This window comes from Streptomyces sp. NPDC001709 (assembly GCF_053596375.1).
This window is the reverse complement of record NZ_JBSFGB010000003.1, coordinates 288357-342388: the sequence shown is the minus strand read 5'-3', so window position 1 is coordinate 342388 and position 54032 is coordinate 288357. Positions and strand designations below refer to the sequence as shown.

General features: G+C 71.6%; 55 protein-coding genes, 2 tRNA genes and 1 pseudogene (2 of these 58 cut by a window edge). 25 read left to right on the top strand and 33 right to left on the bottom strand.

Annotated features, from left to right (window positions below; all coding sequences use genetic code 11):
• The 7 genes from ACWC0C_RS06655 to ACWC0C_RS06625 form a co-directional block, all read right to left on the bottom strand.
• Positions 1 to 194 carry the 5' end (the start) of an MASE1 domain-containing protein gene (locus ACWC0C_RS06655; protein ID WP_450862133.1) on the bottom strand. 829 nt of this gene lie to the left of the window's left edge, so the window shows 194 of its 1023 coding nt (coding positions 1–194); it begins with the start codon at positions 192 to 194; its stop codon lies beyond the left edge, outside the window.
• Between the two features lie 85 nt (positions 195 to 279).
• The gene (locus tag ACWC0C_RS06650; RefSeq protein ID WP_450862269.1) at positions 280 to 1557 is read right to left on the bottom strand and encodes a PP2C family protein-serine/threonine phosphatase; all 1278 of its coding nucleotides are present in this window, start codon (positions 1555 to 1557) and stop codon (positions 280 to 282) included.
• A 254-nt stretch (positions 1558 to 1811) separates the two neighbouring features.
• Positions 1812 to 2606, bottom strand: a complete 795-nt coding sequence (locus ACWC0C_RS06645) for a COG4705 family protein (RefSeq protein ID WP_450862131.1) — start codon at positions 2604 to 2606, stop codon at positions 1812 to 1814.
• A gap of 212 nt (positions 2607 to 2818) precedes the next feature.
• Positions 2819 to 3346: an NUDIX hydrolase family protein gene (locus ACWC0C_RS06640; RefSeq protein ID WP_450862267.1), complete on the bottom strand. Its 528-nt coding sequence runs from the start codon at positions 3344 to 3346 to the stop codon at positions 2819 to 2821.
• Between the two features lie 16 nt (positions 3347 to 3362).
• The gene (locus ACWC0C_RS06635; RefSeq protein ID WP_450862129.1) at positions 3363 to 4538 is read right to left on the bottom strand and encodes an amidohydrolase family protein; all 1176 of its coding nucleotides are present in this window, start codon (positions 4536 to 4538) and stop codon (positions 3363 to 3365) included.
• A gap of 2 nt (positions 4539 to 4540) precedes the next feature.
• On the bottom strand, positions 4541 to 5944 hold the full coding sequence (locus ACWC0C_RS06630) for a glutamine synthetase (protein WP_450862128.1): 1404 nt from the start codon (positions 5942 to 5944) through the stop codon (positions 4541 to 4543).
• An 86-nt stretch (positions 5945 to 6030) separates the two neighbouring features.
• Positions 6031 to 6843 (bottom strand): SAM-dependent methyltransferase, encoded by an 813-nt coding sequence (locus ACWC0C_RS06625; RefSeq protein WP_449199096.1) that lies wholly within the window; start codon positions 6841 to 6843, stop codon positions 6031 to 6033.
• A gap of 162 nt (positions 6844 to 7005) precedes the next feature.
• Between ACWC0C_RS06625 and ACWC0C_RS06620 the strand changes: the two genes are divergently transcribed.
• Positions 7006 to 7860, top strand: a complete 855-nt coding sequence (locus tag ACWC0C_RS06620) for a Cof-type HAD-IIB family hydrolase (RefSeq protein ID WP_450862127.1) — start codon at positions 7006 to 7008, stop codon at positions 7858 to 7860.
• A gap of 1 nt (position 7861) precedes the next feature.
• Here the strand turns inward: ACWC0C_RS06620 and ACWC0C_RS06615 are convergent, their stop codons facing one another.
• The gene (locus tag ACWC0C_RS06615) at positions 7862 to 8560 is read right to left on the bottom strand and encodes a response regulator (protein WP_449199098.1); all 699 of its coding nucleotides are present in this window, start codon (positions 8558 to 8560) and stop codon (positions 7862 to 7864) included.
• A 94-nt stretch (positions 8561 to 8654) separates the two neighbouring features.
• Positions 8655 to 9023 (bottom strand): DUF4333 domain-containing protein, encoded by a 369-nt coding sequence (locus tag ACWC0C_RS06610; protein WP_450862124.1) that lies wholly within the window; start codon positions 9021 to 9023, stop codon positions 8655 to 8657.
• 151 nt (positions 9024 to 9174) lie between these two features.
• Here ACWC0C_RS06610 and ACWC0C_RS06605 point away from each other — a divergent pair, with 151 nt between their 5' ends.
• Positions 9175 to 10338 carry a sensor histidine kinase gene (locus ACWC0C_RS06605; protein WP_450862123.1) on the top strand — a complete coding sequence of 388 codons (1164 nt, stop codon included), beginning with the start codon at positions 9175 to 9177 and terminating at the stop codon, positions 10336 to 10338.
• A 42-nt stretch (positions 10339 to 10380) separates the two neighbouring features.
• Here ACWC0C_RS06605 and ACWC0C_RS06600 read toward each other — a convergent pair whose 3' ends face one another.
• From ACWC0C_RS06600 to ACWC0C_RS06580, 5 genes and pseudogenes are all read right to left on the bottom strand, one after another.
• On the bottom strand, positions 10381 to 11181 hold the full coding sequence (locus ACWC0C_RS06600) for an SAM-dependent methyltransferase (protein ID WP_450862121.1): 801 nt from the start codon (positions 11179 to 11181) through the stop codon (positions 10381 to 10383).
• Positions 11182 to 11239: 58 nt separating this feature from the next.
• Positions 11240 to 11887: an endonuclease gene (locus ACWC0C_RS06595; RefSeq protein ID WP_450862120.1), complete on the bottom strand. Its 648-nt coding sequence runs from the start codon at positions 11885 to 11887 to the stop codon at positions 11240 to 11242.
• Positions 11888 to 11909: 22 nt separating this feature from the next.
• Positions 11910 to 12152: pseudogene (locus ACWC0C_RS06590) on the bottom strand (DUF3140 domain-containing protein); the annotation flags it as partial.
• A gap of 38 nt (positions 12153 to 12190) precedes the next feature.
• Positions 12191 to 12676 (bottom strand): Dps family protein, encoded by a 486-nt coding sequence (locus ACWC0C_RS06585; RefSeq protein WP_450862118.1) that lies wholly within the window; start codon positions 12674 to 12676, stop codon positions 12191 to 12193.
• Between the two features lie 88 nt (positions 12677 to 12764).
• On the bottom strand, positions 12765 to 13574 hold the full coding sequence (locus ACWC0C_RS06580) for an alpha/beta hydrolase (protein WP_450862117.1): 810 nt from the start codon (positions 13572 to 13574) through the stop codon (positions 12765 to 12767).
• A gap of 142 nt (positions 13575 to 13716) precedes the next feature.
• Between ACWC0C_RS06580 and ACWC0C_RS06575 the strand changes: the two genes are divergently transcribed.
• The 3 genes from ACWC0C_RS06575 to ACWC0C_RS06565 all read left to right on the top strand — a co-directional run bounded on the left by ACWC0C_RS06575 (position 13717) and on the right by ACWC0C_RS06565 (position 17353).
• Positions 13717 to 14904 carry a thiolase family protein gene (locus tag ACWC0C_RS06575; RefSeq protein ID WP_450862115.1) on the top strand — a complete coding sequence of 396 codons (1188 nt, stop codon included), beginning with the start codon at positions 13717 to 13719 and terminating at the stop codon, positions 14902 to 14904.
• Positions 14905 to 14964: 60 nt separating this feature from the next.
• Complete coding sequence (locus ACWC0C_RS06570; RefSeq protein ID WP_450862113.1) at positions 14965 to 16479, top strand: long-chain-fatty-acid--CoA ligase; 1515 nt, start codon at positions 14965 to 14967, stop codon at positions 16477 to 16479.
• 100 nt (positions 16480 to 16579) lie between these two features.
• Positions 16580 to 17353 carry a sulfite exporter TauE/SafE family protein gene (locus ACWC0C_RS06565; protein WP_450862111.1) on the top strand — a complete coding sequence of 258 codons (774 nt, stop codon included), beginning with the start codon at positions 16580 to 16582 and terminating at the stop codon, positions 17351 to 17353.
• On the opposite strand, the gene ACWC0C_RS06560 is transcribed toward ACWC0C_RS06565, so the two are convergent.
• Positions 17350 to 18126, bottom strand: a complete 777-nt coding sequence (locus tag ACWC0C_RS06560; protein ID WP_450862110.1) for an HAD-IIA family hydrolase — start codon at positions 18124 to 18126, stop codon at positions 17350 to 17352. The two genes, ACWC0C_RS06565 and ACWC0C_RS06560, sit on opposite strands and share 4 nt — an antisense overlap.
• A 105-nt stretch (positions 18127 to 18231) precedes the next feature.
• Between ACWC0C_RS06560 and ACWC0C_RS06555 the strand changes: the two genes are divergently transcribed.
• Entirely contained in the window at positions 18232 to 18981 is a 750-nt protein-coding gene (locus tag ACWC0C_RS06555; protein WP_450862108.1) for a cobalt-precorrin-6A reductase, read from the top strand.
• Between the two features lie 217 nt (positions 18982 to 19198).
• Here ACWC0C_RS06555 and cobF read toward each other — a convergent pair whose 3' ends face one another.
• Positions 19199 to 19972, bottom strand: coding sequence for a precorrin-6A synthase (deacetylating) (gene cobF, locus ACWC0C_RS06550; protein WP_450862106.1), 774 nt, complete (start codon positions 19970 to 19972; stop codon positions 19199 to 19201).
• A gap of 102 nt (positions 19973 to 20074) precedes the next feature.
• Entirely contained in the window at positions 20075 to 20581 is a 507-nt protein-coding gene (locus ACWC0C_RS06545; protein ID WP_450862104.1) for a DUF309 domain-containing protein, read from the bottom strand.
• 104 nt (positions 20582 to 20685) lie between these two features.
• Between ACWC0C_RS06545 and ACWC0C_RS06540 the strand changes: the two genes are divergently transcribed.
• A tRNA-Pro gene (locus ACWC0C_RS06540) sits at positions 20686 to 20759 on the top strand.
• Positions 20760 to 20896: 137 nt separating this feature from the next.
• Here the strand turns inward: ACWC0C_RS06540 and ACWC0C_RS06535 are convergent.
• The 5 genes from ACWC0C_RS06535 to ACWC0C_RS06515 all read right to left on the bottom strand — a co-directional run bounded on the left by ACWC0C_RS06535 (position 20897) and on the right by ACWC0C_RS06515 (position 27156).
• Positions 20897 to 22918, bottom strand: coding sequence for a beta-galactosidase (locus tag ACWC0C_RS06535; protein ID WP_450862103.1), 2022 nt, complete (start codon positions 22916 to 22918; stop codon positions 20897 to 20899).
• 35 nt (positions 22919 to 22953) lie between these two features.
• Positions 22954 to 23841, bottom strand: coding sequence for a carbohydrate ABC transporter permease (locus tag ACWC0C_RS06530; RefSeq protein WP_450862101.1), 888 nt, complete (start codon positions 23839 to 23841; stop codon positions 22954 to 22956).
• Positions 23838 to 24818: a carbohydrate ABC transporter permease gene (locus tag ACWC0C_RS06525; RefSeq protein WP_449199114.1), complete on the bottom strand. Its 981-nt coding sequence runs from the start codon at positions 24816 to 24818 to the stop codon at positions 23838 to 23840. Before ACWC0C_RS06525 ends, ACWC0C_RS06530 begins: the two co-directional genes overlap by 4 nt.
• Positions 24819 to 24826: 8 nt before the next feature.
• Positions 24827 to 26140 (bottom strand): ABC transporter substrate-binding protein, encoded by a 1314-nt coding sequence (locus ACWC0C_RS06520; protein ID WP_450862099.1) that lies wholly within the window; start codon positions 26138 to 26140, stop codon positions 24827 to 24829.
• A 224-nt stretch (positions 26141 to 26364) separates the two neighbouring features.
• A complete protein-coding gene (locus tag ACWC0C_RS06515) occupies positions 26365 to 27156 on the bottom strand; it encodes a GntR family transcriptional regulator (protein WP_450862097.1) in 792 nt (263 codons plus the stop codon).
• A 178-nt stretch (positions 27157 to 27334) separates the two neighbouring features.
• Between ACWC0C_RS06515 and ACWC0C_RS06510 the strand changes: the two genes are divergently transcribed.
• The 5 genes from ACWC0C_RS06510 to ACWC0C_RS06490 all read left to right on the top strand — a co-directional run bounded on the left by ACWC0C_RS06510 (position 27335) and on the right by ACWC0C_RS06490 (position 31538).
• Positions 27335 to 28354, top strand: a complete 1020-nt coding sequence (locus ACWC0C_RS06510; protein WP_450862095.1) for a sugar ABC transporter substrate-binding protein — start codon at positions 27335 to 27337, stop codon at positions 28352 to 28354.
• The gene (locus ACWC0C_RS06505; RefSeq protein ID WP_450862093.1) at positions 28354 to 29430 is read left to right on the top strand and encodes an ABC transporter permease; all 1077 of its coding nucleotides are present in this window, start codon (positions 28354 to 28356) and stop codon (positions 29428 to 29430) included. Before ACWC0C_RS06510 ends, ACWC0C_RS06505 begins: the two co-directional genes overlap by 1 nt.
• A gap of 3 nt (positions 29431 to 29433) precedes the next feature.
• Positions 29434 to 30339: an ATP-binding cassette domain-containing protein gene (locus ACWC0C_RS06500; protein WP_449199119.1), complete on the top strand. Its 906-nt coding sequence runs from the start codon at positions 29434 to 29436 to the stop codon at positions 30337 to 30339.
• Positions 30340 to 30341: 2 nt separating this feature from the next.
• Positions 30342 to 31250 carry a sugar phosphate isomerase/epimerase family protein gene (locus tag ACWC0C_RS06495; RefSeq protein ID WP_450862090.1) on the top strand — a complete coding sequence of 303 codons (909 nt, stop codon included), beginning with the start codon at positions 30342 to 30344 and terminating at the stop codon, positions 31248 to 31250.
• Positions 31251 to 31343: 93 nt separating this feature from the next.
• The gene (locus ACWC0C_RS06490) at positions 31344 to 31538 is read left to right on the top strand and encodes a hypothetical protein (RefSeq protein WP_450862088.1); all 195 of its coding nucleotides are present in this window, start codon (positions 31344 to 31346) and stop codon (positions 31536 to 31538) included.
• 47 nt (positions 31539 to 31585) lie between these two features.
• On the opposite strand, the gene ACWC0C_RS06485 is transcribed toward ACWC0C_RS06490, so the two are convergent.
• Genes ACWC0C_RS06485 through ACWC0C_RS06475 form a run of 3 tightly spaced genes read right to left on the bottom strand, consistent with a single transcriptional unit; the run spans position 31586 to position 34613 of the window.
• Positions 31586 to 32590: a Gfo/Idh/MocA family protein gene (locus ACWC0C_RS06485; RefSeq protein WP_450862086.1), complete on the bottom strand. Its 1005-nt coding sequence runs from the start codon at positions 32588 to 32590 to the stop codon at positions 31586 to 31588.
• 49 nt (positions 32591 to 32639) lie between these two features.
• Positions 32640 to 33428 carry an SDR family oxidoreductase gene (locus ACWC0C_RS06480; protein ID WP_449199123.1) on the bottom strand — a complete coding sequence of 263 codons (789 nt, stop codon included), beginning with the start codon at positions 33426 to 33428 and terminating at the stop codon, positions 32640 to 32642.
• A gap of 18 nt (positions 33429 to 33446) precedes the next feature.
• A complete protein-coding gene (locus tag ACWC0C_RS06475; RefSeq protein WP_450862084.1) occupies positions 33447 to 34613 on the bottom strand; it encodes a phytanoyl-CoA dioxygenase family protein in 1167 nt (388 codons plus the stop codon).
• 148 nt (positions 34614 to 34761) lie between these two features.
• Here ACWC0C_RS06475 and ACWC0C_RS06470 point away from each other — a divergent pair, with 148 nt between their 5' ends.
• Together ACWC0C_RS06470 and ACWC0C_RS06465 are read left to right on the top strand one after the other, a co-directional pair.
• Complete coding sequence (locus ACWC0C_RS06470) at positions 34762 to 35793, top strand: LacI family DNA-binding transcriptional regulator (RefSeq protein ID WP_450862082.1); 1032 nt, start codon at positions 34762 to 34764, stop codon at positions 35791 to 35793.
• A gap of 13 nt (positions 35794 to 35806) precedes the next feature.
• The gene (locus ACWC0C_RS06465) at positions 35807 to 36460 is read left to right on the top strand and encodes a poly-gamma-glutamate hydrolase family protein (protein ID WP_450862078.1); all 654 of its coding nucleotides are present in this window, start codon (positions 35807 to 35809) and stop codon (positions 36458 to 36460) included.
• Between the two features lie 28 nt (positions 36461 to 36488).
• Here the strand turns inward: ACWC0C_RS06465 and ACWC0C_RS06460 are convergent, their stop codons facing one another.
• Positions 36489 to 37649: a Gfo/Idh/MocA family protein gene (locus ACWC0C_RS06460; protein WP_450862076.1), complete on the bottom strand. Its 1161-nt coding sequence runs from the start codon at positions 37647 to 37649 to the stop codon at positions 36489 to 36491.
• A gap of 118 nt (positions 37650 to 37767) precedes the next feature.
• On the opposite strand from ACWC0C_RS06460, the gene ACWC0C_RS06455 reads away from it, so the two are divergent.
• Positions 37768 to 38775 (top strand): LacI family DNA-binding transcriptional regulator, encoded by a 1008-nt coding sequence (locus ACWC0C_RS06455; RefSeq protein ID WP_449199128.1) that lies wholly within the window; start codon positions 37768 to 37770, stop codon positions 38773 to 38775.
• On the opposite strand, the gene ACWC0C_RS06450 is transcribed toward ACWC0C_RS06455, so the two are convergent.
• Entirely contained in the window at positions 38765 to 39109 is a 345-nt protein-coding gene (locus tag ACWC0C_RS06450; protein ID WP_450862074.1) for a cupin domain-containing protein, read from the bottom strand. The genes ACWC0C_RS06455 and ACWC0C_RS06450 overlap by 11 nt on opposite strands.
• A gap of 130 nt (positions 39110 to 39239) precedes the next feature.
• Between ACWC0C_RS06450 and ACWC0C_RS06445 the strand changes: the two genes are divergently transcribed.
• Complete coding sequence (locus ACWC0C_RS06445) at positions 39240 to 39755, top strand: hypothetical protein (RefSeq protein WP_450862073.1); 516 nt, start codon at positions 39240 to 39242, stop codon at positions 39753 to 39755.
• A gap of 47 nt (positions 39756 to 39802) precedes the next feature.
• Here the strand turns inward: ACWC0C_RS06445 and ACWC0C_RS06440 are convergent, their stop codons facing one another.
• Positions 39803 to 40381: a TetR/AcrR family transcriptional regulator gene (locus tag ACWC0C_RS06440; protein ID WP_449199131.1), complete on the bottom strand. Its 579-nt coding sequence runs from the start codon at positions 40379 to 40381 to the stop codon at positions 39803 to 39805.
• Between the two features lie 194 nt (positions 40382 to 40575).
• Between ACWC0C_RS06440 and ACWC0C_RS06435 the strand changes: the two genes are divergently transcribed.
• Positions 40576 to 42003, top strand: coding sequence for an MFS transporter (locus tag ACWC0C_RS06435; protein WP_450862072.1), 1428 nt, complete (start codon positions 40576 to 40578; stop codon positions 42001 to 42003).
• Between the two features lie 45 nt (positions 42004 to 42048).
• Positions 42049 to 42122, top strand: a tRNA-Pro gene (locus ACWC0C_RS06430).
• Between the two features lie 149 nt (positions 42123 to 42271).
• Here ACWC0C_RS06430 and ACWC0C_RS06425 read toward each other — a convergent pair.
• The 3 genes from ACWC0C_RS06425 to ACWC0C_RS06415 all read right to left on the bottom strand — a co-directional run bounded on the left by ACWC0C_RS06425 (position 42272) and on the right by ACWC0C_RS06415 (position 45156).
• Positions 42272 to 43357 carry an ABC transporter substrate-binding protein gene (locus ACWC0C_RS06425; protein ID WP_450862070.1) on the bottom strand — a complete coding sequence of 362 codons (1086 nt, stop codon included), beginning with the start codon at positions 43355 to 43357 and terminating at the stop codon, positions 42272 to 42274.
• A 63-nt stretch (positions 43358 to 43420) separates the two neighbouring features.
• On the bottom strand, positions 43421 to 44299 hold the full coding sequence (locus ACWC0C_RS06420; protein WP_450862069.1) for an ABC transporter permease: 879 nt from the start codon (positions 44297 to 44299) through the stop codon (positions 43421 to 43423).
• On the bottom strand, positions 44296 to 45156 hold the full coding sequence (locus tag ACWC0C_RS06415; protein WP_449199135.1) for an ABC transporter ATP-binding protein: 861 nt from the start codon (positions 45154 to 45156) through the stop codon (positions 44296 to 44298). The genes ACWC0C_RS06420 and ACWC0C_RS06415 overlap by 4 nt, the downstream gene beginning before the upstream one ends.
• A 237-nt stretch (positions 45157 to 45393) precedes the next feature.
• Here ACWC0C_RS06415 and ACWC0C_RS06410 point away from each other — a divergent pair, with 237 nt between their 5' ends.
• Together ACWC0C_RS06410 and ACWC0C_RS06405 are read left to right on the top strand one after the other, a co-directional pair.
• On the top strand, positions 45394 to 47058 hold the full coding sequence (locus ACWC0C_RS06410; protein WP_450862067.1) for an ATP-binding protein: 1665 nt from the start codon (positions 45394 to 45396) through the stop codon (positions 47056 to 47058).
• Entirely contained in the window at positions 47058 to 47747 is a 690-nt protein-coding gene (locus tag ACWC0C_RS06405; protein WP_450862066.1) for a response regulator, read from the top strand. Before ACWC0C_RS06410 ends, ACWC0C_RS06405 begins: the two co-directional genes overlap by 1 nt.
• Here ACWC0C_RS06405 and ACWC0C_RS06400 read toward each other — a convergent pair.
• Both ACWC0C_RS06400 and ACWC0C_RS06395 read right to left on the bottom strand, forming a co-directional pair.
• Positions 47729 to 49264 (bottom strand): carboxylesterase/lipase family protein, encoded by a 1536-nt coding sequence (locus ACWC0C_RS06400; RefSeq protein ID WP_450862064.1) that lies wholly within the window; start codon positions 49262 to 49264, stop codon positions 47729 to 47731. The two genes, ACWC0C_RS06405 and ACWC0C_RS06400, sit on opposite strands and share 19 nt — an antisense overlap.
• 78 nt (positions 49265 to 49342) lie before the next feature.
• The gene (locus ACWC0C_RS06395) at positions 49343 to 50749 is read right to left on the bottom strand and encodes an amino acid permease (RefSeq protein WP_450862062.1); all 1407 of its coding nucleotides are present in this window, start codon (positions 50747 to 50749) and stop codon (positions 49343 to 49345) included.
• 288 nt (positions 50750 to 51037) lie between these two features.
• Here ACWC0C_RS06395 and ACWC0C_RS06390 point away from each other — a divergent pair, with 288 nt between their 5' ends.
• The 5 genes from ACWC0C_RS06390 to ACWC0C_RS06370 form a co-directional block, all read left to right on the top strand.
• A complete protein-coding gene (locus ACWC0C_RS06390; protein ID WP_449199139.1) occupies positions 51038 to 51160 on the top strand; it encodes a putative leader peptide in 123 nt (40 codons plus the stop codon).
• 78 nt (positions 51161 to 51238) lie between these two features.
• Entirely contained in the window at positions 51239 to 52126 is an 888-nt protein-coding gene (locus ACWC0C_RS06385) for a glutathione S-transferase C-terminal domain-containing protein (RefSeq protein ID WP_450862060.1), read from the top strand.
• A 122-nt stretch (positions 52127 to 52248) separates the two neighbouring features.
• Positions 52249 to 52398 (top strand): hypothetical protein, encoded by a 150-nt coding sequence (locus tag ACWC0C_RS06380; RefSeq protein WP_449199141.1) that lies wholly within the window; start codon positions 52249 to 52251, stop codon positions 52396 to 52398.
• A 178-nt stretch (positions 52399 to 52576) separates the two neighbouring features.
• Positions 52577 to 53563: an amino acid ABC transporter permease gene (locus ACWC0C_RS06375; protein WP_450862058.1), complete on the top strand. Its 987-nt coding sequence runs from the start codon at positions 52577 to 52579 to the stop codon at positions 53561 to 53563.
• On the top strand, positions 53560 to 54032 hold the 5' portion of the coding sequence (locus ACWC0C_RS06370) for an amino acid ABC transporter ATP-binding protein (protein WP_450862057.1). Its footprint extends 319 nt past the window's final position; only the first 473 of its 792 coding nucleotides appear in the window; its start codon is at positions 53560 to 53562; the stop codon falls past the right edge of the window. Before ACWC0C_RS06375 ends, ACWC0C_RS06370 begins: the two co-directional genes overlap by 4 nt.

Here is a 54032-nt window from a genome sequence, read left to right as displayed (position 1 = left end):
CAGACCCGCGGGCCGCGCAGGAGCAGGCCCGCCACCGCGATACCGCTCGGCGGCCACAGCGGGGTGACCTGGCCGCGTACCAGCTGCTGGAGCAGTCCCAGCCTGGCCGAGCCGTAGTACAGCGCGGCGATGGCACAGATCTCCAGGGCGGCCGGACCACTGCGCCGGAGTCGTTGGTGCGGCGCGACAGCCATAGGGCGACCTCCGGGGTGACATCGCCCCGAACCCATCATCCGCCGGATCCCCCGGATCCTCCACGGCAGGCCGCCGGCCCGAGGGTCAGGCGGGCGGGGTGCGCAGGGCGAGGATGGCCATGTCGTCGTGCCCGTCGCTGGGGTGGTGATCGGCGAGTGTCCGGACGAACTCCGGAAGCGGGAGGGCGGCATGGACCGCGGCCAGACCGGCGAGTTCGCTCAGACTCTCGTCGATGGAATGGCCGGGATGCTCGATCAGCCCGTCGGTGAAGAAGACGACGGTGGCCTCCGGGGGCAGGAGGCGGGAGTGGTCCGGGCGGGGCTGCTTGGTGTCGACGCCGAGCGGCAGTCCGGGCTCGGCGAGCAGACAGACCACGTGGTGTTCACGGGTGACCAGCATGGGCGGGACGTGGCCGGCGGTGCTCCAGCGCAGTCGCCAGCCCGACCCTTCCGGTTCGATGCGGGCCAGTGTGGTGGTCGTGATGCGATTGTTCCGGACCGTCTCCAGGGTCCGGTCGAGCTGGGAGAGGACCGCTCCGGGCGGACTGCTCCGGTCGATGACGAGGGCGCGCAGCATGTTGCGGATGGCGGCCATGGCGGCCGCGGCCTGCAGATCATGGCCGACCACATCGCCGATGACCACCGCCACGACGTCGTCGGACAGCGGGATGGCGTCGTACCAGTCCCCGCCGAGCTGACTGGGCTCGGCGGCGGGCCGGTAGATCGCGGCGGCGGTGAACGGCCGCAGGTCGGGCAGTGTGGGCAGCAGAAGCCGCTGGAACTGCTCGGCCCCGACGCGAATCCGTTCGAACAGGCGGACCTTTTCGATCGCGATGCCGGCGGCGCTGGCCAGGGCGACGACGACGTTCTCGTCGTGCATGTCGAAGGGCTGTCCGTCGCGCCGCTCGGAGAGGTAGAGGTCGCCGTAGATCTCGCCGCGCACGGCGATGGCGACGCCGAGCAGGGTGCGCAGGTGCGGGTGGCCGGGCGGGAATCCGGCGGAGGAAGGGTGGCCCTGGATGTCGTCGATCCGCAGCGGGCCGGGGTAGCGGATCAGGTGGCCGAGGACGCCCAGACCACGAGGCAGTCCGGCCTCGGCCAGGGCAACGCGTTCCTGCTCGGACAGACCGGCCGAGATGAACTGCTCCAGGCATTCTCCGGACTCGTCGAGCACGCCGAGGGCTCCGTAGCGGGCGCCGACCAGGTCCATGGCGGTCGTCACGATACGGTGCAGCACCGCGGGCAGTTCCACCTCACGGCTGATGGACACCACCGCGTCCAGCAGGCCCTGCAGCCGGTCCATGGAGGTCAGCAGGGCGCGCAGCTGCTCGTCGATCCGGCCCAGCTCGGAACGCAGCCGCATGTGCAGGTCGGGGAGGTACGGCTGGCCGGGCTGTCTCCCCGCCTTCTCTCCCGCCATTGCGGCCTCCTGACACGACCCCTGTCCTTGCGGGTGTCCCTGAGGGACGACGGCGTGACACGGCCCGTCAGCACAAACGTCCACTTCGATTGTGGCATCGGCGCCCTGGCCAGGTCGTGGGCCGGCGGCCGGTGGCGCAGGGGAAAGGGCCTCGCCGGCGCTGCCGGGCGAGGCCCTCTCCTATGCTGCGGGCGGCTTCAGACGGCGCGGACGTCCCGCCGCGACATCGCCAGGAACGCCACGAAGCCGACGATCGCCACCGTCCAGGACAGCGTCACCGGACCCAGGCCCCAGTCCAGGCCGCCCCGCTTGACCGGCAGAGCCATCCAGTCGGCGAGGGACGCGCCGAGCGGGCGGGTGATGACGTACGCCGCCCAGAACGCGGTCACCGCGCCCAGCAGGCTCGTGCGGTGGGCGACGGCCGGGACGCAGATCGCCACGGCGAACAGGGCGACCGAACCCAGGTAGCCGAGGCCGATGGTGGCGGTGAGGTCGCCCGCGGCGGTCCCCAGCGCGAAGGTGGCGAGGACGGCCGCCCAGTAGAACAGCTCGCGGCGCCGGGTGCGGATGGAGTGGATGGACAGGGTGCGCTCGGAGGCGTACCAGAGGGCGAAGACGGCGGCCAGGGCGAGCAGGAACAGCGGCGTGGACAGGGTGTACGGAACCCCGAGGCCCACGTGGAGCACGTCCGCGGCCATCGTGCCGAACACGCTGACCATGACGATCGCCGTCCAGTAGATCCAGGCCACGTACCGGCGGACGGCGAACTGGAGCACGAGCGACGCCGCGAACGCGAGACCGCCGAGGCCGACCGCCGGGATCGGGCCCAGCAGATGGGCCAGGAAGTCGGAGGCGGTCTCGCCCATGCCGGTGGTGAGGACCTTGACGATCCAGAAGTAGACGGTCACCTCCGGCACCTTGTTCGCGCTCTCGCGTATGCGCGCGCGTGCGTGATCGCGGGTCGGGTGGTCGAGGACGTGCTCTGTGCTCATGGCCCGCACACTCGCACGCCCAACTGCCTTTTCCCCAGCCCCCTTTGCCATTGTTTTGGGGCTTCTGGTGCTGCTGTTGCCACGGGTCGCCGCGAGCCTGAACGCAACCTGAACGCGTCGGCGAAAGCCCTGGTCGGCGGCCTGACCGGCCTGATAGACAGGCGGGTCAGGCGCCGCCGCCGGCAGAGTGGGCGGGAGGGCGGGCCACCAGGTCAGTACGTCAGGCCCACGTGCGCGAGCGCCTGCTTCAGCAGCACCCCGTGCCCGCCCGGCATCTCGCTCTGCAGGGCCGGGGAGGCGGCCTCCTGGGGGCTGAACCAGACGAGGTCCAGCGCGTCCTGACGCGGTCGGCAGTCGCCGGTGACCGGGACGATGTAGGCCAGGGACACCGCGTGCTGGCGCGGGTCGTGGTAAGGGGTGATGCCCGCCGTCGGGAAGTACTCCGCGACGGTGAAGGGCTGGAGCGAGGTGGGGATGCGGGGGAGCGCGACCGGGCCGAGGTCCTTCTCCAGATGGCGCAGCAGTGCGTCGCGGACCCGCTCGTGGTGCAGGACGCGGCCGGAGACCAGGGTCCGGCTGACCGTCCCGTCCGGGCCGATCCGCAGCAGCAGTCCGATGCTGGTGACTTCGCCGCTGTCGTCCACGCGCACGGGCACGGCCTCGACGTACAGGATCGGCATCCGGGCCCTGGCCATTTCCAGCTCGTCCGTGGTCAGCCAGCCGGGCGTGGTCTCGGTCATGTCAGACATTGCTTGATCATACTTTCCGGGTGCGGCGCCCGCTGGGATCTCGGGCCGGGGCGGATACGAGTGGTCCGTACAGGCGTAGGGCGTTGTCGCGGCCCGTCCAGGCCGCGATCCGCAGGGCGTCGGGCAGGCTCAACTCGTCGGCGTCGACGCGGGCCTGGAGCAGGTCGGCGAGGCCCCGCCGGAAGCACAGGGCGCCGAGGAGGTGGAATTCGGCCACCCCGTAGGCGTCGGAGGAGTACAGCAGTTTGCGGAACGGGGTGATCTCCAGCGCCTCCTCCAGCACCGCACGGCAGCGGGCCGGGCCCGTGTGGTGCAGGGCGAGGCCCACGTCCAGGTACACCTGCTCGAACACCGCGGCCAGGTAGGCGGCTTGGCGGTGGTACGGCCAGCAGTGCAGCAGCAGGACGGGGACCGTGCCGGAGGTCAGGCGGAGCCAGTCGGTCAGCAGGGCCGGGTCGGCGTGGTGCAGCCGCAGGTCGGCGTCGCCGAAGCCGGTGTGCAGCTGCAGCGGCAGGCCCAGGTCCACGGCGGTCCACAACAGGTGCCGGACCAGGACCGGGTCGGTGAGCCGGCCGCCGCCCGCGAGCCAGTGCCGGGCGGCTTCGGTCACCTCGGCCTCCGCCGGGCGCGCCGGGTCCAGGGCGAAGCCGGTGCGGTAGGCGGCCACCGACTTCACCGCCACCACACCCGGCCGGCGTACGGCGTCCTCGGCGGCCGTCCGGAACGCGGCCGCGTACTCGCCCGGCTCGACGCCCCGCCCGGCCACCGCCTCCGCCACCTGCTCCAGGCGCACGACCTCATAGGCGGCGGCACCGGCGGCCCGCGCCAGTTCGGTGGGCGAGGTGAGCGGGTGCGGGGCGTAGCCGGTGTCCACGAAGAACGCCTCGGCTCCGGCGGCCGTCAGGAAGCGGCGGTTGACCTCCCGCCAGCCCAGCTCCGTGCGGCGGCCCAGGTAGTCGGCGGGCGGCGCATGCCGGGGCAGGTCCAGCACAGGTGCGCAGTGCCGGCGTACGGCCACGCCCACCGGAGTGTCGAACGGCGAGACGCCGGGCCAGGCCTCGCCCTCGGTGAGCAGCGAGGCGAACGCCTGGGGGCCGAGGTCGGCCGACACCGCGCCGTGGCAGTGGTGGTCCACCAACTCCAGCTCGGCGAGGGCCTCGTGGACCGGTCCCGGCGTGGCCATGGTCAGTACACCCAGCGGTAGGCCGCCGCCACCCGGGCATCGTCCAGGTCCTCGGCGGCCGCCGCCTCGCCGAGCCGTACGGCGCTCACCGCGTCCGCCAGGACGGGGCCCAGCGCGGCCCGCAGCACCTGGTCCGCCCGGAATTCCTCGACGGCCCCCGGCAGCGACCGCGGCAGCCGCCGCACTCCGCGGGCCGCCGCCTCGTCCGTGCCGTACCGGACCGGGTCACCGGTGACCTCCTCCGGGAGGGCGCGGGCCGAGGCGAGCCCGTCGAGGCCGGCGGCGATGACACAGCCGAGGGCGAGATAGGGGTTGGCGGCCAGGTCGACCGGCTTCACCTCCAGGTTGGCGTCCTGCTCGCGGCGGCCCGCCGTGCCGGTGACCAGCCGCAGCGCTGCCTCCCGGGTCTCATGGCCCCAGGCGGTGAACACCCCGGCCCACTGGGAGGGTTTGAGCCGCAGGTAGCTGGCCGGGCTCGGCGCGGTGACCGCCGTCAGTGCCGGGAGGTGGGCCAGGATCCCGGCCGTGAAGGACTCCGCCTCGGGTGTCATGCCGTACCGGCGCCCGCCGCCCGCGTACAGGTTCACGCCCTCGCGCCAGCAGGACAGGTGCAGATGGCCGCCGTTGCCGACGCCCTCGGCGAACACCGCGGGCGAGAACGACACCCTGAGGCCGTGCCGCTGCGCCACCGCCCTGATCGTCTGCCGTACCAGCACGCTCTGGTCGGCCGCCGCCACCGGGTCCAGTGCGTGCACCGAGACCTCGAACTGCCCGGCGGCGTACTCGGGGTGCAGCTGGTCGACGGCCACGTCCTGGGCGGCCAGCGCGGCCAGCAGATCGGCGGTGCAGTCGCTCAGCTCGACCTGCCGGATCGCGCCGTACGCCGGTCCGGACACCGCCGGCACGAACTCCCCGGGCGGCGCCGAGCCGAGCCCGACCGCCCACTCGACCTCGATCGCCGCCTTGAAGGTGAGGCCGTGCCGTTCGGCGGCGTCGGCGACGATCCGGCGCAGAAAGGTTCTGGCACAGCCGGGGTGCCGGGCGCCCTCCTGGGTGATCCGGTCCACCGGCGCCCACGCCCAGCCGGGCTGCCCGGCCAGCGTGACCAGCTGGTCCAGGTCCGGATAGAGCCGCAGGTCACCGTCCGGGGAGCCGAGGACGTCGGTGGTGACGATCGAGTCGCCGGCGAGGAAGGTGTCGAACACCGGGGACATGCCGACGCCCCAGGACACGGCCGCCTCCAGCCGCGCCGCCGGGATCGTCTTCACCCGGCACACGCCCGCGGTGTCCACATAGGCCAGCACGATCCCGCGCACGTCCTCGGCGGCCAGGCGCGCCATGAGTCCGGCGACCCGGCGCAGATCCTCCGGGCGCCCGCCGGGCACGGGGTCGGCAAGGGTGGTCATCCGTCCTCCTCGGCCATGCGTCCTGCTGGGCTGTACGTCCTCCTGGGCTGTACGTCCTCCTCGGCGTGGGTCCGTCCGGTGCCGGCTCAGGGCTTCACGGCCACCGCGCCGTACTGCGGCACCACGGCGGCGGACGCCGACCCGGCGCGCCACTGCGAGCAGGGCACCAGGCCCGGCTCGACCAGCTCCAGGCCGTCGAGGAAGCCGGAGATCTCCTCGCGGCTGCGAGCGGTGATCGGCGGGGTGGCGTTGGCGTTCCAGAACTCCATCGCGGCCCGGTTGCCCTCGCCGCCCACCTCGGCGTCGTAGGTCGGGTGGGTGAGGACGAGGTGGCTGCCCGGGGGCAGCGCCGCCATCAGCCGCCGCACGATGTCCCGGGCCTCGCCGGTGTCCAGGACGAAGTTCAGGATGCCCAGCATCATCAGCGCGACCGGCCGGCCGAGATCCAGGGTCTCGGCGGCGCCCTGCAGGATGACGTCCGGGTCGCGCACATCGGCGTCGATGTAGTCGGTGACGCCCTCGGGGGAGCTGGTGAGCAGCGAGCGGGCGTGCACGAGGACGATCGGGTCGTTGTCGACGTACACGATCCGTGACTCGGGGGCGATCCGCTGCGCGATCTCGTGGGTGTTGTCCACCGTCGGCAGGCCGGTGCCGATGTCCAGGAACTGCCGCATCCCGCGCTCGGCGGTCACGAACCGCACGGCACGGGCCAGGAACTCCCGGTCCGCGCGGGCCACCTCCCGGATCACCGGGAACATCCCGGCGACGTGCTCACCGACCCGCTGGTCGACCTCGTAGTTGTCCTTGCCGCCGATCCAGTAGTTCCACACCCGGGCGTTGTGCGCCACGGAGGTGTTCAGCTTCCCCGGTCCGCCCGTCGGGGACTGGCCCTCGGTCACGTCGCCGCCCTTCTCCGGTTGCGGGTCTCCGCCGTCATTGTGCCGCCCGTTGATCGCGCTGTCCCGGGAAACGCCTACCGTGGGCGGTTCGGGGCCGCTCCGGGCCGGGCCGGCGCATGAGGAACACTGGACCGGTACGCCGTCCCCGACCGGAAGCAGGACATGCCCGCCACGCCCACACCCCTCCTGGACCTTCCCGGCCTGCCCGCCGGCCCCGTCGACATCCGGTTGATCGTCACCGACATGGACGGCACGCTGCTGGACGACGCCAAGCGGATCCCCGACGGGCTGTGGCCGATGCTCGCCGAACTGCGCCGGCGCGGCGTGCTGTTCAGCCCGGCGAGCGGCCGCCAGTACGCCACACTGGCCCGGCAGTTCGCGGAGGTCGCCGAGGGCATGGTGTTCATCGCGGAGAACGGCACGTACGTGGTCCGCGACGGCGTGGAGCTGAGCTCCGACACCCTGGACAGGTCCGTCGCCGCCGGGGTGGCCCGCACGGTACGGCGGCTGGTCGCGGACGGCGTGGACGTCGGCGCCGTGGTGTGCGGGAAGCGGGCGGCGTACGTCGAGCGGGCCGACGAGGCGTTTTTGGCGGAGGTGCGCAAGTACTACGTCGAGCACCGGATCGTCGAGGACGTCACCGCCGTCGAGGACGACGTGATCAAGGTCGCGCTGTTCGACTTCGGGTCCGCCGAGCACTCCACCGCCCCGGCGCTGGCGGATTTCGCGGGCACGCACCAGGTCGTCGTCTCCGGCGAGCACTGGGTGGACGTCATGAACCGCACCGCCGACAAGGGCACCGCGCTGCGCGGCCTCCAGCAGGCCCTCGGCATCACACCGGCGCAGACCATGGTCTTCGGCGACTACCTCAACGACCTGGAGATGCTCGACGCCGCCGACTGGTCCTTCGCGATGGCGAACGCCCACCCGGAGGTCGTCCGCCGGGCCCGCCACCTCGCCCCGTCCAACAACGACAACGGCGTGCTGCGGACCATATCCCGCCTCCTCGGCCTGTAACTCAGCTGCCGGGGCGGGCGTACCCGTGCCGCCAGGCCCAGGCCGCGATCTCCACCCGGTTCCGCGCCGCCAGCTTCAGTTGCACGCTGGACAGGTGCGTCTTCACCGTGGACAGCGAGACATACAGCTCGGCGGCGATCTCGGCGTTGGTCCGGCCCACCGCGACCAGCCGGACGACGTCCAGTTCCCGGTCGGTCAGCGGTTCCGTCACCGGGGCGGGAGCCGGGCCGGGCGGGGTGCCGCGCTCCGGCTCGGTCAGATGCCTGAGCAGCCGTACGGTGACCGACGGGGAGACGAGCGAGTCGCCGGCCGCGGCGGCGCGGACCGCCTCCGCCAGCAGCGTCGGCCCGGAGTCCTTCAGCAGGAAGCCGCAGGCGCCGCCGCGCAGCGCCCCGTACACGTACTCGTCCAGGTCGAAGGTCGTGACCACCACCACCCGCAGCGGATCGGTGACCCCCGGCCCGGCCAGCAGCCGGGTCGCGGCCAGGCCGTCCAGCTTGGGCATCCGGATGTCCAGCAGGCACACGTCCGGCCGCAGCCGGCGGGCCAGCGCCACCGCCTCCTCGCCGTCGGCGGCCTCACCGACCACGGTGATGTCGGGCTGTGCGTCCAGGAAGAACCGGAAGCCGGTGCGGACCATCGCCTGGTCGTCGGCGATCAGGACCCGGATGGGCGGGGCACTGGCGGCGGGGGTGCTCATGGACCGCATCATGCCGCAGCGGCGGGGCGGCCCGGCCGACGCGGGTGGCGGAGCCCCCGTCGGGTACGGCACAGCCCCGGTCGGCTACGGCCGCTCAGCGGTCGAAGGTCCAGGTCACAGCCGAGTCCGTGGCCCGGGTCACCTGGACGGGGATGTGGACGGTCGAGCCGTCCGGCTTACTGCCGGTGCAGGTGATGCTCGCCCCGGCGACGGCCTTCAGACCGCTCGGGCAGGTGACGCGGGAGAGCTTGGTGCCGACCCAGGGCAGCGGGTGGTACCTGCGCTCGGTGCGGCTCTCGACGACGTCCGCGGCGAGCGCCCTCTGCCCGCCGACCATGACCGTGCTGTGCTCGTCCAGCCGCGAGGTGGACTCGGGGTCGGCGATCACATGGGTGCCGACGGCCCCGAGCACGGTGACGGCGACGGCAGCGCCGATGACCCCGATGACGAACCTGCTCCACATCGCGTACTCCTGAAGGGCGAGGGGTGACCTGCGGTCTCACCCTCGCCCACGCCCGCGGGCCCGCGCCTCGGCCGTACGGCCATCGGCCGGGCCGCGCCCCTCGGCCGTTCGGCCGATCCCGCCGGGCCCGGCCGCGTCTACGGTGATCGGCATGAAGTCCGTCTCCCCCCAGGGCTGCCTGCGGGGCTTCGCCGTCGGGATACTGCTCGCGGCCGGTGTCATCGACGTCCTCTCCACCGGCGGCGCCGGCCACAGCGTGTGGCCGGTGACCATCGTGCTGGTCGCCGCCTTCGCCGCGGTGCTGTGGCCGGCCGCCCGGCGGCCCGCCTGGCTCGGCCCCGAGGTCCGCACCGCGGTACCCGCGCTGCTCTCCGGCCTCTACACGGCCGGGACCCTGCTGGCAGGCCATTCCGCCCCCTTCGGGCCCGGTGAGGTCGTCGCCCTGTTGTGCCTGCTGTTCGTCGCCGTACGGCACTGCCCGCCGCGCTGGGCCGCCGGCTGCGCGCTGCTCGACGCGGTGGCGCTGCTCGCGACGCCGTTGCGGACGGGCCGGTCCGTGCCGGACGACACGTTCGGCTTCATCGCGGTCGGGCTGCTCCTGGTCGGTGTCGTCGCGGGACTCGCGGGCTATCTGCGCTCGCTCGACTACCGCCGTACCGTCGCCGTCGGGGAGACCCGCCGCGCCGAGCGGCTGGCCATCGCCGCCGACCTGCACGACTTCGTCGCCCACCATGTCACCGGGATCCTGGTGCAGACCCAGGTGGCCCGCATGATGGCGGCCGACCGGCCCGCGGAACTGGACCCCGTCCTCGCCGGCATCGAGCAGGCGGCGACCGAAGCACTGGCGTCGATGCGCCGCACGGTCGGCGTGCTGCGCGACACCGGTGCCGAGAGCGGCCGTCACCGCCCGGTCGGCGATCTCGCGGGCGTCGCCGAGCTGGCCGACCGCTTCCCGGCCCCCGGACAGCGGGTCGCCCTCGACCGCGATCCCGCCCTCGCCGATGCCGGCATCCCGCACGAGGTGCAGGTGGCTGCCTTCCGCGTGGTGCAGGAGGCGCTGACCAACGTACGGCGGCACGCGGCCGACGCCGCCGAGATCCGCATCGGGCTGCGCCGGTCCCGGGGCGGCCTGGAGGTGACGGTCGGCGACGACGGCCGCGGCGGCAGCCGCCTCCCCGCCGCGGCGCACGGCGGCGGCTTCGGCCTGGTCGGCCTGGCCGAACGGGTCACCGCCCTCGGCGGCACCCTGCACGCGGGACCGCGCACGGGGCACGGCTGGGAGGTACGGGCGGTGTTTCCGCTGGGTGGGGGGTGAGGTACGGGTGGGTGTCGGGTGGGGGGTGAGGTCGGGTGGGTGTCAGGGCTTTCGGGCGACCGCGCCGTACAGCGAGATGGGGCCGGCGCCGTTCGGGGCCCCAGTGGGCCGCCAGGCGTTGACCGGGACGACGCCCGGCTCCAGCAGGTCGAGTCCTGCGAAGAAGGCGGCCACCTCGTCCCGGGAGCGTGCGACCAGCGTCACCCCGCCCGCCGCGTACGCGGCGATGCCCTTCTCGACGTTCTCCGGCTCGAAGTCGGCCGTCATCATCGACAGCACGAGACAACTGCCCGGCGCCAGCGCCTCGACCAGTGTCGACACCACCTCGTGGGCGCCGTCCTCGTCGGCGACGAAGTGCAGCAGCGCGATCAGGGACAGGGCGACGGGACGGCCGAAGTCCAGGACACGGGCCGCCTGTTCGAGGATGGCATGCGGATCGCGGGCGTCGGCCTGCGCATACTCCGTCACGCCCTCGGGCGTGCCGCGCAGCAGCGCGCCCGCGTGAGCCAGCACGATCGGGTCGTTGTCGACGTAGACCACCCGCGCGTCGGGCACCACCGACTGGGCGACCTGGTGCAGGTTGGGCTCGGTCGGTATGCCGGTGCCGATGTCCAGGAACTGGCGCATGCCGTCCTCGGCGAGCGCGCGCGTGACCCGGTGCATGAACGCCCGGTTGGCGCGGGCCGCCCGCGGCGCACCGCCCCCGTCCACCGCCGCGATCTGCCGACCGAGCCGCTCGTCGACGGGGTAGTTGTCCTTGCCGCCCAGGAACCAGTCGTACACCCTGGCCGGATGCGGCCGCGTGGTGTCGATGTGCGGTGCGGTCGGCTCGGTCCCCGTCACGTGCTGCTCCTTCTCCCGCACCGGATGCCCACCGGATGCGAGCAGCAGTCTGACACGATCATGCCGCACGGCGCAGACAGTCTTCGGCCACCTCCTTGTCGAGCGCGGCGCGCACCAACGCGGCGGCGAGGACGGCCGGTTCGGTGTCCCCGGCGAGCTCGGTGAGCCGGTCGGGGTCCTTCGGCAGGCCGAGCCGCTGCGCCCCGGAGAGCGCCTTGGCGTCCAGATAGGGCGCGACTTCCGGCCACACGCGCTGTGCCTCGCGCAGAAAGATGTCGGCGCCGGCCGGGCCGACCCCCGGCTCCTCCTGGAGCAGCCGCCTGAGTTCACCGGTGTCGCCGTGTGCCTCCTCGTGCAGCCGGCGCAGGTCCCCGCCCCAGCGGTCCAGCAACAGCTCGGCGCCGTCGCCGAGTTGGGTGGCGGTGCGCTCGTCGTAGCGCCGGTAGCCGCCGCGGCCGAGCGCGTCCACCCGCTGCTGCCAGTCGGCGTCGGCCATCCGGCGCGGGTTGTCGAGGTGGTCCTCGTGCAGGGCCTGTGCGGCGGCCACCGCGACCGAGGCGCGGATCCGGGCGCTGAGCAGCAGGGCCAGCACGAGCAGCCGGTACAGCGGCTGCGGGGTGTCCTTCAGCCTGATGCCCGCTTCCTCGGCATAGGTCCGCCCGTACTCCGACAGCAGCTCATGTACGACTCGTTCGTCGCGGTTCATGACTGCGGCTCCAGGACTAGGGCTAGGGCTTGAGCGGATCGTGGCCCAGCGTCATCAGCTGGTGCCGGCGGCCGGTGTCCTCGGCCTCGGGCTCCTCCTCCATGTCCACCAGGTCACCGACGGTGTCCACGACCTCCCGCATCACGCGCAGGTCGTCCTCGGTGAGGTCCATACGGCGCTTCTGGAGGATCGCGAGGACGTGCTGACCGGTCGGTGGACCCGCCTGATCGGGCAGGGGCTCGGTCAGCTCGCCGGCGTCCCGCACCATGGTTCCCCTTTCGCGTACGGCTGTGCCGGCCCCGGTCAGGTGTCGTCGCGCGGCCAGTTCTCGGCCTGGAACATCCAGTACTGCTTCTCCAGGTCGGCGGTGATCGACATCATCAGGTCCTGGGTCACCGGATCGGGCTTCTCGGTGATGGCGATCCGCTCGCGCAGCCGCCCGATCGCCTCCTGAAGTGCCGAGACCATCAGGTCGACGACCTCGGTGTCGCGCAGCCAGCCGTCCTTGGTGCCGGGCAGCGCGAAGGTCACGGCTATGGTCTCCGGCCGGCCGTCCGGCGGGACGCCCAGCGCGGCGGCGCGCTCGGCGACGGTGTCGGAGTAGCTCCGTGCCGTCGCGACCACCTCGTCCAGCTGGAAGTGGATCGAGCGGAACCGCGGTCCCACGATGTTCCAGTGCGCCTGCTTGCCGATGAGTGACAGCCCGAGCAGATCCACCAGCGTCTCCTGCAGCGCGCTGCCGGCGACACGTTGTGCCTGCTCGGGGAGGGTGCTCTTCACCACGGTCATGAGCCCCTCGCCCCTTTCCGTCGTCCTTGCGTTCGCTTTGGCCTCGGGGGCGCGGGTATCCAGGCTGAAGGCGCGCAAACGCGCCTGGTCAGCGCGGCAGCGCCAGATCCAGGAAGCGGACCACCTCCGCGAAGACCTCCTTCTTGTCCGTCTCGTGGAACACCTCGTGCCGCGCCCCGGCGAAGATCCGCTCGGTCAGCCGGCCGCCGGCCAGCCGCTCCACGCCGATCCGGCTGCCCGGCAGCGGCACCAGCCGGTCGTCGTCCCCGTGCAGCCACAGCACCGGCAGCGCGCCGACGTCACCGTCCCGGGCGACCGTCTCGAGGGTCCGCACGAACGCCTCCAGGGTCGGCCGCTTCATGGGCCCGTGCCACACCAGCGGATCGGCGGCGTAGGCGGCACCGACGGCCGGGTCCCGGGAGAGCGCGGCCGGGCTGATCGGGGTGTCCGGGATCTCGGGGAGGGCCAGCAGCCGCCCGGGCAGCTCCCAGGCGCCGATCACCGGCCCGGACAGGACCAGTGCGCTCAGTTCGCCGCCGTACCGCTGGGCGTAGCGGGCGGAGATCAGTCCGCCCATGGAGTGGCCGACGAGGACGAGCGGCAGGCCGGGGTGCGCGGCCCGGGCGAGGTCCGCCACGCCGCGCACATCGGTGACCACGTCCTCGAAGTCCTCGATCACCACCCGCTCCCCGGCCGACCTGCCGTGCCCGAGGTGATCGGGCGCGTAGACGGCGGCCCCGTGCGCGGTGAGGACGGCGGCGAGCTCGTCGTACCGGCCCGCGTGCTCGCCGTACCCGTGCACCACCAGGGCCAGGTACCTCGGTGCCGGGTGCGGCCACTCGTGTACGGCGACGGAGCCTCGGGTGCCGTCGAGGGTGTGCTCGCGCACAGGGGGCATGTCTCCTCCGGCTGACTCGGTGAAGGTCCGGGGAGATCTTCCCAGCGGGCCGGTCCGAGGTCTATAGTCCAAAACTAGCAGTGCTAATTAAGTGTTCTGGTCGACAGCGTCGTTGATCAGTCGTAGGTCAGGAGTCGAAGCCGTGCGTCCCGTCCACTTCGCGGCCGCCCGCCGCACCCCCATCGGCAAGCTGCGCGGAGCCCTGTCCGCCGTCCGGCCCGACGACCTGGCGGCCACCGTCATCCGCCACCTGGTGGCCGAGGTGCCCGGGCTCGACCCGGCCCGGATCGACGACGTCTACTGGGGCGCGGCCAACCAGGCGGGCGAGGACAACCGCAACGTCGCCCGGATGGCCGCCCTGCTCGCCGGGCTCCCCGAGTCCGTGCCCGGCGCCACCGTCAACCGGCTGTGCGCCTCCGGACTCGAAGCGGTCACCACCGCCGCCCGCACCATCGCCGCCGGCGAGGCCGAGATCGTGATCGCGGGCGGTTCCGAGTCCATGAGCCGCGCCCCCTTCGTACTGCCCCGCCCCGACGAGGCACTGCCGCAGCGCATCGAGACCCACGACACCCGCCTCGGCTGGCGCCTGGTCAACCCGGCGATGAAGGAGCTGCACAGCCTGCTCTCCATGGGCGAGACCGCCGAGGAGGTCGCCGAGCGGTACGGCATCTCCCGCGCACGGCAGGACGAGTTCGCCCTGCGCAGCCACCAACTGGCCGCCGCCGCACGGAAGAACGGCCACTTCGACGACGAACTCCTGCCCGTGGAGCGCCCGGACGGCATCGTGGTGGAGCAGGACGAGTGCGTCCGCGAGGACACCTCGCTGGAGAAGCTGTCGAGGCTGAAGCCGGTCTTCCGCCCGGGCGGTACGGTCACCGCGGGCAACGCCTCGCCGATGAACGACGGCGCGGCCGGGCTGCTGCTGGTCAGCGAGGAAGCCCTGAACGAGCTGGGTCTGGAGTCCCTCGGCCGCTATGTCGCGGGCGCCTCCGCCGGGGTCCACCCGGACGTGATGGGCATCGGCCCCGTGCCCGCCACCCGCAAGGCGCTGGCCCGGGCCGGCTGGGACATCGGTGACGTCCAGGAGGCCGAGTTCAACGAGGCGTTCGCGGCCCAGGCCCTGGCCTGCGTCGACCAGCTCGGCATCGACCCCGGCCTGGTGAACCCGACCGGCGGTGCCATCGCCCTCGGCCATCCCCTCGGCTGCTCGGGCGCCCGCATCCTGACGACCCTGCTGCACCGGATGCGGCGCACGGGCGCGGAGCGGGGCCTTGCGACCATGTGCGTGGGCGTGGGGCAGGGGAGTGCGGTGCTGGTCGAGAGGCACTGACGCTTTTCCAACGGGGGATCCGGTCGGTCGAGCCGCAGCTAGGAAACGGAGCAGTACTCCATGGCAACCCTGTCCGTCGCCACCATCCTCGCCGAGAACGCCAGGCGCCGTCCCGGCAAGACCGCCCTGGTCGAGGGGGACCTGCGGCTCACCTTCGCCGAGGTGTGGCGCGGGGCCCTGGCCCAGGCGGGTGCGCTCACCGGTCTCGGTGTACGGCCGGGCGACCGGGTGGCGTTGATGGCCCCCAACACCGCCGAGTTCCCCCTCGCCTACTACGCGATCGCCGCCGCGGGCGGGGTCGTCGTGCCCGTGCACCTGCTGCTGTCGGCCGGTGAGGTCGAGCACGTGCTGAGGGACAGCGGGGCGAGGCTGCTGCTCGTCCACCCCGGGCAGGCGGCCACCGGCCGGGCCGCAGCCGAGGCCACCGGCGTCCAAGTGGCCGTGCTCGGCGAGGAGTTCGATAAGCTCGCCGCGGACGCCGAGCCCCTGCCGTCGTACGCCACCCGTGCCGCCGACGACCCGGCGGTGATCTTCTACACGAGCGGGACCACCGGCGTCCCGAAGGGCGCGGTCCTCAGCCACTTCAACATCGTGATGAACGCGACGGTCAACGCCTTCGACGCCAACGACATCCGCTGCGACGACATCGCCCTCGGCGCGCTGCCCCTGTTCCACGCCTTCGGCCAGACGGTGTCGCTCAACTCCACCTGGCGGGCGGGCGCCACACTCGTGCTGCTGCCCCGCTTCGACGCGGCCCGCGCCATCGAGCTGATGGTGCAGGAGCGGGTGAACACCTTCCACGGCGTGCCGACCATGTACGTCGCCCTCGCGGCGGCAGCGGCGCAGGCGGACCGGCTGCCCGAGCTGCGCGTGTGCATCTCCGGCGGGGCCTCGCTGCCCGTCGCCGTAATGGAGCGGTTCGAGGAGGCGTTCGGCGCGACGGTCTACGAGGGGTACGGGCTGTCGGAGACCTCGCCGACGGCCACCGTCAACCAGCCGCTGTTCGGCACGAAGGCCGGCACCATCGGCCACCCGCTGTGGGGCGTCGACGTGGAGGTCGCCCGCGCCGAAGTGGAGGGCCGTATCGAACTGCTGCCGCCCGGCGAGCTGGGCGAGGTCGTCATCCGGGGGCACAACGTCTTCTCCGGGTACCTGGGGCGGCCCGAGGCCACCGCCGAAGCCGTGGTCGACGGCTGGTTCCGCACCGGCGACCTCGGCACCAAGGACGACGAGGGCTTCCTCAGGATCGTCGACCGCAAGAAGGACGTCATCATCCGCGGCGGCTACAACGTGTACCCGAGGGAGGTCGAGGAGGTCCTCATGCGCCACCCCGCCATCGCCCAGGTCGCCGTCATCGGCCTGCCCGACGAACTGCACGGCGAGGAGGTCTGCGCCGTCGTCGTACCGGCCCCGGGCACCGCCCCCGACGCCGCCGCGATCACCGAGTGGTCCAGGGAACACCTCGGCCGGCACAAGTACCCGCGCCGCGTGGAGTTCACGGACGCGATGCCGCTCGGGCCCAGCATGAAGGTGCTGAAGCGGGAACTCCGGGCGCAGTACGCCGAACAGGCGTAGCGGACTGGGCACAGCCGGCCGGGCAGAGCGGGCGGCAGTGGTCACCTGGCGAGACGGTCCTTACGCCGGAGGCTTGTCCGGACATAACATCGGTCCCCGCATGAACACGATGACGCTCTGGCACATATCCGGCTCGGGGTTCGCGGCGCTCGCCCTCGCGGCCCTCCTCGTCGGCTTCTCCAAGACCGCGGTGAGCGGGGCCAACACGGTCAGCCTCGCGATCTTCGCGGCCGTCCTGCCCGCCCGCGCCTCCACCGGCGTCCTGCTGCCCGTCCTGATCGCCGGTGACGTGCTCGCCGTCCTCACCTACCGGCGGCACGCCCACTGGCCCACCCTCTGGCGGCTGTTCCCGGCCGTCGCGGCGGGAGTCGTGGTGGGCACGCTGTTCCTGATGTGGGCCGACGACGGGATCGTACGGATCTCGATCGGCGCGATCCTGTTGCTGATGGCCGGGGTCACACTGTGGCGGCGGCGCACGGCGGACGCCGCGGGCGCGCCGGAGGCGGTCACCACCCCGACCGGCCGCGCCAAAGCCCGCTCGTACGGCGTGCTCGGCGGGTTCACCACGATGGTCGCCAACGCGGGCGGCCCGGTGATGTCGCTGTACCTGCTGTCGGCGGGCTTCCGGAAGCTCGGCTTCCTCGGCACCTCGGCGTTCTTCTTCCTCATCGTGAACGTCTCGAAGGTGCCGTTCAGCGCGGGCCTGGGCCTGATCGACGGCCGTTCGCTGCTCCTTGACGCCGCGCTCGCGGTGTTCGTCGTGCCCGGTGCGTTGTTCGGCACATGGGCTGTGAGCAGGATCAACCAGCGACTCTTCGAACAACTCGTGATCGCGGCGACGATCGTGGGCGGAGTGCAGCTGCTACTCCGCTAGCCCAGCCCCAGCAGCGCCGGGAGGTCCGCGAAGGAGTCCAGGACATGGTCGGGCGTGCCGCTCGCGCCCTGAAGCGTCTCCTGCTCGAACTTCCCCGTCCGCACCAGCACCCCGGTCAGCCCGGCCCGTTGCGCCGCGAGCACGTCCGACTCCACGTCGTCGCCCACCATCAGCGCCTGCCCGGCGGCGGTCCCGAGCCGGGCCAGCGCCGCCTCGAAGAACGCCCGCGCAGGTTTGCCCGTCACTTCCGCCTCCACCCGGGCCGCCTTCTCCAGCCCGAGCAGAAAGGCCCCCGAGTCGAGCTGCAGCCCCGCGTCGGTCCGCCAGTACAGATTGCGGTGCATGGCCACCAGCCGCGCGCCCCGCTGCAGGAACCCGAATGCCCGGTCGAGCGCCGCGTAGTCCAGCTCCGGCCCGGCACCGCCGAACACGACCACCTCGGGATCGTCGTCCACGAGCATGACGTCACCGAGGTCCTCCGCGATGTCCCCGCTGTTGAGCAGCCAGCAGCGGGCGCCCGGGAAGTGCTCGGCCAGATGGGCGGCGGTGACCGAGGGCGCGGTGAGGACGTCCCCGGCGCTCACGTCGAAACCGGCGCCGTTCAGTGTCTCGGCGATCGACGCCCGGGTCCGGGACGTCGTGTTCGTCACCAGCGCCACCCCCAGCCCGGACCCGCGGATGCTCCGCAGCGCCTCCACCGCACCCGGCAGCGGCTTCCAGGAGACGGTGAGGACACCGTCGATGTCGATCAGCACGGCACGCACGGATTCCATGACTCCCCTGCCCTCTCTGACGTCACCGACCTCATGAACTCCTTGACCGAGACCGTAGCGACCCGGACGCCGGACCGGACCGTACGACCTCGTACGCTCACCCCTATGCCCGCGCACGTCCTGATCCTCGGCGGCACCACCGAGGCCCGCCGCCTCGCCGCCGACCTCGCCGCCCGGCCGGGGGTCCGGGTCACCACGTCCTTGGCCGGCCGGGTCGCACGGCCGGGAGCCGTGGCGGGCGAGGTGAGGAGCGGCGGTTTCGGCGGTGCGCAGGGCCTCGCCGACTGGCTTCGCACCCACCACGTGGACGCCCTGGTCGACGCCACCCACCCCTTCGCCGAGGCGATCACGGCCAACGCGGCCCGTGCGGCGGCGGTCACGGAAGTTCCCCTGGTCGCCCTGCGCCGCCCCGGCTGGCGGCCGGTCCCCGGCGACCGCTGGTACGACGTCCCGTCCCTGGCCGGCGCCGCCGAGGCACTGCCCGGCCTCGGCCACCGGGTCTTCCTGAGCACCGGACGCCTGGGCCTCGCGGCCTTCGCCCACCTCACGGACCTGCACTTCGTGGTCCGCTCGGTGGAACCCCCCGAGCCGCCCGTGCCGCCGGACACCGAACTGGTCCTCGCGCGCGGGCCGTTCACGGTGGCCGGGGAGAGGGAACTGCTGCGCGCCCACCGCATCGAGGTCCTCGTGACCAAGGACAGCGGCGGTGAGGCGACGGCCGCGAAGCTGACGGCCGCACGCGAACTCGCCGTGCCCGTGGTCGTCGTACGCCGCCCCCCGCTCCCGCGGGGCGTGACGGCGGTGCCCGACGTGGCGGGCGTACTGGACCGCCTCGGCCTCAGCCACGGACGCTGACCGGTGCCCGCACCCCGATCACCCGGCTTTCCCTACGCGGCGCTCGACTCCGGCGCGGGCGCGGCCCGATCGGGAAGACCCGGTACTGCCCGGTCCTGCTGACGAGGGTGCCGCTGAAGATGGACGCGATCAGCAGGCCGGTCACCATCGGTGGGTGGACCAGTGCCGCATGCGGGACGGGCCGCCCGAGTGCCGCCCCCCTACTGATCGCCCGGGTTCACTGATCGTCGGGGTTCCTGCGCAGCAGATACGTGTCCATGATCCAGCCCTTGCGCTCGCGCGCCTCGGCCCGCACCCGCTCGATGCGCGGACCGGCCTCGGCGATCGGGCCGGAGACGAGGATCTCGTCGTCCGTGCCGATGTACGCGCCCCAGTAGATGTCGATGTCCTCCCCGGCGTACTTCCGGAAGGCCTGGTGCGCGTCCAGCATCACCACCACGTCGTCCACCCCCTCCGGGAACCCCTCGGCCAGCCGCCGACCGGTGGTGATCTGCACCGGCCGCGCCACCCGGTTCAGGCCCGTACGATGCCGGGCGACCAGGGCGGAGACGCTGCTGATGCCGGGTATGACGTCGTACTCGAACGCGACCGCGCCGCGCTCCAGCACCTCCTGCAGAATCCCGAGCGTGCTGTCGTACAACGCGGGATCGCCCCACACCAGGAAGGCGCCGGTGCTGCCCTCCCCGAGCTCCTCGGCGATCAGCTGCTCGTAGATCCCGGCGCGGGCGCTGCGCCAGTCCTCCACCGCCGGCGAATACGCCGACCCGCCCGCCTTACGGTCCCGCTCCGGGTCGCGGGCCTCCACCACCCGGTACGACCCCTCGGGCAGATGCGCGTCCAGGATGTCCCGGCGGAGCTGGGTGAGATCGCTCTTCACCTCGCCCTTGTCGAGCAGGAAGAACACGTCCGTGCTCCGCAGCGCCCTGACGGCCTGCAGCGTCAGCTGCTCCGGGTCGCCCGCGCCGATACCGATGACATGAATCTTTCGCACGCCCCGAGTCTGCCGCATCCCACTGACAGCGAGCGCACCGCGTCCACACGCACGGCGACGACACGCCGGTCAGGACACGGAGCGGGGGCCTCCGGGTACCCGTCACGGACCGAGCCGGGGCGCCTCTTCCCGCGCGTCCACGGGTGCGCGCTCCTGCTCCACCCGCCCGGCCAGCTCCCGTGCCCAGCGGACGAGCCCGGCGAGATCGATCCCGTACGGCCGGTCCTCGCCCCGCTCCGCCTCCCAAGCCCCGAGCGCCCCCGCACCCCGCCGCAGCAGCCGGGCCCCGCCCACGGCGTTGCCACGCGCCGCGTGGGTGAGCCCCACCGCGAGCTGGGCCAGCCCACGCCACAGCGTGCGCTCCTCCGCGGGCCCCGACTTCCAGGCGTCCTCGAACACCTCGTGGGCGTGGAACGGCCTCCCCGAGTCCAGCAGCGCCTGCGCCTCGGCGACGGTCTCCCGCGGGACCCTGACGACACCCTCCGGCTGCCGGGGCACACCTTCCGCACCGTAGGGCAGCGGCCGTCCGAGCCCGTCCCGGGGCCGTGCATTGCGTGCCCGCCCGTCCGCGTCCCTGTCCCTGGCATCCGATGCGCCGGCCTTCGTCATACCCCGATTGTCCCCCGCCACCCCAAGGCCCTCTTCGGCCCACCCCCGGACGTGGGGTAAAGTTCTGTTCGCGCGATCACGCGGGTCACCGCGAGTGAGCGCATCGGGACGTGGCGCAGCTTGGTAGCGCACTTGACTGGGGGTCAAGGGGTCGCAGGTTCAAATCCTGTCGTCCCGACTGGGAGTTCTCTCCATAGTCGCAGGTCAGAGGCCCTGTTTCGCATCAGCGAGACAGGGCCTTCGATCGTTTGGCGGCGGGTGGACGGTGTCGGCCGTGTCACGTACGCCCCTGCGGAGCCGGAGCGCCGATGAAGGTCACCGCGGGCGCGGCTCCCGTACCACTGCCACATCGCCCGGTGCGACCGTGACCGTGCCCGGTGTCCGCTTGCCGCTGAGGAGCTCCGACGAGCCCGGTGCGACCGGGAGTTCGGCACCCCGGCCGGCATGGTCGATGACGAACAGGTAGTCCGCCTCCGGGCCGCGCCGGCGGACCACCTCCACGCCGGGCGGGGCCGTGCGCACCGGTTCCACGCCCGCCTCGCCCCGGATGCGGTCCAGGAGGGCGGACAGGGTGTCCGGGTCGGGCAGGGTGGCCAGGTACCAGGCGGCGCCCGTGCCGTGCGGGCGGCGGGTCACCGCGGGGACGCCGGACAGGGGGCCGTCCGCGTACGAGGCCACCGGCTCCGCGCCGTCCAGCCGCAGCCGCTCCGACCACAGCGTGCCCGTCGCCCCCTCCGGCACCGCACCGGACAGCGCGACCCGCTCGCCGGGCAGCAGCGGGAACGGTTCGTCCGAGCGGACGCCCAGCACCTCGCGGAACGCCCCGGGGTAACCGCCGAGCCGCACATGGCAGTTCTCGTCCACGGCCCCGCTGTGGAAGCCCACGGCGAGGGTGCCGCCGCGCTCGGCGAACGCCGACAGGTTCGCCGCACCCGCGTCGTCGACCAGGTACAGATTCGGGGCAAGGACCAGGCGGTAGGCGGAGAGGTCCGCGTCGGGGCGTACGAAGTCCACGGGCACGCTGGAGCGCCACAGCGGCTCGTACCAGGACCGGACCAGGTCCGCGTAGCGCGGCTCGCCGCTCGGCTGGGAGGGCAGCTCCAGCGCCCAGCGGGCGTCCCAGTCCCAGACGACCGCCACCTCGGCCGGGGTCGTACTGCCCCGCACCTCCGCCAACGCCCGTAGATCCGCGCCCAGTCGGACCACGTCCCGCCAGATCCGGCTGTCGGTACCCGCGTGCGGCACCATGGCCGAGTGCCACTGCTCGGCACCGGCCTTCGACTGCCGCCACTGGAAGTACGCGATGCCGTCCGCGCCGCGGGCCACATGGGCGAGGGCGTTACGGCGCAACTCACCCGGTTTCTTGGCGCGGTTGACGGGCTGCCAGTTCACCGCGCCGGTGGAGTGCTCCATCAGCAGCCATGGGGCGCCGCCCGCCAGGGAACGGGTGAGGTCGCCGCTCAGCGCGATGTCGATCTCCGACGCCGGGTCGGTGGACATCAGGTAGTGGTCGTTGGAGACGATGTCCAGCTCCGGGGCCCACCGCCAGTAGTCGAGCGCGTCGAAGTTGAACATCACCATGAAGTTGGTGGTGGCCGGGATCGAGGGGGCGGCGGTCCGCAGCACCTCCCGCTCCGCCGTGCACAGCGACAGCAGCTCGTCGGAGCAGAAGCGCCGCCAGTCCAGCTGGTGGGTCGGATTGGGTACGGCGCCGGTGGCGCGCGGCGGCAGGATCTCCTCCCAGTCGTCGTACCACTGGCTCCAGAACCGGGTGCCCCAGGCGTCGTTGAGGGCGGCCAGGTCGTTGTCGTAGCGGGCCCGGAGCCAGCGGCGGAACGCCGCCGCGCTGGTGTCGCAGTAGCAGGCCGCGTTGTGGCAGCCGTACTCGTTGTGCACGTGCCACATGCGGACGGCCGGGTGGTCCGCGTACCGCTCGGCGAGTGCGCCGGCGATGCGCACGGCGGCCTCGCGGTAGGCGGGGGAGGACGGGCAGAAGGTCTGCCGGCTGCCGTAGGAGAGGGTGCGGCCGTCGCGGTCGACCGGCAGCGCCTCGGGGTGGGCGCGGAAGAACCACGCCGGAGGCGCCGCCGTGGGCGTGGCCAGGTCGGCGGCGATGCCGTTCTCGTGCAGCAGGCCGAGGACCTTGTCCAGGTGCGAGAAGTCGTACGCGCCCTCGGACGGTTCCAGCAGCGCCCAGGAGAAGATGCCGACGCTGACCAGGTTCACCCCGGCCTCGCGCATCAGACGCATGTCCTCGGCCCACACCTCCTCGGGCCACTGCTCGGGGTTGTAGTCGCCGCCGTAGGCGAGACCGGGGACGGACAGGGTGGGTTTCACTGCGTTTTCTTCGTTCCCTTTCACGTGTGCGCGGCTCAGCCCTTGTTGGAGCCGAGCGTCAGACCGCTGACGAACTGGCGCTGGAGCGCGAAGTAGACGATCAGGGTCGGGATCGCGGTCAGCAGCGAGCCGGCGGCGACCAGGTTGGGGTCGGTGAAGTACTGGCCGGAGAGGTTGTTCAGGGCCGAAGTGATCGGCATGTTCTCACCCGTCGAGATCAGGACGAGGGCCCAGAAGAAGTCGTTGTAGATCCAGATCGACAGCAGGGTCGCCAGGGCCGCCATCGCCGGCTTGCACAGCGGCAGGGTGATCTGCCAGTACAGCCGCCAGACAGAGGCGCCGTCGACCAGCGCGGCTTCCGTCAGCTCGTGCGGCAGCGAGCGCATGTAGTTGCTCAGCACGAACGCGCAGAACCCGGACTGGAACGCCACATGGATGAGGACCAGGCCGAGCGCGGAGTCGTACAGCTTGCCGCTCTGCGTGATGCCCGGCAGGTCCGTCAGCAGGTACAGGCGGTACAGCGGGGTGATGATGACCTGCTGCGGGAGCAGGTTGCCGGCCGTGAAGACCAGCAGGAGGGCGAGGTTGAGGCGGAAGTCGAACCGGCTGACGTAGAACGCCACACAGGAGGACAGGAACAGGATCAGCAGCACGGCCGGCACGGCGATGACCAGCGTGTTGCCGAAGTAGTGCAGCATGTCCGACTGCTTGAACGCGTTCGTGAAGTTCTCGAAGGTCAGCTTGTCCGGCCAGGAGACATAGCCCTTCGCGCTGGTCTCGCTGTACGGCCGCAGCGCCGAGAAGATCGCCCACAGCAGCGGGGCCAGCCACGCCAGCGCCGTACCGGCGAGGAAGACGTGCAGCAGGACGCGGGCCGGGCGGATGGGGGCGCGCCGCTCCAGCGGCACAGAGGTGCTGCTCATGCGCGCCGCTCCTTCCGGAAGGTGGCGATCAGATAGGGGATGATCACGGCGAGGGAGATCACCAGCAGGACGACGGCGATGGCGGAGCCGTAACCGATGCGGCTGGACTCGCCGATGATGTTGTTGGTGACCAGGATCGACAGCAACTCCGTGCCCTGGGCGCCCTTGTTGAAGACGAAGACCAGGTCGAAGGCGCGCAGCGCCTCGATGATGGTGACGACCAGCACGACCGTGTTGGTCGGGCGCAGGGTCGGGAAGATGACGCTCTTGAAGGTCTGCCACTCGCCCGCACCGTCCAGCGCGGAGGCCTCCCGCAGTGACGGGTCGACGCTCTTCAGACCGGCCAGGTACAGGATCATCATGTAGCCGGTGTGCCGCCAGGACGCGGCGATCAGGATCGCCCACAGATTGAGGTGCGGGTCGCCGATCCAGTCGATGTAGTGACCCGGCTTGTTGGCCCCGATGATGCTGTTGATCAGGCCGGTGTCGGGGTTGTAGACCAGCTGCCAGACGAAGCCGATGCAGGCCATCGAGATGACGACCGGCAGGAAGAACGCGGTCTGGTAGACCCGGCTGAAGCGGATCCGCTTGTCCAGCTGCACGGCCAGGAACAGGCCGAACGGCGTCGGGATCAGGATCAGTACCACGAACCAGATCACGTTGTGCTGGACGGCCGGCCAGAACTGCGGGTTGTCGTTGAAGAGTTGTTTGAAGTTGTCCAGGCCCACCCATTTGATCGAGTCGAACCCGATGCCGTCCCAGGTGGTGAAGGCGAGGAAGATCGAGGCGATGGCGGTGACCCACACCAGGAGCACATGCAGGATCGTCGGCACGCCCGCCATCAGGGCGAGCGTGAACCGGTCACGGCGGGTCAGCAGACGGCGGTGGCCGTGTGTGGCCCGCGTGCGCGCGGGCGAGGCGCCCGGAGGCGGCACCGCGGCCGCTTCCGGGGACTTGGTCGTCGTATCGGTCGTCATCGGGCCGCTCACTGGGACGCGAAGATCGTCTTCTTCTGGCGCTCGATGGACGACAGCAGGCTGTCCACGCCCTTGGGGTTCTGGAGGAACTTCTGCAGGCCCGGCTGCATCACCGTGGAGGTGAAGTCGGGGCGGGAGTCACGGTCCATGAACTGCGTGAGGTTCTTGGCGCCGCCGATCATCTCGAACGCCTTCTTCTGCAGCGCCGAGTAGGTGGAGGTGGAGGCCTTGCTGGAGGCGGCCACCACGCTCGGGTCACCCTTGAGGTAGAGCTCCTCGGCCGCCGGGCTGCCCAGGTACTCCAGCAGCTTCAGCACGCCGTCGTGGTTCTTCGGGGACTTGCTCACCATGAAGCCGTCGGTCGGCGCCTCGACCGTCTCCTGGCCGTACGCGGAGTTGATCTCCGGGAAGGGGAAGAAGTCGAGGTCGTCCAGGTCGGCCTTGTTGGTGAACTGCTGGGCCACGAAGGAGCCGAGGAGGTACATGCCGGCCTTCTTCGCCACCAGCGTCTGTGCGGCGTCCTGCCAGGTACGGCCCATGAAGCCGTCCTGGTGGTAGGGGAGCAGCTCGGCCCAGTGGTCGAAGACGGCCTTCACCTTGGCGTCGGTCCAGGCGGCCTTGCCCGCCATCAGCTGGACGTGGAAGTCGTAGCCGTTGAGGCGGAAGTTGATCTGGTCGAAGGTGCCCATCGCCGGCCAGGCGTCCTTGTCGCCGAAGGCGATCGGGACCAGGCCGTCCTTCTTCATCTGCTTGCACAGCGCGACGAGTTCGTCCCAGCCGGCGGGGACCTTGTAGCCGTGCTGCTGGAAGACGCTCTTGCGGTAGAAGATCGCCCAGGGGTACGTCGTCAGCGGCACGAAGTAGTACTTGCCGTCCTCGCCCTTGCTGAGCTTCTTCATCGCGTCGGGGAAGTTGTCCCCGATCTTCTGCCACACGTCGTCGACCGGCGAGGCGAGACCCTTGGCCGCGAAGAACTGCATGCGGTACCCGGCGAACCAGTTGAACACGTCGTCCGGCGTGCCCTGCAGGTAGGAGTTGATCTGCTCCTGGAAGGTGTTGTGGTCCTTCGTGTTCACCTTCACGGTGATCCCGGACTGCTTCTGGAAGGCCGCGTAGACGTCCGCGAAGGCCTTCTTCGGCACGGCGTCCGAGGCGTTGGAGCCGAGCGTGACCGTCTTGGGGTCGGAGGAGGAACCGCTGCCTCCGCAGGCGGACAGCAGGGGTATGCCGGCACCGGTGAGCAGGGCGGCACCGCCTGCTCCGCGCAGGATCGAACGACGGCTGGGACCCGGGACGGAAAGGCCGGAGGGGGAGAGGCGCATGGCGGCTCCTGAGGAATACCAGGGCTCGGTCAAGGGGATGAGTTGATCACCGAAAGGTTGACGAAACCGCTCAGAAATCAACTCGACCGAACATCGTGGCGTAATAACAGCCCCATGTCCGCTCATGAGTCAATAGGCCGGGTCGCGCTGGGGTGTCTCTTGCCCGAAACGTAATCGTCACCGTCACCTGCAACTCTGTTGAAGAATGTGCGGGTGGTTGCGTTTCAGGTCCTGACCAGCAGCTGGAAGTCGAAGGTGTACCGCGACGCCCGGTACGCATGGCTGCCGTACTCCACCGGCCGGCCCGTGACGTCGTACGCGGTGCGCCGCATGGTGAGCAGGGCTGCGCCCTCCTTCTCCTCCAGCAGGGCCGCCTCCTCGGCCGTCGCGCTGCGGGCGCCGATGGACTGGCGGGCGCTGTGCAGGACGATCCCGGCGGCCTGCATCATGCGGTACAGGCCCGTCGACTCCAGCCGTTCCGTGGGGAGTTCGAGCAGGGAGGCCGGCAGGTAGTTGCACAGGAACGCCACCGGCCGGCCGTGGGTGCGGCGCAGCCGCTCCAGTACGGCGACCTCGGCGCCCTCCGCGAGGTCGAGGGCCGCGGCCACCTCCGCCGGTGCCGGGATCCGTTCGTTGCGCAGCACCCGGGTGGTCGGTTCCTGTCCGGCCGACTCCAGGTCGTCGTAGAGGCTGCTGAGCTCCAGCGGCCGTCTGACCTTGCTGTGCACGACCTGCGTACCCACCCCGCGGCGGCGCACCAACAGGCCCTTGTCGACCAGGGACTGGATCGCCTGGCGCACGGTGGGCCGGGACAGGCCGAGCCGTACGGACAGGTCGACCTCGTTGCCCAGGAGGCTGCCCGGGGCCGGCGTGCCGTGTTCGATGGCCGCCTCCAGTTGCTGGGCGAGCTGGTAGTACAGCGGAACCGGGCTCGTGCGGTCCAGGGTGAAGCCGAGCCGGTCGAGCGCGCGATCACCCGGTGCCGTTCGCTGCTCGGTGCGGTGTACTGGGCTCATGCCTCTCAGGTGTAGGTCCGGGGAGGTGAGGGTGTCAATGGTTTGTACTTACATTCGGACCTCGTTCTGAAATGATGTCTTAACAAAGTATTGACAGCGGGCTCGCCACGGACTTGGATCCCGTCCCAACGCAACAGCGTCCCTTCCCCCGTCGCACGCACAGTGAGGTGCAGGAAAGATGGACCGCTCTTCTCCCTCCCGTTCCCGGAGACTGGCCCCCTTCGTGGCGGTGGCCGCCGCGGCGGCCCTGACCCTCGCCGGCTGCGCCAGCAGCCACGGCGGCAAGAAGGCCGAGGAGGCGGCTCAGAACGCCTCTGCGGGCAGGGCCAACACCCCGCGCATGACCGTCGCACTGGTCACGCACCAGGCACCCGGCGACACCTTCTGGGACACCGTCCGCAAGGGCGCCGAGGCCGCCGCGGCCAAGGACAACATCAAGCTCGTCTACTCCGCCGACCCCAACGCCGGCAACCAGGCCAACCTGGTGCAGAACGCGATCGACCAGAAGGTCGACGGCATCGCGGTCACCCTCGCCAAGCCGGACGCGATGAAGAACGTCCTCGGCAAGGCGGAGCAGGCCGGCATCCCGGTGGTGGGCCTGAACTCGGGACTGAGCGACTGGAGGAAGCTCGGCCTGCTGGAGTTCTTCGGGCAGGACGAGAGCGTGGCGGGCGAGGCGTTCGGCGACAAGCTCAACACGACCGGCGCCAAGAAGATCGTCTGTGTCATCCAGGAGCAGGGCAACGTGGGCCTCACCCAGCGCTGCGACGGTGTGAAGAAGACGTTCAAGGGCACGACTGAGACGCTGTATGTGAACGGCACGGACATGCCGTCCGTGCGGTCGACGATCACGGCCAAGCTGAAGCAGGACAGCGCCATCGACACCGTCGTCACCCTCGGCGCCCCCTTCGCCCTCACCTCCGTGCAGTCGGTGGGCGACGCGGGCAGCAAGGCCAAGGTGGCCACCTTCGACCTGAACAAGGACCTGGTGAAGGCCGTCCGTGACGGCTCCATCGAGTTCGCCGTCGACCAGCAGCCCTACCTGCAGGGATACCTGGCGGTCGACTCCCTGTGGCTCTACAAGTACAACGGCAACTACAGCGGCGGCGGGGTCCAGCCGGTGCTGACCGGCCCGGCCTTCGTCGACAAGTCCAATGTCGACAAGGTCGCGCAGTTCGCCGCGAAGGGGACCCGGTGATGAGCATGGCCCAGCAGGCTGAACCGGCCCTCGGCAGGCCGCCGGCGTCCGGCCCGAAGGAGCAGGACGGGCGTACCGCGCGGCGCCCGCTGGCGCTGCGGCTGCTGGCCCGCCCCGAGGTGGGCGTCTTCCTCGGCGCCGCCGCCGTGCTGGTCTTCTTCCTGATCGTCGCGCCCACGGTCCGCCAGGGCGGCTCGATGGCCACGATCCTCTACCAGTCCTCGACCATCGGGATCATGGCCCTGCCGGTGGCCCTGCTGATGATCGGCGGCGAGTTCGACCTCTCGTCCGGCGTCGCGGTGATCTCCTCGGCGCTCACCGCGAGCATGCTCAGCTACCAGCTGACCCTGAACGTGTGGACAGGCGTGATCGTCGCCCTGGTCGTCTCGCTCGCGATCGGCTTCTTCAACGGCTGGCTGGTGGTCCGGACCGGCCTGCCCAGCTTCCTGATCACCCTGGGTACGTTCCTGATCCTCCAGGGCGCGAACCTGGCCGTGACCAAGCTGGTCACCAGCAATGTGGCCACCGACGACATCAGCGACATGGACGGCTTCGGCCAGGCGAAGAAGATCTTCGCGTCCTCGTTCGAGGTGGGCGGGGTCGAGGTGAAGATCACCGTGGTGTGGTGGCTGGTCTTCGCGGCCCTGGCGACCTGGGTGCTGCTGCGCACCAAGTACGGCAACTGGATCTTCGCCGTCGGCGGCAACAAGGAGTCCGCCCGGGCGGTCGGTGTCCCGGTGACGTTCACGAAGATCTCGCTGTTCATGCTCGTCGGTCTCGGCGCCTGGTTCGTCGGCATGCACAACCTGTTCTCCTTCAACACCGTGCAGTCCGGCGAGGGCGTGGGTCAGGAGCTGATCTACATCGCCGCGGCGGTGATCGGCGGCTGTCTGCTCACCGGCGGCTCCGGCTCGGCGATCGGCCCGGTCTTCGGGGCGTTCATGTTCGGCATGGTCAACCAGGGCATCGTCTACGCCGGCTGGAACCCCGACTGGTTCAAGGCCTTCCTGGGCGTGATGCTGCTCGGCGCCGTCCTGATCAATCTGTGGGTCCGGCGCACCGCGACCCGGAGGTAACCGATGACTGACAACAAGACCCACGGCACCGTTGTCCAGGACACGCCGCCCGCCTCGGAGGGGCTGCTGGTCGAGCTGCGCAAGGCGGGCAAGTCCTACGGCAACATCCGCGCCCTGCACGGCGTCGACCTGAAGGTGCACGCCGGCCAGGTGACGTGCGTGCTCGGTGACAACGGCGCGGGCAAGTCCACCCTCATCAAGATCGTCTCGGGGTTGCACAAGCACACCGAGGGCGAGTTCCTCGTCGACGGTCGGCCGGTGCGTTTCTCCACCCCCCGCGAGGCTCTCGACAAGGGCATCGCGGCGGTCTACCAGGACCTGGCCACCGTCCCGCTGATGCCCGTCTGGCGGAACTTCTTCCTCGGCTCGGAGATGACCAAGGGACCCTGGCCGGTCCGGCGCCTGGACATCGCCCGGATGAAGGCCACGGCGGACGAGGAACTGCGCAACATGGGCATCGTCCTGGACGATCTGGAACAGCCCATCGGCACCCTCTCCGGCGGCCAGCGCCAGTGCGTGGCCATCGCCCGCGCCGTCTACTTCGGCGCCCGCGTCCTCATCCTGGACGAGCCGACGGCCGCGCTGGGCGTCAAGCAGTCCGGGGTGGTGCTGAAGTACATCGCCGCCGCCCGCGACCGCGGCCTCGGCGTCATCTTCATCACCCACAACCCCCACCACGCCTACATGGTCGGCGACCACTTCAGCGTGCTGCGCCTGGGCACCCTGGAGCTGTCCGCCTCCCGCAGCGAGGTGAGCCTGGAGGAACTGACCAACCACATGGCCGGCGGCGCCGAACTCGCAGCCCTCAAGCACGAGCTGGCCCAGGTACGCGGTGTCGACACCGAGGAACTCCCCGAGGAGGACGACCTCACCGCGCCCGTCGCACCCGCTCCGGAAGGAACCCCCTGACCATGGCCGTCCCCACTCCGCTGGACCGTATCCGGGTCGGCTCGGCCCCCGACTCCTGGGGCGTCTGGTTCCCCGACGACCCCCGGCAGGTGCCCTGGGAACGCTTCCTCGACGAGGTCGCCGAGGCCGGCTACGAGTGGATCGAACTCGGCCCCTACGGCTACCTCCCCACCGACCCCGCCCGGCTCCGCGACGAGGTGGCCCGGCGCGACCTGTCGGTCTCCGCGGGCACGGTCTTCACCGGCATGCACCGCGGCCCCTCCGTCTGGGAGGAGACCTGGGCCCATGTCAGCCAGGTCGCCGCGCTCACCCGGGCGATGGGTGCGCGGCACCTGGTGGTCATCCCCTCCTTCTGGCGGGACGACAAGACCGCCGAGATCCTGGAACCGCCGGAGCTGACCGCCGAGCAGTGGGCCCACCTGACCAAGGGCATGGAACGGCTCGGCCACGAGGTCAAGGAGACCTACGGCCTCGACATCGTGGTCCACCCGCACGCCGACACCCACATCGACACCGAGGACCACGTCGAACGCTTCCTGGACTCGACCGACAGCGAGCTGGTCAACCTCTGCCTGGACACCGGGCACTACGCCTACTGCGGCGGCGACAGCGTCAAGCTCATCGAGACCTACGGCGAGCGCATCGGCTATCTGCACCTCAAGCAGGTCGACCCGGACATCCTCGCCGAGGTGGTCGCGAACGGGGTGCCGTTCGGGCCCGCGGTGCAGCGGGGCGTGATGTGCGAACCGCCGTCCGGCGTACCCGAGTTGGAGCCCGTCCTGGAGGCGGCGCAACAGCTGGGCGTGGAGCTGTTCGCGATCGTCGAGCAGGACATGTATCCCTGCGAACCGGACAGGCCCCTGCCGATCGCGGTGCGGACGCGGCGGTTCCTTCGGTCCTGTGGGGCCTGACAGGATTCGGCCAGGAGGCGGCCGGGAACCAACCGTGGGCACGCGGGCGTTGAGTACGACGACGGGGGACGCCCGCGCAGACGGGAGGACGAGATGACACACCACACCGAACCCCGGCAGACGGCCCAGGACGCGACCGACCCGGCGCTTGTGCGCCGCCACCGCTTCGGCGCGCTGCCCGAACGGATACGCCCCGAGGACACCGTCGAGACCAAGCCGGCCACCCTCCCCGACCCGGCGCGGGACACGTACAACCCTGATGAGTGGCTGATCCGTTACTGCGGCTGAGACACGGCTACGGCGCCGGGCACGTGCCCGGCGCCGTAGCCGTTGGTTCACGCCTGCCGGACCTCCGCGAGCGTCACCGGCCGGTGCTCCTGGAGCGACAGGGTGCAGGCCTCGGCGATCCAGCCCGCCTCCAGGGCGTCCTCGACCGTGCAGGGGGAGGGCCGGGTGCCGGCCACGACCTCCGTGAACGCGGTGAGTTCCGCGCGGTAGGCGTCGGTGAAGCGGTCCATGAAGAAGTCGTGCGGGGCGCCCGAGGGGAACGTCACGCCGGGCTCGACCGAACGCAGCGGCAGCTTGTCGTCCAGACCGACCGCGATCGAGTCCGTGAAGCCGTGGAGCTCCATGCGGACGTCGTAACCCCGCGCGTTGTGGCGGGAGTTGGAGACCACCGCGATGGTGCCGTCGTCCAGGGTGAGGACCGCGCCGGTGGTGTCGGCGTCGCCGGCCGCCTTGATGTAGTCGGCGCCCCGGTTGCCGCCGACCGCGTACACCTCGGTGACCTCACGGCCCGTCACCCAGCGGATGATGTCGAAGTCGTGCACGGAGCAGTCCCGGAAGATGCCACCGGACGCGGCGACGTACGCGGCCGGGGGCGGCGCCGGGTCCAGGGTCGTGGAACGGACCGTGTGCAGCTTGCCCAGCTCGCCCGCCTGGACGGCGGCGCGCGCGGCCACGAAGCCCGCGTCGAAGCGGCGGTTGTAGCCGATCTGGATCGGCACGTCGCTGCCCCGCACGGCCTTCAGGACCTGCACGCCCTCCGTCATGGTGCGGGCGATCGGCTTCTCGCAGAAGACCGGGACGCCGGCCTCGACACCGGCCAGGATCAGGGCGGGGTGGGCGTCGGTGGCGGCCGCCACCACGATGCCGTCCACGCCGGCGGCCAGCAGCGCCTCGGGCGAGTCCACCACCTCGGCGCCGAACCGCTCGGCGGCGGCCTTGGCCGCGCCCGCGAAGGGGTCGGTGACGACGAGCGACTCGACGGCGTCCAGTCCGGAGAGGGTCTCGGCGTGGAAGGCGCCGATGCGGCCGAGGCCGAGGATTCCGATGCGCATGGGGAAGAGGCTCCTTGCGGTGCGTGCGGGAACGAGCGGAGGGGGAGGTTCAGTCGAGGCCGCCGAGAACGTTCTGGTCCCAGTCGATCACCGACCCGGTGACGACCCCGGACCGGTCGGACAGCAGAAACACGACGAAGTCGGCGATCTCGTCCGGTTGGCCCAGCTTGCCCATCGGCAGCTTGGCCGCGGCCTGCTCGCGCCAGTCGTCGCCGGCGTCGTGGAAGGCGCGCTGGGTGGCGTCCTCGCCCTCCGTCGCGGTCCAGCCGATGTTCAGGCCGTTGATCCGGATCCGGTCCCAGCGGTGGGCGTGCGCAAGGTTGCGGGTCAGGCCCACCAGGCCGGCCTTGGCGGCGACGTACGGTGCGAGGAACGGCTGACCGCCGTGCGCCGACGAGGTGATGATGTTGACGATCGTGCCGGGCGCCTTGCGGGCCACCATGTCGGTGACCGCCGCCTGCATCGCGAAGAACGGCCCCTTGAGGTTGATCGCGATGTGCTGGTCGAACAGCTCCGGGGTCGTGTCCAGCAGGGTGCCCCGGGAGGTCAGCCCCGCCGAGTTCACCAGGCAGTCGATCCGGCCGAAGGCGTCCACCACCTCGGCGACCGCCGCCCTGGCCTGGTCGGCGTCCGCCAGATCGGCGCGCACGAACATCACCTTGCCCCCGTCCGACGCCAGCTCGGCGACCAACGCCTCACCCGGTTCCGTACGGCGGCCGGTGACCGCCACGACGGCGCCCTCCCGTACGGCGGCCCGCGCGATCGCGGCACCGACCCCCTGAGTGCCGCCGTTGACCAGGACGATCTTTTCCCGGAGAAGCCCGTCGAGAAGTCCCATGACCTGCCCTTGCCTTCCTCAGCTCTCTCGCCGTTCGGTACCGGCCCGCAGCTCCGCCCGCAGCCGCGGCGGGGTCCACTCCTCGCGCACCGCCCGCCGCAGCACGTCCGCCTGCGTCGGCGGGGCCAGACCGTCGACGGGCGGGTCGCTGTCGAGGTTGGTCGGGAAGGGGTAGCCCTCGGCGCTCACCGCGATCACGTTCTCCAGCCACTCCTCGCCCGCGCCCTCGGCCGCGCGCCGCAGCAGCACCGGGAACACCGCGTTCGCCACGGCCTCACGGTCCACCGTCTCCATCGCGCGCCCGAAGGCGGAGGACACCTGGAGCAGATGGGCCGTGCGCCGCACGTCCGCCGTGCGGTTGGGGCCGGCGGCGTGGAAGAGCGCCGGGTTGAAGAAGACCGCGTCGCCCTTGGCGAGCGGGAGCTGGACGTGGTGCGCCGCGAAGCAGGCCTGGAACTCCGGGAGCCGCCAGGCCAGATAGCCCGGCTCGTACAGCTGCGAGTACGGCAGATAGAGCGTCGGACCCGATTCCACCGGCATGTCGCAGTGGGCGACCGCGCCCTGGAGGGTGAGCACCGGGGAGAGGCGGTGCACATGGGCCGGGTAGGCGGCCGCGGCCGCGTTGCCCAGGAAGCCGAGGTGGTAGTCCCGGTGCGCGGTCTGGCCGGCGCCGCCCGGGTTGACCACGTTGACCTGCGACGTCACCTGGTAACCGGGACCCAGCCAGGCCGTGCAGACCAGGGCCAGGACGTCGTTCGCGTAGTAGTCGGCGAACGCCTCCGCGTCGTACAGGGCGGTCTTCTCCAGCGCGTTCCACACCCGGTCGTTGGCGCCCGGCTTGGCGAAGTGGTCGCCGGCGGTGGCTCCGCAGGCCCGCTGCTCGGCGATCAGCGCCTCGAACACGGCCGTGACCCGGTCGACGACCGCCGGGTCCGGGTAGGCGCCCTTGATGACGACGATTCCGGGGCCGTCGGCGAACGCCCGCACCAGCTCGGCCCGCACAGCGTCCCGGTCCTCGACGGTGCGCAGCCGCTCACCCTCGTACACCAGGACGTTCTCCGCCACCGAGGCGGCGTGCGGGTAGTCCGCGAGGTGGGTCGTCCGGTCGATCAGGGCGCGGAAGGCGTCCGGATCGCAGTCCTGCTCGGACAGCCAGGCGCGGCCTGGCACGGAGGCGACGGACATCGGTGTCCCTTCGGTCATGGTCTCGCGGCCTCGGGCCCTCGATCACGGCTTTCGGCCACGGCAACGACGCAGCCCTGCCATTCTTGTCATGACAAACCCCTCGAACAACCAGCAGCCAGCCATCAAAAACCCCTCAAGGAGCCGGCCCATGGGCCATCCGTTCCCGATCCGGGAGATCGCACGTCAGGCGGGTCTCAGCGAGGCCACGGTGGACCGTGTGCTGAACGGCAGGGGAGGGGTGCGCGCGAGCACCGCACAGGAGGTGCACCGGGCCATCGCCGACCTCGACCGGCAGCGCACCCAGGTGCGGCTGGTCGGCCGTACGTTCATGGTCGACATCGTGGTGCAGGCGCCCGAGCGGTTCAGCACCGCCGTGCGTGCCGCCCTGGAGGCCGAACTTCCGTCCCTGCATCCGGCCGTGGTCCGTTCCCGTTTCCACTTCCGCGAGACCGGCCCGGCCGCCGAGCAGGTCAGGACGCTGGACCGGATCGCCCGGCGCGGCTCCCAGGGGGTGATCCTCAAGGCGCCGGACGTCCCCGAGGTCACCGCCGCCGTGGGCCGGCTCACCGCGGCCGGCATCCCGGTCGTCACCCTGGTCACCGACCTGCCCGCCAGCGGCCGGGTCGGTTACGTCGGCAGCGACAACCGGGCCGCCGGAGCCACCGCCGCCTATCTGACGGGCCAGTGGCTCGGCGACCGGCCCGGACATATCCTGACCAGTCTGAGCAGCGGCTTCTTCCGTAACGAGGAGGAGCGCGAGATGGGCTTCAGAAGCGTGATGCGGGCCCGGCACCCGGAGCGGGCCCTGGTGGAGATCGCCGAGGGACAGGGCCTGGACGCCACACAGTACGACCTGGTCCGCGCCGCCCTGGAACGGGACCCGGAGATCCGGGCCGTGTACTCCATCGGCGGCGGCAACAACGCCACCCTGCGCGCCTTCGCCGACCTCGGCCGCGAGTGCGCGGTGTTCATCGCCCACGACCTCGACCACGACAACACCCGGCTGCTGCGCGAGCACCGGCTGTCCGCCGTGCTCCACCACGACCTGCGCCAGGACATGCGGGAGGCCTGCCACCTCGTCATGCGGGCACACGGCGCGCTGCCCCCGGCGGGCCCGGCGCTGCCGTCCGCGATCCAGGTCGTCACGCCGTACAACATGCCCGGGCAGACGGCCGAGTGAGGGGAGCGACCAGGTGACCCGTACCGAGCACGTGGAGATCGAGGGCATCCCGATGTGCGCGACCCTCGTACCGGGCGGCGAGATCGGACTGCTGGCCCTACACGGCAGCAACGAGGGCGGTACGGCCGAGCTGGCCGACCTCGTGGCCCGCCGCTGCGGCGCCACCAGCCTCGTCTTCACCCAGCCGGGTGTACGGCAGCCGGTGCACATCCCTTCCCCGCGCATGGCGGCCGACCACTGCACCCTGCTGCGGGAATTCCTGGACCAGGTATCCCTCACGATCTCCCTGCACGGGCACATGCGCCCCGAGGCACCCCACACCGTCTTCCTCGGCGGCGGCAACCGCTCCGCGGCCCATGTCCTCGCCGAGGCGTTCGCCGCCGGCGCCCCGCAGTTCCGGGTCGTCACCGACCTGGCGGCGATCCCGGCGGCCTTGCGCGGCGTACACCCCGGAAACCCGGTCAACCTGACCCGCCTGGGTGGCGTCCAGGTGGAGCTGCCGCTGTTGGCCCGCACGAGCGGGGGAGCCGACATCCCGCCGGGGGCGGTGGTCGAGGCGCTGACCGCCGGCGTCGAGCGGCTGAACAGGCCGGCACCTCGAGCGGTCGCGCCCCGAAGGGGCGCGGGGAACTGCGCGACCGGCCACGACGGCGCGGCAGACGCATGACGGCACATCGCGGCGCTCCGGGAGACGCCTAGCCGCCCTCGACGTCGACCCAGGTTCCGCGCTGAGCGGACCGGACCATCGCATCCAGCAGAGCCGCGCAGCGAACCGCATCCGCAAGCGTCGTCCCGTACGCCACCCCCTCGGCAACGGACCGCACAAACCGATACGCCTCGATGACCTTCAGATCGTCGTACCCCATCGCATTCGCCGCCCCCGGCTGGAACGCCGCGAACTCACCGGCACCCGGCCCGACGTACACCGTGCTCACCGGCTGGTCCTGATACGTCGAACCCCGGCTCACCGCCAGCTCGTTCATTCGCCGGAAGTCCCAGAAGACGGCCCCCTTCGTGCCGTGCACCTCGAAGCCGTAGTTGTTCTGCTCGCCGACCGAGACCCGGCAGGCCTCCAGGACCCCGCGGGCGCCGGAGGCGAACCGCAGCAGGCAGTTGACGTAGTCCTCGTTCTCGACCGGGCCGGGCTCGCCGCCGGAGGCGAGGGCGTGGCCGGCGGTGGCTCCGGCAGGCCGGGCGCGCTCCGCTAGGAAGATCGCGGTGTCGGCGGTGAGCGAGGTGATGTCGCCGAGCAGGAAACGGGCCAGGTCGGCGCCGTGCGAGGCGAGGTCGCCGAGCACCCCGCTGCCGCCGCGCGCCCGCTCGTACCGCCAGGTCAGCGCGCCGTCCGGATGGGCGGCGTAGTCGCTGAACAGCCGGATGCGGACGTGGGTCACCGTGCCGATCTCACCGGAGGCGATCAGATCGCGGGCGGCCTCGACGGCGGGCGCGTTGCGGTAGTTGAAGCCGACCGTGCCCCGCACACCGGCCTCGGCGACCGCGTCGGCGACCGCGCGGGCGTCCGCGCCGGTCAGCCCGACCGGCTTCTCGATCCAGATGTGCTTGCCCGCCTCGGCCATCGCCACGCCGATCTCCCGGTGCAGGAAGTTCGGCGCGGTGATGCTGACGGCCCGTACCCGGGGGTCGGCGGCCACCTCACGCCAGTCGCGGGTCGCGGAGGCGAACCCGAACCGCTCGGCGGCCTCCTCGGCCCGTCCCGGCACCTCCTCGGCGACCGTGATGAGCCGGGGCCGCAGCGGGAGCTGCGGATAATGGTGCGGCAGCCGTGCGTACGCCTGGGTGTGCACCCGGCCCATCCAGCCGAATCCGACGACGGCGACACCCAGCTCATCCACCATGACAGCCCCTCCTGGGGGTGTTGGACCGGTCCACGTTCTGTCCAGGCCACCTTTGTGCGGACATGGCCAGCATGTCAACCCTTTGACAGAGCGGCACGCCGCGTGGAACGGTCCATCCATGAGACCGCCGACGATCCGTGACGTGGCCGAACGGGCCGGAGTGTCCAAGTCGCTGGTCTCGCTCGTGCTGCGCGGCTCGGGACCGGTGAGCCCCGAGAAGCGGGATGCGGTGCTGCGGGCCGTGCGCGAGCTGGGCTACCGGCCCAACGCGGCCGCCCGCAGCCTGAGCGAACAGCGCACCCGCACGGTCGGCGTCCTCCTGGACGACCTGCGCAACCCCTGGTTCGTCGACCTCCTCGACGGTCTCAACTCCCTGCTGCACGCCGCCGGCCTGCACATGCTGCTCGCCGACGCCCGACTGAACCGGCGGATGGGGCACGACCTGGCCGAACCGTTCCTGGACCTGGGCGTCGACGGGCTGGTGATCGTCGGCACGGTCCCCGACGCGGGCGGTCTCGGCGCGCTCGCGCGGCGGATGCCGATGGTCGTGGCGGGTGCCCGCGAGCCCCGGCCGGAGGGCGTGGACGTCGTCGCCGGGGACGACGAGCGCGGCGCCCGGCTCGCCACCGAGCATCTGCTCGGCCTCGGCCACCGCAGGATCGCCCACCTCGCGGGCCACGGAGAGGTCGGCGCACTGCGCCGGCGCGGCTTCGAGGCGGCGATGCGGGCACACGGCGCCGAACCGGTCGTCGAGCCGGGCGACCTCACCGAGGAAGGCGGCTACCGGGGGACCGTACGCCTGCTCAGCCGCCCCGAGCGGCCCACGGCGCTCTTCGCCGTCAACGACATGGCCTCGGTCGGCGCCCTCTCGGCGGCCGGGGAACTGGGCCTCGGGGTGCCGCGCGACCTGTCGGTGGTCGGCTACGACAACACCAGCATCTCCCGGCTGCGGCACCTCTGGCTGACCACCGTCGACACCGCCCCGTACGAGATCGGCCGGCGCGCCGCCCGCTGCCTGCTCGACCGGTTCGACCGGCCGGACGGCGAGGGGAGCGTCCACCTCGCCGCGCCGACACTGGAGATCCGGGGGACGACGGCGCCGCCCCGCGACGAACTCAGAGGTTGATCGCGTACGCCTTGCGCAGCGTCTCGTGCACCGTCCACGTCGTACGGTCGCCCGCGCGCAGCACCGCCATGTCACCCGGCCCCACCGTCAGCGTCGGCCCACCCTCGACCTCGATGGTCGCCGACCCGCTGATCACCACGAACAGTTCGTCCGCCTCCGTGTCGGTGACCACGCCCGGCGTGATCTGCCAGATGCCGCGGATCTGCCGGCCGTCCGGCGACTCCCAGAGCACCTTCCCGGTGACCTCCGGGTTGCCGGAGACGATCTGCTCCGGGTCGAGGGGATCGGGTTCGAGGTCGGCGTCGGGGATGTGGAGCGCGAAGCTGGGCGTCATGCGGCGAGCCTAGCCAGCGTCACGCGGGCGCCGCGGCCGACAATGTGTGGGGCATCGGGGCTGGTGGGAGGACACTTCGTCGGTCCGCCCGGACTCGCGCACGGGCGGGGTACGGGTGATCGTGGGGAACATGGCTGACTCCACGGCGGCCGGCACGCCACCACCCCGGCAGCACGACACCCGCGAAGCCGTCCTGTTCGGCGGGGTGTACGGCGCCGTCCTCGCCAGCTCGATGGTGGCGGCGCTCTCGAAGTACGGCCGCACGACCGCCGCCGGCCGCCGCTACGACGCCGCGTGGCTCCTGGTGACCGCCCTCGCCTCCGCCCTCGCGCACGGCTACGCCCACTACATCGCCGAACGCGCCCCGCACCGCCGTTGGGACGTGCTGCGCACGCTGCGGGACGAGTGGCCGCTGGTCACTGCCGTGCTGCCCACGGTGCTCGTGCTCGTGGGCGCGGGCTGGGGCTGGTGGCCGCCGAACGGCGTCCAGTACCCGGCGTTCGCCCTCAACATCCTGATCCTCTTCGTCCTCGGCCTGATCACCGCCCGCTGGTCGGCCCGGAGCTGGCCGACCGCGGTCCTCATGGGGGCGGGGGACGCGATGCTCGGGGTGATCGTGGTGCTGGCGAACGCGCTGATCAAGTAGGCGGCGGTAGGCGAAGCCGGCGGCGGCGTCGGCCGCACCCCCTGGTGTCAGCGGCCGGTGCGTACTCCGTCCAGCGCGATCGCCAGGACCCGGTCGCGCTGGGCGTCGTCGTCGAAGGCCGTGGCCGTGATCCCGGCGACCATCCGCAGCAGGTCGGTGAAGTCCATGTCCGTCCGGGCCACGCCCGCCCGCTGGGCGCGCTCCAGCAGCGGGCCCCCGGCGGCGTACATCGAGGTGCGGCAGGTCTGGAAGATCTCCGACTCGTCGTTCAGTGCCTCGCGCACCGCGCGCTTGGTGACCATGTAACCGGCGAACCGGTCCAGCCAGGCCGTCAGCGCCTCCCACGGCTCAAGGCCGGCGACCTCCTCGGCCGCCCGGCACAGGGCGTTGACCTCGTCGGCGTAGACGCTCTCGAACAGGTCGCGGCGGGTGGGGAAGTTCCGGTACAGCGTGCCGATGCCGACGCCCGCGCGGCGCGCGATGTCCTCCAGGGAGGCGTCCGAGCCGTGCTCCGTGAACGCCTCACGGGCGGCGCCGAGCAGGGCGTCGTAGTTACGGGCGGCGTCCTTTCGGTGCGGCCGGCGGGCCGCCACGATCGCGCCGACGGGGAACGGCGTGGCCGTCACTGCTGCCTCCCAGGGGAATAGCTGATCCGGAGGTGTGCATCCGGTTCGGTTGAACCGGAGGGGTGCCTCCGTTAGAGTGGAGGGGTACCTCCACTTTAGCAGTGCGGGGCGGCTTTGCCCTGGGCAGACGTGCCCCGCAGCCGCACCCCCCCGCCCTCGCCATCCACAGCGCTCCGAGTCGGAGAGGCTTCCTCATGCCCCGCAAGTCCACCCGCCTCACCTTCGCGGTCCTCGCGACCGGTGCCGGCGTGTTCTCCATGCTGCAGTCGCTGATCGCGCCGGCTCTGCCGACCGTCCAGCACGCCCTGCACACCTCCCAGTCGACGGCGACCTGGGTGATGACGGCCTATCTGCTGTCCGCCTCGGTCTTCACCCCGATCCTCGGCCGGATCGGTGACCTCGTCGGCAAGAAACGCACCCTCGTCGCCGTCCTGCTCGCCGTCCTCGCCGGCTGTCTCATCGCCGCGCTCGCCCCGAACATCGGCGTCCTCATCGTCGCCCGGGTCGTCCAGGGCGTCGGCGGCGCCCTGTTCCCGCTGTCCTTCGGCATCATCCGCGACGAGTTCGCGCCCGCCCGGGTGAGCGGCAGCATCAGCAACCTCTCGGCCGTGATCGCCGCCGGCGGCGGAGTCGGCATGGTGGCCGCCGGCCCGATCGTCTCCGCGCTCGACTACCGCTGGCTCTTCTGGATCCCCGTGGCGATCGTCGCCGCGACGGCCCTGATCGCCCTGGCCTACGTCCCCGAGTCCCCCAAGCGGGCCCAGGGCAAGGTCGGTTGGTACGGCGCCGGGCTGCTCTCCGCCTGGCTGGTGGCCCTGCTGCTGCCGCTCAGCCAGGCCGGGCACTGGGGCTGGGGCTCGCCGAAGGTGCTCGCCCTGTTCGCTGCCGCCGCCGTCCTGTTCACGGTCTGGCTGACGGCCGAGGCCCGCTCCCGCACCCCGCTGATCGACCTGCGCGTGATGCGGCTGCCCGCGGTGTGGACGACCAATGCCGCCGCCCTGCTCTTCGGCGCGGGCATGTACGCGATCTGGTCCTTCCTGCCGGGCTTCGTCCAGACACCGTCCGCGGCCGGCTACGGCTTCGGCGCGAGCGTCACCGCCTCCGGCCTCCTGATGCTGCCGATGCTGCTGGCGATGTTCCTCTCCGGTGTCCTCTCGGGCCGCCTGGAACCCCGCGTCGGCGCCAAGGCGCTCCTCACCACGGGCGCCGCACTCGGCGCGCTGGCCTGCGGATTCCTCACCCTCTGGCACGACGCCCAGTGGCAGATCGCGGTCGTGGCCGGACTGTTCGGCCTGGGCATCGGACTGGCCTTCGCCTCCATGGCCAACCTCATCGTCGGCAGCGTCCCGCCCGAGCAGACCGGCGCCGCGACCGGCATGAACGCCAACATCCGCACCATCGGCGGCTCCATCGGCGCCGCACTGACCAGCGTCCTGGTCACCGGCCGCCTCCAGCCCTCCGGCCTGCCCTACGCCTCCGGCTACACCCACGGCTGGGCCCTGCTCGCCCTCCTCTGCCTGGCCGCGGCCGGCGCCGCCCTCCTCGTCCCGGCCCGCCGCCGGGGCCGTACGCCAGCCCCCGCCACGACGGCGACGACACCAGCACCCGCCCAGGTGCGGTAGTGTTGACCTGCGTGATCACACGGGACACACCGGGTGAGACCGCAACGGGACGTGGCGCAGCTTGGTAGCGCACTTGACTGGGGGTCAAGGGGTCGCAGGTTCAAATCCTGTCGTCCCGACTTGCGAGAACGCGAGTCAGAGGCTGTTTCGGGTTGGTCCGAAACAGCCTCTTGGTCTTTCGTGCGGAGCCGCGGATCAGCGGCCGTGTCGGAGTGATCCGGCACGGCCGCTTGGTCAGTGCGGTCGGTCTCCGGTGCGTGACGCGGAATCAGCCGGAGGTACCCGCCGGGGTCGTCGTGGTGGTGAAGCCCTCCTTCTTGTTGGCCGCGAGGGCGAAGTCATTGGTGAACGTCGTGCCGAGGTTCACCTTCGAGGTCGCGTGGCCCACCAGCTCCTCCGTGGCCAGGACGTTCTTGGGACCGCCGGCCGGCATGATGCCGTCCGGGAGGAACTGGCCCTTGTCCTCGGTCAGGGCCGCGATGTAGTCGGCCTTGGTGACCAGCTGGTTCTGCACGAACGACTGCGGCAGCTTGTCGGCGATGTCGGCCGCGCTGTGCTTGTCGATCCAGTGCAGGGTGGCCACGAGCGCGTCGACGACCTTCTGCACCGCGTCCTTGTGCGAGTTCACCCAGTCGGTACGGGCGATGACACCCGCGGCCGGCCAGGCACCGCCCGTCGCTGCCTTGGCACCTGCCGTGGTGGCGACGTCGACCGCCGAGTAGCCGACGCCCTTCTTCTCGACCGCGGCGACCGTCGGCTGCGTCGTCATGACACAGGCCACCTTGCCGTTCTGCAGCGCGGCGATGGCGGTGGAGCCCGCGCCGACCCCGATGCGGTGGAAGTCGCTGGTCTTGACGCCCTTCTTGGCGGCCAGGAACTGGGTGAGGGTGTCGGTGCCCGAGCCCAGGTCGGTGACGCCCAGCGTCTTGCCCCTGAAGTCCGCGGCCGAGCGTACCCCGCTCTTGGTGGCGCACATCTCCCGCTCGCCCGGCGCGCCGGACAGCTGGACGACGTCCTCGACCGCCTTGCCCTTCACCTGGAAGTCGATCGTGTGGTTGTACCAGGCGCCCGCCATGTCCACCTGGCCCGAGGCCATGGCGTCCTCGGCGCCGGTGCCGCCGTCCTGCTCGGTGCTCAGCACGACATTGACGCCGTACTTCTTGTAGAAGCCGAGGTTCTGGGCGAGCTGGTACGGCAGGTAGATCTGCTTGTCGATGCCGCCGACCATGATCTTGACGGTCGAGGTCCCGCCGGAGCCGCCCGAGCCGGAGCCGGAGGAGCTGCTGGAACACGCGGTGGCCGCGCCGAGGGCGAGGACGGTGACGAGGGACGCGGTGAGGGTTCTCTTGAACATGGCGGCTCTTTCGTTCTCGGGATGTACCGGGGGGAGCGGGGGATGTACCGAAAAGGGGGCGGTTCAGAGGCTGTTGGCCTCGGTGGGGGCCGGCGGGCGCCAGGAGAGCAGCCGGTGTTCGAGCTTGCCGATCAGCCATTCCGCGCCGAGCACGATCACCGCGATGACGAGCATCGTGGCGAACACACCGTTGGGGTCGAAGTTGTTCTGCGCGGTCTTGATGACGAGCCCGAGGCCGCTCTGCGCGCCGAGCACCTCGCCGACCAGCGCGCCGACGATGGCGAAGCCGAAGGCGCTGTGCAGGCTGGCGATGATCCAGGTGAGCGCGGAGGGCACGATGACGTGCCGGATGATCTGCGGCTGGGACGCGCCGAGCACCCGGGCGTTGGCGAGGATGTTGCGGTCGACCTCGCGGACGCCCTGGAAGGCGTTGAAGAAGACGATGAAGAACACCAGCACGGCGGCGAGCAGGATCTTCGGGGTGACGCCGATACCGAAGGCGACGATGAAGATCGAGCCGAGGACGATGCGCGGGATCGCGTTCACCATCTTGATGTAGGGACCGAGGACGTCGGACAGATAGCGGCTCTGGCCCAGCGCGACACCGAAGACGACTCCGGTGCCGGCGCCGAGGGCGAAGCCGATGAGCGCCTCCTGGATGGTGGTCCAGATGTTCGCGTAGAAGGACCCGAACTCGGTGCCGTTCCGGAAGAGGTCGATCAGCCGCTGCCAGATCCCGGACGGCTGCCCGAAGAAGAACGGGTCGACGATGCCCCAGGTGGTGAACGCCTGCCAGCCGCCGATCACGAAGGCCGCGAGGCCGATGCGGCCCGCCCACACCAGGGCGACCCGCCGTCGTGCGGCCCGTTTGGCGGCGGCGGATGCCGAGGCGTGCCCGCCGTCGGCGACCGGGACGGCGGATGTGGTGGACGTCGTGCTCATGCCTTTCCTCCTGCGGTGCGTGCGTAGGCGCGCTCCACCTCTTCGCGCAGCGTGTCCCAGATCTGGTGCTGGAGTTCGATGAAGCGGGGCTGGTAGCGGATCTCCTGGACCGAGCCGCGCGGACGGGGCAGGTCGATGTCGAAGACGGCCTTGACCGACCCGGGGCCGGATGTCATGACGACGACCCGGTCGGCGAGCGCCACGGCCTCGTCGAGGTCGTGCGTGATGAAGATGACGGAGGGACGGATCTGCTCCCACAGGTCCAGCAGCTCGGTCGACATGATCGCCTTGGTCTGCACGTCCAGGGCGCCGAACGGCTCGTCCATGATCAGGATCTTGGGTTCGTTGATCAGCGCCGCGGCCATCGCCACGCGCTTGCGCATACCGCCGGAGAGCTGGTGCGGGTAGCGGTCCTCGAACCCGGCGAGGCCGACCCGGCGGAGCCAGTCGCGGGCCTGGGCCTGTGCCTTCTGCTTGGGCACGCCGCGGAACACCGGGCCCATCAGCACATTGCCGAGGACCGTCTTCCAGGGCAGCAGCGCGTCCGCCTGGAACATGAAGCTGACGCCGTCGGTGATGCCGTCCACCTCACGGCCGCCCACCCTGACCGAGCCCTCGCTGGGCCGGTCGAGCCCGGACACCATGCTCAGGGTGGTCGACTTGCCGCAGCCGGTGGGGCCGACCACCGCACAGAACTGACCCGGCTCCACGGTGAACGACACGCCTTGCAGCGCCGTGAACACCTCACCGGCAGGAGTCAGGAATCGCTTGGTGAGCCCGGAGATCTCGATGCGCGCGTCCTCGCGCTCTGCTGCACCGGCGATCGGGCTCGTCGCGACATCGTTTCGCGAAGCCATGTGAGGCCGTCTCCTTCCACACCTCGGGGGGTCGAGGAAGGCAGACGCTAGAGGTCACCCGGTGTTACGTCGCTGTTTCCCAGGTATCTCGCGATAGCCGCGTAAACCGGGGTTCTGCTCATTCTGCTCAGCGAAACGGGGGTGGGCAGGATTTCGGCCATCAGGCACAATCACGCCACCACGGGTCCGGCGCCGGGCCGGCCCGGCACCACGCGGGACAGAGGCGAAGAGGCACCTGTGACACCCATCCGTATGCGGATCGGGCGCGGCGGGCGGAGAAGGCTGTCCGCGCGGATCCTGGCCAGCCAGCTCGTCATCCTGGCGCTCACCGGCGTCATCGGATTCGTCCTGTTCGCCTTCGCGCAACGCTCCGCGCTCGACCGCACCTACGAGGACCGGGCCGTGGCCATCGCGCAGACCACGGCCGCGGACCCGCAGATCCGGCGGGCCATGGAGTACGCCGGCGGCGGTGAGGTGGTGCAGACCGTCGCCGAGCGGATCCGGCGGGCGTCGGGGGCGTCGTACGTGGTGGTGATCGACCTGCACGGCATCCGCCACTCGCACCCCATGCCCCAGCTGGTCGGCTCGCCCGTGGCCGAGCCGCTCGCGGTGCTGGACGGCAGGCCGCACGTCGGCACCGACCAGGGCGCCACCGGACGCTCCGCCAACGGCAAGGCCCCGCTGTACGGGCCGACGCACAGGCTGGTCGGCGAGGTGTCGGTGGGCATACCGGAACGACACGTGCTCAGCGAGCTGTGGCGCGAGCTGCCCACCTTCGGCCTGTACGCCGCGATCGCCACCGCGCTCGGCAGTGCGGCCGCGTATCTGCTGGCCAGGAAGCTGAAGCGGACCACCTTCGGGCTGGAACTGGAGGAGATCGCCGGACTGCTGCAGGACCGCGAGGCGATGCTGCACGGCATCCGCGAGGGCGTGGTTGCCTTCGACCCCGACGGCCGGATCACCGTCGTGAACGACGAGGCCCGCCGGCTGCTCGGCCTCGGCACCGCGCTCGGCCGCACCGCCGAGGAGGTCCTGCCCGACGGCCGGCTGCGCCGCGCCCTGGACGGCACCCTGACCGGCACCGACGTCAGCGTCCTGACCGACGAGCACTGCCTCGTCGTCAACCGGATGCCGGTGACCCTGCACGGCCGTGAACTCGGCGCCGTGGTCACCGTGCGGGACCGCACCGAGATGGTCGGGCTGCTGCGCGAGCTGGACTCGGTGCGGGGCCTGACCGATGCGCTGCGGGCCCAGCAGCACGAGTTCACCAACCGCATGCACACCCTGGCCGGCCTGCTCGACATCGGGGAGTACGACGACGCCTACGAGTTCGCCGTCGGCGCGGCCGGCGCCGGCCAGGCCCTCACCGAATCCGTGCGCAAGCGGATCGGGAACTCCCTCATGGTCGGTCTGATCGTGGCCAAGACCACGGTCGCCGCCGAACGCGGGGTACAGATCGCGCTGACCGAGGACTCGGCCCTCGGCGAGGATCCGCCGCACCTGCACCGGCTGCTGACCATCGTCGGCAATCTGCTGGACAACGCGGTCGACGCGGCCGGCGAAGGGCCGCGCCCGGCGGGTGGCCGTGAGGTACGGCTCACCCTGACCGAGAGCTCCGGCGAGACGCGGGTCGAGGTCGCGGACACCGGTCCGGGAATCCCGCCGGACGCGGCCGAGTCGATCTTCGAGGACGGCTGGTCGACCCGGCCGGAGCGGGGCACCGCCCGGCGCGGCCTCGGACTGGCCCTGGTGCACCGGCTGGTGCAGCGGCACGGCGGCACCATCACGGTCAGCGAGGGTCCCGGCGCGGTGTTCACGGTCGTACTGCCGCTGCCGGACACGGCCTTGGCACCGCGGGGAGCACTGTTCACCACGGCGCTGCCGGTGGGAGGCGAGCAGTGATGATCCGGACCCTGGTCGTGGACGACGACTTCCGGGTGAGCCACATCCACAGCGAGTACGTGAGCCGCGTTCCCGGCTTCGGCGTGGTCGGCGAGGCGGCGAGCGTCACCGAGGCACTCGAGGCGGTCCGGGCCCTGCGTCCCGACCTGCTGCTGCTCGACATCTTCCTGCCCGACGGCAGCGGGCTCGACGTGCTGCGCCGGCTCACGGGGGACGAGGGCGGTGCCCGCCCCGACGCCCTGATGATCACGGCGGACCGCGACATCGAGTCGGTGCGCAGCGCCATGAAGCTCGGTGCCGTGGGCTACCTGGTCAAGCCGTTCGGTTCCCCGGACCTCTGCGAGCGGCTCACCGCCTACCGGGAGCTGCAACACCGTGTGGAGGTGCTCGGCCCGGCCGCCGAGACCGATCAGGCCGATGTGGACGCCCTGTTCAGCGCCGCCCGGCCGCCCGCCGTCCCGCGGGTACCGGCCAAGGGTCACTCGGCGCCCACCCTGACCCTGGTCCACCAGGCGCTGCGCGCGGCGCGCGGCCCCGTGTCGGCGGCCGAGGCGGCCGAACTCACCGGTGTCTCCCGCGCCACGGCCCAGCGCTATCTGTCCTACCTGGTCAAGGAGGGCATGGTCCGCCTGGAGCTGCGATACGGCGCGGCCGGGCGTCCCGAGCACCTCTATCGCATCGTCTCCTGACCGAGCAGCGGCAGCGCCGCGAAGACGTGGTCCTGCCAGAGCAGGCGGGAGGTCTCCTCCGGGTAGGGCGTCACGCACGGCTGTTCGCCGAAGATCCGGGTGAGACGTCGCTCCCTGTCATAGGCCGGCCAGCCGGGGTCGCCGTGCGCAGCGAAGGCCGACCACGCGGTGCGGAACGACGCGGACAGTTCCTCCGCGGCGGGGGAGGGGCGCTCGCCGATCAGCGCGGCCGGCTGCCCGCTGCGGAGGTTGCCGAACACCAGCGGCACGTCGAGGCCGTGGCAGGCGCCGAGGACACCGCCCATCCCGGGCGCGGGCCAGGTCAGTTCGTACACATGGGCACGGCCGCCGCCGCGGATCTGGGCGTCGGCGAGATGGAGGCTCGGCATGCGGAACAGCCAGTCGGAGTGCACCAGTTCGTACAGCTCCTCCGGGCCGGCGGCCGGGAAGCCGGTGCGGTAGCGGTGTGGACCGTCCGGTCCCGGAGCGAAGACCTCCAGCGCGGTCGCGGCCTGCTCCTGAGTCACCTGGCCGAGAGCCCCCTCCAGCGCGGTGAACAGCCGCTGCTCCGCACGCGTGTGGCCGACGACGAGGCCGATGTCCCGGCCGGCGCCACCGGCCAGCGCCTGCCACGGAGTGACCGGCAGGACGTCACCGTCCACGACGGGCGAGAACGGGATCGACCGGAGCGCCGGCATCCCCCAACGCCCGCCGAACGAGGGCGACTTGGCGGCGACCGCGTCCCCCGCGGCAGCCAGCCGCTCCGGCGGCACCGCCGACAGCTCCGCCACGGTGGGCCGCAGCCCCAGCTCGGCGGCTACGGCGGCGGCGATGTCGGCGGCGAGCTCCGGCGCGAAGAACGTCCCCGGGACGCTCTGCGCGATCGCCCGGCGAAAGAGCCCCACCGCGCGCGGCATGGCCAGGAGCGCGGCGATCGACCCGGCCCCCGCCGACTGCCCGAAGACCGTGATCCGGTCCGGATCGCCCCCGAAGGCCCCGATGGTGTCCCGCACCCACTCCAGGGCGGCCACCTGGTCGAGCAGACCCCGGTTGGCGGGCGCCCCGTCGACATGGGCGAAACCCTCCATGCCCACGCGGTAGTTGAAGGTCACCAGGACCAAGCCGCCCTCCCGCGCGAGCCGGGCCCCGTCGTACTCGGGGAGACCTGAGGTGCCGATGCTGTACGCGCCTCCCTGGACCCACACCAGGACGGGCAGCGCCGCCGAGGGGGACGGATCGGGCGACCAGACGTTGACCGTCAGCCAGTCGGTGTCCGCGTTCCGCGCCATCGCGTCCATGCCGAAGTACCCGGCCTGCGGCGGCGGAGGGCCGTACGACACGGCATTGCGCACACCCTCCCAGCCGGCGACCGGCCGGGGCGCGGCGAAACGGAGCGCGCCCACCGGCGGCTCGGCGAACGGAACGCCCCGGAAGACCGCCACGCCGTCCTCCGTACGGCCACGCAGCACCCCCGCCGCCGTGCGCACCTCGGGCCCGGAGCCGGCAGACGTCATCATGGTTCCCTTCCCTCGGCGGGCGGTCACACGACCGACGCCGGGAATCATCCCGCCGGGTCACCATGAGCGGCCAGCGATTTACGGGGTGCGGGAGATCGCCTCGATCGGTGTCGCGGGCCTGCGCTGCCGGCGCGCCGCCAGCACCGCGTAGACGATGACCCCGACGAACAGGAACAGCACGCCCTGGTACACCGCCGCGTACCCGGCGCCCGCCATCAGCCAGATGGAGAACGCGGCCGCGACCGCGGTGATCACCGAGTCCCGCACCAGACGTGCGCGGTCCACCGACTCGGCCCGGCCGGAGACCAGGTGGAAGATCTGCGCGGCCGCCGCCAGCAGGTACGGCACGGTCGCGGTGAACGTGGTGACGAGGACCAGGACGTCGAAGACCTTCGCCGAGCCCGACAGGTAGTTGTACGCGGTGAGCAGGGAGGACAGGACGACCGTGACGGCGACGCCGGCCGTCGGCACACCCCGGCGGCGGTGTGCGAAGGCGCCCGGGAACAGGCCGTCCTTGGCCGCGGCGTACGGGGTCTGGGCGCTCAGCAGTGTCCAGCCGTTGAGGCACCCGGTCATCGACACCAGGGCCGCCAGCGCGACCGCCGTACCGCCCCAGTTGCCGCCGAACATCGTGTTCACGGCGTCGGAGAAGGGGGCCGTCGAGGTCACCAGCCGGTCGTGCGCGACCGTGCCGAAGACGGACAGCGTGCCCAGCAGATAGACCAGCGCAGCGCCCGCGGTGCCGATGACGGTCGCGCGCCCCACGTTGCGCCGGGCGTCCCTGACCTCGCCGGCGCTCACGGCGGCGGACTCCACCCCGAGGTAGGAGAAGAGCAGCAGGGCCGCGGACGCAGAGACGGCACCGATCGCTCCCTGGCCACTGGCGTTGAACGGCCCGAGCCGGGAGGGGTCGAAGAAGAACAGGCCGCCGACCGCGACGAGCAGCAGCGGCACGAACTTCAGCACCGTCGACACCAGTTGGACGGCGCCCACGTACCGGGTGCCGGCGAAGTTGGCGAGGGCCGGCAGCCACTGCAGGGCGAGGGCGGCCAGGCAGGCGGTCCACTGGTGATCGTTGACCGGGATCAGCACGTCCAGGTATCCGACGGCGGCGACGGCCAGCGCCGCGTTCGACACCCAGGTGGTGATCCAGTACGCCCACGCGGCGAGGAAGCCGGCGAAGTCGCCGAAGGCCTCGCGGGCGTAGACATAGGGGCCGCCGGTACGGGGGTCGCGCGCGGCGAGCCGCCCGAAGACCAGGGCAAGTGCGATCGCGCCGACGGTCAGGACACCGAAGGCGACCAGGCTGACCGTGCCGTACGGGGCGATGGAGGCAGGGAGCAGGAAGATGCCGCCGCCGATGATGTTGCCCATGACCAGCGCCGTCGCGACCGGCAGGCCGAATCGGCGGGCGTGCTTGCTGGTGGTGCTGAGCTCCTCGGAGGGGGCCGGAGCCGGCTGCCGGGCGGTTCCGGTGACGTGCATGGGTGGTGCGCCTCTCATCGAACAGATGTCCCAGGATCGCCGGGACGCAGTCATGGTCCGGTAAGCCCCGGGCTGCCGCAAAATCGCCGTTTCTTGTGCCGTGCGACCCGGCTGACGGTGAAAAAAGTGCAGGGATACGGCCGTCGCGCCGCGAAATCTTCGACGCCTCGAACGACACCGAATCGCCGGCCGCCGGCGGTGGTGCCTGAGGTGTGGACGCCCTCTTGACGTCGCCGGAGGGCGGATCGACACTCCAGGGTGGGAATCCTAGTGAACAGGTAGGGAATCATGCCGCGCCTCGAAACGGTGACCGCCCCAGTGGGCCGTACGCCGTTGCGCGCACCCCTGCTCACCTCCCGCCGGCACATCGACCTGCTGCGTGTCTGCAGCGCCATCAGCCACTGCCGCTGAGCCGGGGCCCCGCAACGCCCACTGGCCGGCGCCGTCCGTCGGCGCATACGTCCGCACGCCCACCACCCGGGGAGACGCATGTCCATCACTCCGCTCGCCGCCGTCCCGTCCGTCCACCGCGCCGCCCCCGTCTTCCGGGGCCGGATCGGCCGGGACGCGCGCAGTGGCCACTACGCCGTGCCGCACCGCTACCGGCTCCATCTGTCGACCGCCTGCCCCGACGGGCTGCGCCTCGCGGTCGGGCACAGCCTTCTCGGCCTCGACGAGGGCTGTCCGGTCACGCTCCTGCCCGCCGTCCCGGACTGTCCCGGCGGTGGTCACGCCGCGCTGCGCCCGCTGTACGAGGCGAGCGCCCACCACTACACCGGCCCGGCCCTCGCACCCGTGCTCAGCGACGACTGGTCCGGACGGATCGTCAGCACCCATGCCCGCGACATCCTGCGCGACCTCGACCGTTTCCAGAACGACGGCCGTGCCGCCCTGTACCCGTGCGACCAGGAGTCCGTGATCGAGGCCGTAGAGCGGATGTGCGCCGAAGGGATAGAGGAGGCCGCGCAGCGCGCCGGGCGGGCCGGTGCCGACGCGGACGAGCGGGCCGCCGCCCTGGAGGTGCTCCTGGACACTCTGGGCCGGCTGGAGAACCGGCTGGCCGGAGAGGAGTACCTGGTCGACGACAGGCTCACCGCCGCCGACATCGAACTGTGGGTCGCGCTGGTGCAGTTGGACACCGTCCACCGCTGCCACCTCGACGCCTCCGCCGTGCACCGCATCGCCGGCCACCGTGCCCTGTGGGCCTACGCGCGCCGTCTGGCCGCCCACCCGGCGTTCGGCCGCCACCTGGACCTCGACGGCATCTCCCGTCGCCACCACGGGCGTTGCCGGGGCCTGGAGGCCGCCGGAGCCGCCGTCCAGATCCTGGACTGGGCGGGGCACGCAGCGGACGCCGAGGACGCTTCCCGCAGGTGAGAGCGGGGCGGGTGAGGTCCAATACGCGGACGGTCGTTGACATTCGAACGGACGACTGTCTTACTTACGGCTCAGAACGGTCTTGAGGGCCCCGCGGGGCCGGAACAGTGACAGGTGACGGCATGTACGCAGCTCCCCGGACGGCCGCGAGCCGCGCCCAGGGCTGCGTACCGTCGTGCGCCGGGCTCCTCGTCGCCGACCGCGCCGTCGATCTGCTGCGCGTCAACAGCGCACTGTGTACCGCACCGGGCTCTGCCCGCCGCCAGGGCTGACGTCCCCTTCCAGCCCCCGCGTTCCTGAGGCATACCGCCCCCGTGGTGTGCCGTCGCCCGCCCCCGCCCCCGCCCCCGGTTCCCGCGCGCTGCCGTGCACCGCCTCGTGCCCCAGCGCCGTCGCGGCCCGCACCCGCGCGCCGCGCCCCGGGGTTTCCGACTCAAGCCGGAGCCCGCCATGACTGAACCCCAAGGCGCCGTCGCCTCCCCCGCCAAGGACGAGGTGCCAGATGCCGACGCCCCGTCAAAACCGTTCGAGACGCAGCGCGTTCAGCCGCTGCGTCGGCCGTGGCGGTGGATCGCCACCGCCGTCGTCCTCGTGCTGGTCGCGCAGATCCTGCACGGACTGGCCACGAACCCCTTCTACCAGTGGGACCGCTTCCGCTACTGGTTCCTGCGGCCCACCGTGCTCGACGGGCTCCTCGTCACCCTCGAAGTCGCCGCCCTCAGCGCCGTGTTCGGCCTCCTCGGCGGCATCCTGCTGGCCCTGGCGCGGCAGTCGGGCAGTCCGGTGGTGCGCGCCGTCAGCTGGACGTACACCTGGCTGTTCCGCTCGGTGCCGCTGATCGTCGTCCTGATCTTCCTCTACAACTTCAGCGCCCTGTACAAGACGTTGAGCCTCGGCATCCCCTTCGGGCCCTCCTTCGTCACCTTCGACGAGTCGAGACTCGCCACCGACATGACGGTCGCCGTGGTCGGGCTCAGCCTCAACGAGGCGGCGTACGCGGCAGAGGTCGTACGCGGCGGCATCCTCTCCGTCGACCAGGGCCAGCACGAGGCGGCGGCCGCCCTCGGCCTGCCCAGGGGCTACCAGTTCACCCGGATCGTCTTCCCGCAGGCCCTCAGGTCCATCACACCGAACTACGTCAACCAGCTCATCGGCCTGATCAAGAGCACCTCCCTGGTGTTCTACGTGTCGCTGCTCGACCTCTTCGGCTCCGTGCAGACCATGGGCAGCACCTACCCCGGCGACATCGTGCCGCTCCTGCTCGTCGCCACCGTCTGGTACCTGATCCTCACCAGCGCCGTGTCCGTCGTCCAGTTCTACGTCGAGCGGTACTTCGCCAGGGGCGCCACCCGCACTCTGCCGCCGACCCCGCTGCAGAAGGCGCGCGCGGGCCTCACCGAGTTCCGTTCCCGGCTGCGCAGGGAGGCCGCCGTATGACCGCCACCGACACCCTGGAGACGACCCCGGCCGCGCTGGAGGTCCACGGCGTCCACAAGTGGTACGGCACCCACCGCGTGCTGGACGGCATCGACCTGGCCGTGCGCCCCGGCGAGGTCACCGTCGTCATCGGCCCGTCCGGCTCCGGCAAGTCCACCCTGCTGCGGGTCATCAACCACCTGGAGAAACCCGAGGCCGGCCACGTCAGCGTCGGCGGCGAACTCATCGGCGTCAGGCGCGGCAGCGACGGCCGGCTGAAGGAACTGAGCGAGCGCGCCATCTTGGCCCAGCGCGGCCGGATCGGGTTCGTCTTCCAGAACTTCAACCTCTTCCCGCACCTGACCGTCCTCGACAACGTCGCCGCCGCGCCCGTCGCCACCGGCCGGCTCGCCAGGCCCGAAGCCCGCGAACTCGCCCGGGAGCTGCTCACCCGGGTCGGCCTCGGCGACCGTACCGGCGCCTACCCGCG

Bases quoted from the DNA above. Each gene is read 5' to 3' on its own strand.
- ACWC0C_RS06650 (WP_450862269.1), bottom strand. From the start codon at position 1,557: ATGCGGCTGCGTTCCGAGCTGGGCCGGATCGACGAGCAGCTGCGCGCC.
- ACWC0C_RS06645 (WP_450862131.1), bottom strand. From the start codon at position 2,606: ATGAGCACAGAGCACGTCCTCGACCACCCGACCCGCGATCACGCACGC.
- ACWC0C_RS06640 (WP_450862267.1), bottom strand. From the start codon at position 3,346: ATGACCGAGACCACGCCCGGCTGGCTGACCACGGACGAGCTGGAAATG.
- ACWC0C_RS06635 (WP_450862129.1), bottom strand. From the start codon at position 4,538: ATGGCCACGCCGGGACCGGTCCACGAGGCCCTCGCCGAGCTGGAGTTG.
- ACWC0C_RS06630 (WP_450862128.1), bottom strand. From the start codon at position 5,944: ATGACCACCCTTGCCGACCCCGTGCCCGGCGGGCGCCCGGAGGATCTG.
- ACWC0C_RS06620 (WP_450862127.1), top strand. From the start codon at position 7,006: ATGCCCGCCACGCCCACACCCCTCCTGGACCTTCCCGGCCTGCCCGCC.
- ACWC0C_RS06615 (WP_449199098.1), bottom strand. From the start codon at position 8,560: ATGAGCACCCCCGCCGCCAGTGCCCCGCCCATCCGGGTCCTGATCGCC.
- ACWC0C_RS06610 (WP_450862124.1), bottom strand. From the start codon at position 9,023: ATGTGGAGCAGGTTCGTCATCGGGGTCATCGGCGCTGCCGTCGCCGTC.
- ACWC0C_RS06605 (WP_450862123.1), top strand. From the start codon at position 9,175: ATGAAGTCCGTCTCCCCCCAGGGCTGCCTGCGGGGCTTCGCCGTCGGG.
- ACWC0C_RS06595 (WP_450862120.1), bottom strand. From the start codon at position 11,887: ATGAACCGCGACGAACGAGTCGTACATGAGCTGCTGTCGGAGTACGGG.
- ACWC0C_RS06585 (WP_450862118.1), bottom strand. From the start codon at position 12,676: ATGACCGTGGTGAAGAGCACCCTCCCCGAGCAGGCACAACGTGTCGCC.
- ACWC0C_RS06580 (WP_450862117.1), bottom strand. From the start codon at position 13,574: ATGCCCCCTGTGCGCGAGCACACCCTCGACGGCACCCGAGGCTCCGTC.
- ACWC0C_RS06570 (WP_450862113.1), top strand. From the start codon at position 14,965: ATGGCAACCCTGTCCGTCGCCACCATCCTCGCCGAGAACGCCAGGCGC.
- ACWC0C_RS06565 (WP_450862111.1), top strand. From the start codon at position 16,580: ATGAACACGATGACGCTCTGGCACATATCCGGCTCGGGGTTCGCGGCG.
- ACWC0C_RS06560 (WP_450862110.1), bottom strand. From the start codon at position 18,126: ATGGAATCCGTGCGTGCCGTGCTGATCGACATCGACGGTGTCCTCACC.
- ACWC0C_RS06555 (WP_450862108.1), top strand. From the start codon at position 18,232: ATGCCCGCGCACGTCCTGATCCTCGGCGGCACCACCGAGGCCCGCCGC.
- ACWC0C_RS06545 (WP_450862104.1), bottom strand. From the start codon at position 20,581: ATGACGAAGGCCGGCGCATCGGATGCCAGGGACAGGGACGCGGACGGG.
- ACWC0C_RS06530 (WP_450862101.1), bottom strand. From the start codon at position 23,841: ATGAGCAGCACCTCTGTGCCGCTGGAGCGGCGCGCCCCCATCCGCCCG.
- ACWC0C_RS06525 (WP_449199114.1), bottom strand. From the start codon at position 24,818: ATGACGACCGATACGACGACCAAGTCCCCGGAAGCGGCCGCGGTGCCG.
- ACWC0C_RS06520 (WP_450862099.1), bottom strand. From the start codon at position 26,140: ATGCGCCTCTCCCCCTCCGGCCTTTCCGTCCCGGGTCCCAGCCGTCGT.
- ACWC0C_RS06515 (WP_450862097.1), bottom strand. From the start codon at position 27,156: ATGAGCCCAGTACACCGCACCGAGCAGCGAACGGCACCGGGTGATCGC.
- ACWC0C_RS06510 (WP_450862095.1), top strand. From the start codon at position 27,335: ATGGACCGCTCTTCTCCCTCCCGTTCCCGGAGACTGGCCCCCTTCGTG.
- ACWC0C_RS06505 (WP_450862093.1), top strand. From the start codon at position 28,354: ATGAGCATGGCCCAGCAGGCTGAACCGGCCCTCGGCAGGCCGCCGGCG.
- ACWC0C_RS06500 (WP_449199119.1), top strand. From the start codon at position 29,434: ATGACTGACAACAAGACCCACGGCACCGTTGTCCAGGACACGCCGCCC.
- ACWC0C_RS06495 (WP_450862090.1), top strand. From the start codon at position 30,342: ATGGCCGTCCCCACTCCGCTGGACCGTATCCGGGTCGGCTCGGCCCCC.
- ACWC0C_RS06490 (WP_450862088.1), top strand. From the start codon at position 31,344: ATGACACACCACACCGAACCCCGGCAGACGGCCCAGGACGCGACCGAC.
- ACWC0C_RS06485 (WP_450862086.1), bottom strand. From the start codon at position 32,590: ATGCGCATCGGAATCCTCGGCCTCGGCCGCATCGGCGCCTTCCACGCC.
- ACWC0C_RS06480 (WP_449199123.1), bottom strand. From the start codon at position 33,428: ATGGGACTTCTCGACGGGCTTCTCCGGGAAAAGATCGTCCTGGTCAAC.
- ACWC0C_RS06475 (WP_450862084.1), bottom strand. From the start codon at position 34,613: ATGTCCGTCGCCTCCGTGCCAGGCCGCGCCTGGCTGTCCGAGCAGGAC.
- ACWC0C_RS06470 (WP_450862082.1), top strand. From the start codon at position 34,762: ATGGGCCATCCGTTCCCGATCCGGGAGATCGCACGTCAGGCGGGTCTC.
- ACWC0C_RS06460 (WP_450862076.1), bottom strand. From the start codon at position 37,649: ATGGTGGATGAGCTGGGTGTCGCCGTCGTCGGATTCGGCTGGATGGGC.
- ACWC0C_RS06455 (WP_449199128.1), top strand. From the start codon at position 37,768: ATGAGACCGCCGACGATCCGTGACGTGGCCGAACGGGCCGGAGTGTCC.
- ACWC0C_RS06450 (WP_450862074.1), bottom strand. From the start codon at position 39,109: ATGACGCCCAGCTTCGCGCTCCACATCCCCGACGCCGACCTCGAACCC.
- ACWC0C_RS06445 (WP_450862073.1), top strand. From the start codon at position 39,240: ATGGCTGACTCCACGGCGGCCGGCACGCCACCACCCCGGCAGCACGAC.
- ACWC0C_RS06435 (WP_450862072.1), top strand. From the start codon at position 40,576: ATGCCCCGCAAGTCCACCCGCCTCACCTTCGCGGTCCTCGCGACCGGT.
- ACWC0C_RS06425 (WP_450862070.1), bottom strand. From the start codon at position 43,357: ATGTTCAAGAGAACCCTCACCGCGTCCCTCGTCACCGTCCTCGCCCTC.
- ACWC0C_RS06420 (WP_450862069.1), bottom strand. From the start codon at position 44,299: ATGAGCACGACGTCCACCACATCCGCCGTCCCGGTCGCCGACGGCGGG.
- ACWC0C_RS06415 (WP_449199135.1), bottom strand. From the start codon at position 45,156: ATGGCTTCGCGAAACGATGTCGCGACGAGCCCGATCGCCGGTGCAGCA.
- ACWC0C_RS06405 (WP_450862066.1), top strand. From the start codon at position 47,058: ATGATCCGGACCCTGGTCGTGGACGACGACTTCCGGGTGAGCCACATC.
- ACWC0C_RS06400 (WP_450862064.1), bottom strand. From the start codon at position 49,264: ATGATGACGTCTGCCGGCTCCGGGCCCGAGGTGCGCACGGCGGCGGGG.
- ACWC0C_RS06395 (WP_450862062.1), bottom strand. From the start codon at position 50,749: ATGCACGTCACCGGAACCGCCCGGCAGCCGGCTCCGGCCCCCTCCGAG.
- ACWC0C_RS06390 (WP_449199139.1), top strand. From the start codon at position 51,038: ATGCCGCGCCTCGAAACGGTGACCGCCCCAGTGGGCCGTACGCCGTTG.
- ACWC0C_RS06385 (WP_450862060.1), top strand. From the start codon at position 51,239: ATGTCCATCACTCCGCTCGCCGCCGTCCCGTCCGTCCACCGCGCCGCC.
- ACWC0C_RS06380 (WP_449199141.1), top strand. From the start codon at position 52,249: ATGTACGCAGCTCCCCGGACGGCCGCGAGCCGCGCCCAGGGCTGCGTA.
- ACWC0C_RS06375 (WP_450862058.1), top strand. From the start codon at position 52,577: ATGACTGAACCCCAAGGCGCCGTCGCCTCCCCCGCCAAGGACGAGGTG.